Raw genomic sequence first — 57671 nt, forward strand, 5'->3', positions numbered from 1 at the left:
GGAAGGCACGGCCGGTTTATCCCCAGGGAGACGCGATACGCCTGATCGCTCACGCGATGCCGGCAAGCTCACGTCCTGACCGGACAGAGGGGAAGCGGTTTCCGAAGCCGGCTGGCCGGCTTTTTGTTCCGGCATGAGCCGGTTCAAGGCATGGATGGCCCGGTTGGCCCGTTCCCGAAACGTCGGATCGTTTTGGTAATTGCTCAGAAACAGCACATCCCGCATATCCTGGCTCATTTCCTTTAAGGCCGCTTTCCGGTGTTCGATCATCGGTTCCGCCTCGTGCCGTGGGAAAGGTCGTCCCGCCCAGTCCCAGGGGCCGGGCCGGCCGCGGTATTTGTTGTCCAGATGGGAATTGATCTGGCCGGAGGGCAGTTTGCTTAAAGGGTCGTCCCAGTGTTTGGTGAAGTCGGGAAGATCGGTTTCCGCCCTTTCCACTCTTTCCGCCCTTTCTTTTTTGGCCGGTTCGGCTTTTAACGGCCCGGTTTGGGGAAGGGGCGTTTCCGGTTCCATTGCCGGGGTCAGGCCGGTTGGAGCCGCGGTAAAGCCGGGAGCGTTACTGGCCGGTTTGTTCAGGGTTTGCTGTCTTTCCAGCGCTTTCCTTTGCCGCTCGAGTTCTCTTTGCTGTTTGTCTGCCCAGCCGTTTTGTTCGTCGGGGTTCTGGCTGCCGGAAAACCTCTCTCCTGCTGAACCGAAGTGGTTTTCAAAGTCGTTCATGGTTTTCTTCTCCAAAAAAAAAGCCCTCCGGCAACGCCGGAAGGCTTTGTTCAAATACGCGGGGCGCAAAGACCCCGCCACACTTGATTTATACCCGATAGATGATCTTCGGTCAGCTATGGCTGTCGGGATTTGGAAAACTTTCTGTCCGCTATGTCAGGGAACAGACCGGTTTCCGGACGTATCTGGAAAGCTTGCCGGAGAGCCCGGCAAAAAGGCAGAGCCCGGGAACAGGAGGAAAGATTGTGGAAGGGATATGTATGCTGAAAGAAGCGGGAGCGGTTTTGAAACGGCAGGCATCGCCGGACAGTGCGGTTTCCGGGAAGGTGACGCACCCGGTTTTTGCTGCCCGTCAAGGTTTTTCTTTCCCGGTATGCGAGGATGAATTCCTGAAAAAAGCTTCGTTTCTTGCAGGCTCTTCAGCCGTATCGGTCGGGGTATAATCTTTTTATCTGCCCGTTGCGTTCCCGTATCCGGAAAAGCGGGGAACGCGAGGGGGTTTGGCCTGTCCATAAGGCAGGTACAGGCGGCAAATGGCCGGGCGGCGTGTCCGGTTTGCCGGGTGCAAAGGAAAGGGAAGCATCATGATGCAGGAATATCAGGACAGTTCATACCTGTTCGCGGGCAATGCGCCTTATGTGGAAGAGCTTTACGAAGCCTATCTCGACAATCCCGCTTCCGTTCCGGAAAACTGGCGGGCCTATTTCAACTCGATGCAGAATGTCCCGGCTGTGGACGGCAGCAACCGTTCCGACGTGCGGCATGGCCCGGTCGTGGCGGCCTATGCCGAACGGGCGCGGCATTCGCCGTTCAGGATTCTCGTGCCGAAGGGCAATGCCGAACTGGAACGCAAGCGTATCGCGGCGCAGCAGATGACGGCGGCTTACCGCTTTCTGGGAACGTACTGGGCGAAACTCGATCCGCTGGAACGGCACGAACGGCCGCAGATTCCGGAGCTGGAACCGTCTTTCTACGGTTTCACCGATACGGATATGGATCTGGTTTTCAATATCAGCAATACCTATTTCGGCCGGGAAACGGCGACGCTGCGCGAACTGTTGCAATTGTTGCGGGAAACGTATTGCCGCTCGATCGGCGCGGAATTCATGTATATCACCGATCCGGCGCAGAAACGCTGGATTGAGGAGCGGCTGGAATCGATCCAGTCCAGGCCTGATTTTTCGCCGGAAAAGAAACGCCATATTCTGGAACGCGTCACATCAGCCGAGTGCATGGAACGGTATCTGCATACCCGATACGTCGGCCAGAAACGGTTTTCGCTGGAAGGGGGCGAGAGTTTTCTCGTTTCCTTAGATGAGGTGATCCAGCGGGCCGGGACGAAAGGCATACAGGAAATCGTGCTGGGCATGGCGCACCGCGGGCGGCTGAACGTGCTGGTCAACATCATGGGCAAGATGCCGTCCGATCTTTTCGCCGAGTTCGAGGGGGGCCTGCCGGAAAAGGAATTGCCTGCCGGGGACGTGAAATACCATCAGGGTTTCGTGCGCGACATTTCGACGCCGGGCGGCCCGGTTCATCTGTCCCTGGCGTTCAATCCCTCGCATCTGGAAATCGTCGATCCGGTTGTCGAGGGGTCGGCCAAGGCGCGCATGCTGCACCGGGGCGATCCGGACGGTTCGCAGGTCATGCCGGTGCTGGTGCATGGCGACGCGTCGTTTTCCGGGCAGGGGGTCGTGCAGGAAACGCTGAACATGGCGCAGACGCGCGGGTACAGCACAGGCGGCACGGTGCATATCGTACTGAACAACCAGATCGGTTTTACGACGTCAGACGTGCGCGACGCCCGCTCGTCGCTTTATTGCACCGATGTCGCGAAGATGATCGAGGCGCCGATTTTCCATGTCAATGGCGATGATCCGGAAGCGGTCGTGCTGGCGACGCAAATCGCGCTGGATTTCCGGATGGAATTCCGGAAAGATGTGGTGGTCGATATCGTCTGCTACCGCAAGCTCGGCCATAACGAACAGGATACCCCGGCAATGACGCAGCCGCTGATGTACAAGAGAATCGCGCTGCATCCGGGGGTGCGCAATCTGTATGTGGACAGGCTGGTCAATCAGGGCGTCATTACGCGGGCTGACGCCGATGCGCTGGTCGCCGGTTACCGGGCACGGATGGATGCCGGAGCGCCGATCGTGTCGCCGGTCATGACGAATGTGAAAAGCCTGTCGGCGCAGCAATGGCAGCCCATCCTGCAACAGCAGGGCGGCCCGGAAGAAGCGGTAACCGCGATGCCGGTGGAAGAGCTGAAACGCCTTGCCGAGCGGATTACGACGGTGCCGGAATGGCTGAGGCTGCATCCGCTGGTCGAACGCGTGATACGCGACCGGGCGGCGATGGGGCGCGGCGAGATGCCGGTGGACTGGGGCATGGCCGAACATCTGGCGTATGCCTCGCTGGTCGCGGCCGGTTTTTCGGTGCGGCTGGCCGGGGAGGATTCGGGCCGCGGCACGTTCGTGCACCGCCATGCCGAATTGCACGACCAGAACCGCGAAACCCGGAGCGCGGGGGTCTATGTGCCGCTCCGGCATGTCTCGAAAGATCAGGCCGCGTTCACGGTCATCAATTCGCCTTTGTCGGAAGAAGCCGCGCTCGCTTTCGAATACGGTTTCGCGACGTCCGCGCCCAATACGCTGACCTTGTGGGAAGCGCAGTTCGGCGATTTCGCCAACGGGGCGCAGGTCGTGATCGACCAGTTCATCAGTTCCGGCGAAGCCAAATGGGGCCGTGCCTGCGGTCTGGTCATGCTGCTGCCGCACGGGTTCGAAGGGCAGGGGCCGGAACATTCGTCAGCGCGGCTGGAGCGCTACCTGCATTTGTGTGCGGACAACAATATGGAAGTCGTCCAGCCGACGACGGCCGCGCAGATTTTCCATGTCTTGCGCCGCCAGATGCTCCGGATGCAGCGCAAACCCCTGATCGTCATGACGCCGAAGTCGCTCTTGCGCCACAAGGACGCCGCCTCGCCGCTGGAAGAACTGGCCAATGGCGCTTTCCGGCCGGTACTGGGCGAAACCGATACGGCTGTCCGGGCGCAAGACGTGAAACGGGTGCTGCTCTGTACCGGCCGGGTCTATTACGATCTGGCGCACCGGCGGACCGAGCTCGGAAGGCGCGATGTGGCGATTGTCCGGCTGGAAGAAATGTATCCGTTCCCGCACGACGAGTTGTCGGATGAACTGAAAAAATACCCGAATCTGGAAGACGTGATGTGGGTGCAGGACGAACCGGAAAATCAGGGCGGCTGGCTGCAATTGCTGCGGCCGATTTTCGATTGCATGCGGGTTGGACAGAAACTGGCGTATTCATCCCGGCCTGCGTCCTCCTCGCCGGCTGTCGGCTATTTCCAGAAGCATCTGGCGCAGCAAAAGGAACTGGTCAACGCCGCTTTCGGCCCCATGCCGGATATGGCGATCGTCCGTCGGGAAAAAGAATAGAAGAATGAACGAAAGCATGAAAGCGGGTCGTTTTTTACAGTGACTCCGGATTTTTTAAGTGGAGAAATTATGGCGGTTCTTGAAGTGAAGGTTCCCCAGTTATCGGAATCGGTAACGGAAGCCACGCTCTTGCAGTGGCACAAAAAGGCAGGCGAGAAAGTCGCGCTGGATGAGAATCTGGTCGATATCGAAACGGACAAGGTGGTGCTGGAATTGCCGTCGCCCGCAGCGGGCGTTCTGGCGTCCATTGTGAAAAAGGACGGCGATATCGTCGTGGCGGGCGAAGTGATCGCCACCATCGACACGGCAGGCGCGGCTGAAACCGGGAAAGAAGCGGCGGCCACCGCGGCTCCGGCAAAAACGGCGCCGGCCGCCGTCTCCGGACCGGTCGGGCTGCGCGAAGCGGAAACCGCCGCGTCCACCGGGTTCGACAGCGAGCGTGACATGCCCGATCCGGCCGATTATCCGTCGGGCATCGTCATGCCGGCTGCGGCCCGGATGATCGCCGAACTGGGCATGGATGAAACCGAAGTTGTCGGCACCGGCAAGGATGGCCGCGTGACCAAGCAGGATGTGGAACGCGCCTGGGCAGCGAAGGGCACCGATTTTGCCGAGGACGAGAAAGCGATTGAGGCGGCGACGCGCCGTCCGGCCCGGCCTTCCGGTACGCCTTCCGTCCCGTCGGGTTCGACCGGACAGGAAACGGTTTACGGCGCGACGAACCGCACGGAAAACCGGGTGCCGATGAGCCGCCTGCGCGCACGGGTCGCCGAACGGCTGATCCAGTCGCAGCAATCGACGGCATCGTTGACGACGTTTAACGAAGTGAACATGCAGCCGGTACTGGACTTGCGCCGGAAATTCGGCGAACTGTTCGAGAAAGAACACGGTGTGCGGCTCGGCCTCATGTCCTTTTTCGTCAAGGCGGCGATCGCGGCCTTGAAACGTTTTCCGATTGTCAACGCCTCGATCGACGGTAACGATATCGTCTATCACGGGTATTACGATATCGGGATTGCCATCAGTTCGCCGCGCGGTCTGGTCGTGCCGATCATGCGTGACGCCGACCTGATGACGATTGCCGAAATCGAAAAGAAAATCAATGAGTTGTCGATCAAGGCGAAGGAAGGCCAGTTGACGCTGGAAGACCTGACCGGCGGCACCTTCTCGATTTCCAACGGCGGCATTTTCGGGTCGATGCTCTCGACCCCGATCATCAATCCGCCGCAATCCGCGATTTTGGGCATCCACGCGACGAAAGAGCGGCCGGTCGTGGAAGACGGGCAGATCGTCATTCGCCCGATGAATTATCTGGCGCTCTCCTACGACCATCGCCTGATCGACGGGCGGGAAGCGGTGCTGGCTTTGAGAACGATGAAAGAGACGCTGGAAGACCCGGCCCGCCTGTTGCTGGATCTGTAGGCCCTGTCTGAAGTAGCGCGAAAGGAGGGAACATGAGTGTGGATTTCGACGTCGCCGTGATCGGGGGCGGCCCGGGCGGCTATATCGCCGCGATACGCGCCGCGCAGCTCGGCATGAAAACGGTCTGTATCGACGACTGGAAGACGGACGGCAAACCCGCGCCGGGGGGGACGTGCACGAATGTAGGGTGCATCCCGTCCAAGGCGCTTCTGGAAGCGTCTTCGCATTACGAACTGGCGAAAGAGGGGTTTGCCCATTTCGGGGTCGGGATAAAGGGCGTGGAACTCGATGTTTCCCGCATGCAGGCGCGGCGCGCCTCCGTCGTGCGCCAGAACAATGACGGCATCGCTTTTTTGTTCAGAAAGAACAAGATCACGTTTTTCAACGGCACCGGCTCGTTTGCAGGCTGCCGGGATGGGGAATACCGGATCGACGTGACCGGCGATGAGCCGCGCCAGTTCACCTGCACGCATGTTATCGTCGCGACCGGCTCCAAACCGCGCGCCTGGCCCGGTGTGCCCTTCGACGAAAAGCGGGTGCTTTCCAATACGGGGGTGCTGGCGATGGAAGCGGTTCCGGAAAGTCTGGCGATTATCGGCGCGGGTGTGGTCGGGTTGGAGATGGGCTCTGTCTGGCGGCGGCTTGGCGCAGCCGTCACGCTTTTCGAGGCGCAGCCGGCGCTTCTGGCCGGCGCCGACCGGCAAATCGCGATGGAAGCGCAGAAACAGCTGACGCGGCAGGGGCTGACGATTTATACCGGCGCGACAGTGCGGAAAGTGGAACCCGTTGATGGCGGAGTCGCCATCGAATACGACGATGCGCAGGGACAGGTGGCGAAAGCGGTGTTCGACAAGCTGCTGGTTTCCATCGGCCGGGTGCCCTATACGCAGGGGCTGGGCGCGGAAAACGTCGGGCTGAAGCGGGACGAACGCGGTTTTGTGGCAGTGGACGGGCAGTGCCGGACAAACCTGAAAAACGTCTGGGCCATCGGCGACGTGGTGCGCGGGCCGATGCTGGCGCACAAGGCGGAAGAAGAGGGGGTGGCGGTGGCCGAGCGCATTGCCGGAAAATACGGCCATGTCGATTACCGGGCCATTCCCTGGGTCGTTTATACGCATCCGGAAATCGCCTGGGTCGGCAGGACGGAAGAAGAACTGGCCGAAGCGGGTGTGATCTTCCGGGTCGGGACGTTCCCGTTCATGGCGAACGGCCGGGCGCGCACGATGGGCACGACCGAAGGCTTCGTGAAAATACTGGCCGATGCGAAAACCGATGAAGTGCTGGGCGTGCACATGATCGGGCCGATGGTATCCGAACTGATTGCTGAAGCCGTCATGGCGATGACGTTTAAGGCGACGTCCGAAGATATCGCCCGCATCTGCCATGCCCATCCGACCTTGTCCGAAGCGGTGAGAGAAGCGGCGCTGGCGGTGGATGGCCGGGCGCTGAACATGTAGTCCTGTCCGGGCTGAAGGCAAAAAAGGCGGAAGAAGCCGCCTTTTTTGCCGAAAAAAGCGAAACGATGGGCCGGGGAAAAGAAAAAGAACACATGACCCCCCGCTTGTTCCTGGCCTTTTTGACGGGTATCGGGAGCGTTTCCTGTCTCTTTTCCGTTTTGGATACGCAGCGGATTGCCTGTGGCGCGAACGGTTTGTCCGGCTGGGGGCAAGCGGCGGCGACGCTTGTCCTGGCCGGTCTTGCGGCCGGATCTTCAGGAAGAAAGTCCGGGTTTCAAGCGGCCTTCAAAAGAGCGCGGTTTCCGGCAAGTCCGGTTTCAGGGAAACGCCTGTCTTGGCGGTAAAAGAGGAGAGGAAAACGGCCGGGAACGTTTCTTTTCCGGACGGCAGTGTTTCTGCTCCTTCCCCCTTTTCCTCCGGAAGCGTGTTTTGCTTTCTCCCGGTTCGCTTGCCGCCTCCGGCAATAAAACAGGACATAAAAATTTCCGGCATTCCCGCAGTGAAAGCGGGGCTTCGTGGTGTGTGGCATTCATGAAGCCTGGCATGGTTGAAGGGGGCGTTGATCTTTTTATGCCTGTCTTTATCCTGAAAACCGGCTTTTTGTGAAAGACGTTTAAGGGGCGGTTTTTTCCCGGTCACGCAACGCCCGAATCGTCTGAAAGCCCTGTGCGCGTTTTTTGAAAGGACAGGGCGGAACCGGGTTTCCCTGCCTTTTGCAGGGAAACCGTTTGCGGGGTTTTCAGACATTTTGTTCATTCTTTTTTCCGTAACGCTTTCGTCAGTCCTGTCTTTCACGATTCCTTTGGCAGGCGAAAAACGGGAATGCCGTGTTGCCAGTCCCTTTTGCCGGTTCACGGCCCACTCCCTGTTTGCGCTTGCTGCGCGCATGGCGTGAAAGGCGCCTGTTCCGGCAGACGGGTCTGGCGGCCTGATCCGGCTTCCTGTTGCCTTGCACCGTGCGGCCGGGGTTTTTCCGCTGCCGTACCGGTTGACGCCTGTTTTTACCGGTTTGCAGGGAGCGGTGTTTCCGGCCGTCTGTGGCGCCTGATCCGCTTTTTTATTGCTTAAGTCCGGTCAAGGGAAGGTTTTTACAGGCGTTTCCAGCCCCGGTTCCGGTTTCCTGCGTTGTCCGATCCGCCCAATCCGAAGGGAGAACGCCAGGCGTCACGATAAAAAGGGGCAGGCAGCGGACAGGGCGTTTTTTTCGTCATTTTATTTCCAGTATTGAAATATTGCATGACAGTAGGGAAACCGGCTTCAATGGCTAGCCGTTAACGGATTGTCAATAATGTTAGACAGCCGGAAAATTTTTTCAAGTTACTGATAATAAAAAACAATTTCAGTTTTTCCTGCGCTGTTTCCCCGATGCGGAAAAATCCGTCATTTACAAATAAGCGGTGCCTTATTACTATCTCCGCCTGCGGCGACAGGAGTCAGGCAGGACCGGAAACGGTTTTATTCAGGCATTTGTTTAGGGGGCATCCTTTAATGGCTATCAGGGGATGTTTTTTTGGCAACAACTATTTTGAAATGAAAACGATGACAACGGTCGCGGAAATTTCACGCTTTCAGGATAGCCGTGCGCGCCGTTTCTCGTCTTGTGAAAGGATTCATGATGGGTATGTTAATCGCGCCGGTTTCCAACCGCACCGCTTTTTTCCATCCGCTTTTGAGCGGGTTTCTGTTTTCTTCCGAGTTCAGTCCGACGACCATACGGACTTACCGCACGGCGCTTGCCTCGTTTTTCGACTGGATGGCCCTTTGCGGTACCGACTTTCCCGCAAGGGAACATATCGTATCCTGGAAGGAATATCTCAAACAGACACGTTCTTTGGCGACGGCCCAGACTTACCTGGCGGCCGTGCGCCTGTTTTTCAAATGGACGGGACGATACGGGAAATATCCCGATATCGCCTCTTCCGTCAAGGGCGTCAAGGTCGGGCGTTCGCCCAAGCGGGATTTTCTGGCGCCTCATCAGGTGCTTTCCGTCCTGGATGAGACGAAAAGCGGAAACAGCCATTTGCGCGATTATTCGATGATCCTGCTGATGGTCACCTGCGGCCTGAGAGTGTCCGAGGTCGCGCAGGCCAATGTCGAGGATCTGAATCATGTTGGCGGCGAACCGGTGTTGTACATTCACGGAAAAGGCCGGGACGGAAAAACGGATTTCGTCAATGTTCCCAAAAAGGTGGCTTCCGCGATTCGGCGTTATCTGTTGTCGCGAGGGTCTCCGGCAGGGCCGTCGCCCCTGTTTGCGTCGGTGAGCCGGAACAATGGCGGGGGACGCATGACCTCGCACAGCGTCAGCCGGATCGTCAAGACAATGCTGAAATCCGCCGGGTTCGACAGCCGCAGACTGACCGCGCATTCGCTCCGCCATACGGCGGTGACCGTATCGCTGCAAGCGGGGGCGACCCTTCAGCAGGTGCAGCAGTTCGCGCGGCACAGCCTGATTATGACGACGCAGATTTATGCCCATAATCTCGAACAGTGCCGCAATCCCTGTTCTTCAAAGATTGCCCGCCTTCTCACGCGGGCCGGCAATTCAAAACGGAAAGACCGTGATGTGCCGGAAAAGGGTTCCCCTGAAACCGGTACGCCGGATTAGCGGGCATGGCCGGTTTGCCGGAAAAGCTGGCGGGATGGTTCCGGAACGGGACCGGGTGACGGGGATGTTGCCGGCCGCCAGCACCGCCCGCCGGAACTGGCCAGCCGGCCCGGGCGTTTTCTCCTGTCCGGCGCGAACCGGTGACCCTGCAACCGCCAGCGGGAAACGGTTTTTTCCTGAAAGCGTCATGTCGTTCTTTCCCGGGACACGATACGGCCTTTTGTACGGGAACCGGCCGGTTTGGAAAACATACCGGCCGGCGCGTTCAGAAGGCGTATCCGATCTCGCCCCAGACGACACTATCATGTGTATCCTGGCCGAAGTTGCCGTTATATTTGACGGCCATCGTCATATTCCCTTGCTGAAACTGCAAACCGGCTTCTACCGTGCCTACCGTTTTATCGTCAGCCACATAACTGCCGTAACGGTTCCCGACAAAGCGCATGCCGCCGTCGATTTCCCCGTCTGTCAGCGTCTGCCGGACACCCAGCGCCACCGTGGGTTTCACGGACGTCAATGGCCCCCCGAACGTCCCCGTCCATCTGAGCGTTGCCGTGGCGAAAACGGCCTGATACGAATCGGAATCGACATGCACATCCATATAGCGGTTGCCCGCGGCGGACCAGTTCGCGTCCATCGACGGGTTTTTCATATACAGATACGCCAGCCCGATTTCCGGTGTGATCGTATGGGCCTCATTTACCTTGACGTCATACCCGCCCGTGACATTGGCGAAGAACGCATATTCCGTGCGCTTGTCGGAAGCGGTATCGTCCATCATGCTGAAGTCGTAGTCGCTTCGCGAGACCATGCCGGTCAGCTGTCCGCGCAAAAAGGCGGCAGGCGACACGTTGACGCTGCCGTGCAGGCCAAGGAGCCAGGACGTCGAATCGGAAGAAACACCCGATTCGTGAGCGTTCATGTCGGTGGTTTCGATGCCCGCGTGAAAGCCGGCCAGCCCGTTTTGTCCGATCCGCCGGGTCGCGCCGAGAATCAGGCCGACGGAATCGGACGAGGAGGGCGCGTTGCCGGATGCGCCGGCGTTTAGGGAATAGGATTGCCCGAAGGCGCTCCATTCGGATGAGGACGAGGCGTACAGGCCGGTCAGGGCGGCCGCAATCGTCCGGTTCGACAGCCAGAAGCGGTTTTGCGCGTTGCGCACGGCAGCGACGCTGGCTTGCTGGCCGTAGGAGCGGACAGCGTCCACTCTCATCCGGTATTTTAGGGTGTCGGGCGTATTGCCGGACGACTGGACGGAGAGCATCGGCATGACCGATGAAACGGAAGCAATGGAACCGTTTATCGTCCCGCCACGGGATGTGTCGGCCATGTCGGCGAAACGGTAGGTCTTGCCCGTGATTCCGTCAGCCGGCGCCCGGAGGATCAGGCGGGCCCGGTCGAAAGTGAGGGTGGCATTGTTTTCGACCCGGAAAACCCCGTTTTTGCCGGCTTCGGTCGCCCATGCCGTCACGGTTGCGCTGGCGGCGTCCGACGGGGTTTTGCCGCCGACGTACAGTTCGGCGCCGCTTTTGGAAGCGATGAAGCCGGTGCTGGAAACAGCCGTGCCCCGCCCGGCCAGATAAATGCCGTGCGCCTGCTCGCCGGAAGTGAGGATGGAACCGGTGTTGACGACAGTGGCGTTGTCGCCCTCGATGGTGATGCCGGATGCGTAGTTGGTGTATCCGTTAATGGGATTTGTCGCCACGATGCCGCCTGACGTCTCGATAAGGCCGCCATTGACGACGGATGAACCCGTTTTGCCGGTCATGCCCGATGCCCCGTCGCCTGCGGTGCGGATGATGCCGGTATTGGCCAGTCGGGTTCCGTTTTCGCCCAGCATGCCGACACTGCGTTCCCCGGACGTTTCGACGGTTCCGTTATTGGCCAGTGTGGAGCCGGTGTTGCCGAACAGGCCGAAAATACTGGCGCCGCCTGTCCTGACGACGCCGTCGTTGACGAGTGTGGCGTTTTCGCCGCCCATCATGCCGTCGGCGAAAATGTAGGCGCCGCCGTTTTGTGCCAGAGCGCCTTCCACCGTGATCACGCCGGTGGCGGCGTTATAAAGCGTCGATTCCCTGCCGGCCGCCATGCCCGATGCGCTCTCGCCTGTCGTGTGCAGGACGCCGGTATTGGTCAGGCGCGCGTTGTCGCCGCCCTGCATGGCCGTTGCCGTATTGGTCCTGCCGTCGAACGGGTCGGCAAGAACATAACTTCCGCCGGTTTCAACCGTTCCCGTGTTGACCAGTACGGCGTGATCCTTGCCGCGCATGCCGTAGCTGCCGTCGCCGGAGGTCGTGACCTTGCCGTGGTTGGCAATCGTGACGCCGTTTTCTCCCATCAGGCCGTTGGCGTTCTTTCCGCTTGTCGAAACGCGGGCGTTTTGCGAATTGACGATCAGCGATCCTTCCATCGCATAGACGGCATAGGCGCTGTCGCCTGACGTGGTTACGGCGCCGTTGTTGACGAGCCGGGAACCGGCGCCGGCCAGCATGCCGTCCGAGAAATGCGCGTCGGCCAGACTGGAGCCGGTATAGGTGCCGGTGGTTGAGAGGATACCGTTGTTGACCACGGTCGATCCGCTGCCTGTCTGGATGGCGTTGCTCCCGTTGCCCGCGGTCGTGACCTTGCCGTGGTTGGTGACGGTGGCGTTGCCGCCGGTCTGGATAGCGTCGCGGTTTTCACCGGAGAGGGTTAGGGAACCGGTTTCGCTTATTGTGACCGTTTCACCGTCCCCGGCAATGACGGGAGTCGAAACCGGGGTATTAACAAGGACGCCGGCTGCCGGGGCGGCGGCCGGCAATGCGCCGAAAAGGCAGGCCAGTACAGCGGACAGGACACTCGCTTTCCGACCGGGCGGGAAGAAACGGTCTGAAACGGTGCAAGGAGTTTGAATGGACATGGCGATTTCCGGTGAAAGGTCAACAGGGCTTATTATCGCCGGAAGAAACTGGCTAAAAGGCAATCGGGCGCATTTTCTCCGGAAAGTGTTGTTTAAAGACAAACGGGAAAACCGTATTGCCGGGAACGGGAACGGCACAAACCGGTTTGGAGAGACAGGGAACAAAATCCGCGGACCGGTTTTTGCCGGGCCAAACAGGGTTTTCCGGTATTTTTCGCGGGTCGGCAAGATAGCCCGCCTGTCACAGAGGCGCCAGGTTTTGATGGTAAAATGCCCTGTCGGACACTTCTGCGTTCCGATTTGTTTTCTTGTATGTTCAGGAGTGCGATTTGAAACCGTCAGATATCCCTTGCGGACGGCAAAAACAGAAAGAAGCGGCGCCCTCTTCGGGAGGCGGGAAAGCGGTTTTGACGCTTGTCGCGGCAGCGATCCTGTTTTTTTCTTTTACGGGTGCGGCGCCCTTGCAGGCGGCCGGTATTTCCGGAGACAGCCTGTTGCCGAAAGAAAAACCCGGGCCGGAGGTGACGGCGGTTCTGGAACACTATCCGGCCGGTTCCATTGATTCGGTGGCCAGGGCGGATATCGTTCTGGAAGTGATCGAAATCGAGAAAGCCAATATAAGTGCCCGTCTTTACAATGAAAAGCTGCTTTGCAACGAGAAGTTCCTCGTTTACCGGTGTTATGACGAAGCGGAGGAAAGAAAGCGCATCGATCTGGCGGCCCTAAAGCCGCTTGAGACAGAAGCCAAACGGTTCAAACGCAGCGAGGCTGTCCGGCAGCGCGATCTGGCGCTGGACAGGCGCCGGGCCGAAGAGGAAGCCGAAGCGCCGCAGCGGGCTGAAAATGTGAGAATGCGTGAAGAACGGGAGAAACGGGTTCAGGAAAGGGAAGCGAAGCGCGAGGCGGCCGCGCAAGGCAGAACGTCCACGCCGGGAGAAAGCCATTCGGGCAATCTGATGACGCCGGCCGAGAAAGCGGAAAACGTCCGCGAATATCAGGCCAAACAGGAAGAAATGACAAGGCGTCAGGAAAGAGTGAAACGCAAGAAGGCGGAAACGCAGCGCAAGCGCGAGCAGCGGGCCGCCGACGAGGCAGCCGGCAGGAAACCGGACGGGCCGATCTGAACGGGCTGGCGGACGTGGTGAGAAAGGGGCGGAAATGTCGCCCCTTTTTTGCCGGCGAATTCCCGGAAAAGCCGGTTCCTTATCGGTGGTTTTTGTACAGAGACTGCCGGTAAACCGTTTTTCCCGGCGTTGCCGGAATCTGGCGCTTTTTACCCTGTCCGGATTGAGAGGGCGTGCTGGCAGACGATGGCGCGCCTTTTACCCTCGTCCGGGAACCGGATGAGGGCTTTTTTACGGACTTGCTTCCGGATGCGTTCGTGCAACTGGCAAATGGATTGCGTTTCCGCGTGTTTCATCGTTCCCGGTTCCGGGACGGAGTGTCTCCGAGCCGTTCCAGCATGCGGTTTGGCGGAGGCGGATCGGCGGCGGCATCGGTGACGAAGTCGATCAGGGCGGGCCCCGGATAATCGAAAGCGCGGGCGATGGCGCCGCGGATATCTTCCGCTTTTTCGACCCGTTCACCGAAGAGACCCATCGCGCGGGCGACGGCTCCGAAGTCGGGATTTTTCACGCCCGTTCCCCAGGGGTCGTAACCGGCGTCGCGCATTTCGCGGTGTACCATGGCGCGTGAGGAATTGTTGAAGACCATGAGTTTGACGGGCAATTCCAGTTCGACCGCAGTCAGCAATTCTCCCATCAGCATGGCAAGGCCGCCGTCGCCGCAGAAAGCGATGACTTGCCGGTCCGGCGCGGCCAGCGATGCGCCGATGGCTTGCGGAAGGGCGTTTGCCATCGAGGCATGGCTGTAGGAAGCGAGCATGCGCTGATCCCGTTCCATTTGCACATAACGGGCCGCCCAGATCACACACATGCCGGTATCGACGGTGAAAATGGCGTTCTTTTCAGCCATCTGGCCGATCATGAAGGCCACCAGTTCGGGCGGGAGCGGCCCATTGTCGCGTTTTTCATAAAGCGGGGCGTTTTGCAGGCGGAGCATATCGGCATGGATGGCGAGCATGGCGTCTAAAAAGGCGGAATCCGTTTTGTGTTTGACAAGCGGTGTCAGGGCTTGCAGGGTGATGCCGATATCGCCCGTCAAGGCCATGTCCACCCGGGCGCGGCGGCCGAGATGGGCCGGATTGGCGTCGATCTGCACGATTTTCGTGTTTTCCGGAAAGAACTGATGAAAAGTGAAATCGGTGCCCAGCATCAAAAGCAGATCGCATTCGGCCAGCGCCCGTGTCGCCGCGCCCCAGCCTAAAAGACCGATCATGCCGATGCCGTGCGGATTGTCGGCTTCAAGAATGTCCTTGCCGCGATAGGCGTAGGCGATGGGAGCGTGCAGTTTTTTGGAGAGGATCAGCACGTGTTCGCGGGCGTCCCGGCATCCTGCGCCGCCGTAGATGACGATTTTTTTCGAGCGGTCGATCAGATCGGCCAGGGCATTCAGATCGTCCGGGGCGGGCAGGGTCAGCGGGCGGGCGGTGGCCACTGGATGGGGCAGCATGGGGGAAACGATGCGTTCCTGTCCGACGTCGCCGGGCAGGACGACCATGCCGACGCCGCGCTCCAGAATCGCGGCCTGCATCGCCAGTTCCGCCAGACGGGGCATTTGCCGGGCAGTGGTGGCAACCCCGAGATATTTCGTACAGTCGGCGAAAATCCAGTCCGGCCGCGTGTCCTGAAAGTAGCGGCTGCCGATCTCGGCCAGCGGAATATGGGTGGCGACAGCGAAAACGGAGGCGCTGTTGCGGTCGCAGTCGTAAAGGCCGTTGAGCAGATGCAGCGATCCGGGGCCCGAAGAACCGAACACGGCGGCGACGCCGCCGGTGATGTTCGACTCGGCTCCGGCGGCAAAAGCGCCCGCTTCCTCGTTTCGGACATCAATGAACCGGATGGCCCCGTTACTGCGGTGCACGGCATCGACAAGCGGGTTGGCGGAATCGCCGACGATGCCGTATATCCGTTTCACGCCAGCTTCGATCATCAGCGACACAAGGTTTTCTGCAACGGTCTGGGGCATGATATCTCCTGTAAAAGTGGACGCCGGCGAATGGGTGAAGGAGGCCGTCTCTTTCATTTCCGCAAGAGCGCCTGTCCGTTTCCGGCGGATAAACCGACCGTAACACGTCCGGGAAGGATGGATTTTGAGAAGGATAAAAAGAGAAAGCCATCCTTCCGGCAAGGAAAAAGAATGCACTGGCAGCCGGTTTCCCTGACGTGTCCGGTTTTTGGGGCCAGTCGTGAAAACCGGCGCCATCACTGACCGACGATTGAAAACAGGATAAACCCGTGACAGAGGGCGCTCTGCCCTTTTTTCATGTCGGGCCCCGGGGGCTCCCACTTCCCGGAAACGGCCCGGAAAGCGCACTGTACTGGCTGACGCCATCAGCCGAAGGGCAACGATCTGGCGAAGCGCGAGCGTTCCGCTACCCGTCCGGAGGCCGCTTTTGGCGGTACGGGGCGGACGGGAATGCCGCTGTCCGCGATTTTTCCTGTTCCGTTGGGCTGGCATCGGAAAAGGAAGCCGGCGGACAGCGCGAGAGCGGGAAAAGACATTCAGTCGGGCGGGGCCATCGCCGCCGCTGTTTTTCCGGTCGGAAAGTGCCCGGGACGGCTGGCCGGAAAGACTGCCGGCCAGTTGACGGGGGACGTGGATGGCCGGGCCGTTTGGGCCGGATCGGAGAAACGGGCAGTACCGGACGCGTGCCGCGGTTCAGTTCTCCGGAATGGTTTTCCCGCTTGCCGCTTCCGGCGTTCCGGCCGGGCGGGTTTCAGGCGCTTGCCCTTTTTTCCCGTGTTCGGGTTGCGCGTCTTGCGTCTTTTTCTCTCCCTGCTGTTCCTCCTCTCCCCATTGTCCGCCGATGGCGGCGATCAGGGCGACGCTGGAAGCGAACTGGCGTTTCCGGATATCCCAGAGGGTGTTTTCGGCGGCGATGCGGCTGGTCTGGGCGACAAGCAGTTCAAGGTAGCCGACGATACCGGCGCGGTACTGGTTCAAGGTGATGGTTTCGGAGCGTCGGGCGGCGGCAACAGCCGCCGATTGCAGGGCCGATTCGTCGTCCAGCATGGCCTGGGCGGCGAGATTGTCCTCGACTTCCTGAAACGCGGTCAGCACTTGCTGGCGGTAGGCGGCGACGGTTTCGTCATAGACGGCGATGGCTTCGTCGGTCTGCGCGCGGCGCAATCCGGCGTCGAAGACCGACAGGGCAATCGCCGGGCCGATCGACCAGATGCGGTTCGGGACGGTGAAAAGGTCGCCGAAGGACGGGCCGCTCCAGCCGCCGGTCGCAGACAGGGTAAGGGACGGGAAGAAGGCCGATTGGGCGACGCCGATCAGGGCATTGGCTTCAGCCACCCGGCGTTCGGCGGCCGCGATATCGGGCCGGCGCTGGAGCAGGGTGGAGGGGATGCCGGCCGGGATGTGCGGCAGGTAGGGGTCTTCAGTCGCGTCGGAAAGCGTCAGGGCGGCGGGCGCTTCGCCGATGGAAACGGCGATCGCGTGTTCCAGCCGGACGCGCGCCAGTTTCGCGTCGAGGGTGGCGGCCTGCGCGATTTTGAGCTGGCTTTCGGCCTGCGCGACGCTGGCGTCCGAAACGAGGCCGGCGTTGTACTGGTTTTGCGTCAGTTTCAGCGATTCGGCAAGCAGTTTTTCGCTTTCTTCCAGCCGGGCGATTTGCCGGTCGGTGACGATCAGTTCCAGATAGGCGGTGGCTAGTTGCGCCTGCTGGGAGAGCCGGATGGCGTCCAGTTGCGCTATGCTGGCCGCCGCGCCGGCTTCACCGGCTTCGACGTTGCGGCGGATGCCGCCCCAGAGATCGACTTCCCAGCTCAAGGTGCCGATGGCCTGGTTCCGGGTCGAGAGGGCGGACGAGTTGCTCGACAGGGCACCGCGTGTGCGGCCGGCGTCGAGCGTGAGGCTGGGAAAGAGCGCGGATTCGGCCTGTCTCAACAGGGCCTGTGCCTGCCGGTATTGCGCCTCGGCCTGCGCGATGGTGAGGTTTTGCCGGTTCAGCCGTTCCATCAGCCGGTCGAGTTCCGCGTCGTGAAAGACGCGCCACCACTGGCCGCGCGGGTAGTCGTCGGCCGGTTTCGCCGTTTTCCAGAGGCTGTCTTCCTTGTAGGCGGCGGGCATGGCGGTGTCGGGCCGGACGTAATCCGGGCCGATAGCGCAACCGGCCAGAAGGGCGGTTCCGAAGGCGAGGGCGGCGGCAAGCCGGAGGGCGGAAAAAAGGGCGGACGGGGCGGCGGTTTCCGGCGCAGCGTGTAAAGCGGTCGCAGCCGGGGCGATGGCTGGCGCGGGAGCCGGGCCGGCAGTCAATGACGCAGCCGGGATGCCGCCGGGAGCCAGGGGGCGGGGCGGCGGGGTTTTTGGCCGGTCGTTATCGTGCGGGAAAGCGGTAGTCATGGGTTTTTCCTCATCGGTTCAGGCCGTTTCTTTCGCGGCGCGGGCGGCTTTTTTCGCGGCGGCGCGTTTTTGGAAACGGTCGAGATACAGGTAAACGACAGGGGTCGTGTAAAGGGTCAGGAGCTGGCTCAACATCAGGCCGCCGACGATGGAGATGCCGAGCGGAATGCGCATTTCGGCCCCGTCGCCGTGGCCCAGCGCCAGCGGCAGCGCGCCGAAAAGGGCGGCGGTCGTGGTCATCATGATCGGGCGGAAACGCAGGAGGCACGCCTGATAGATGGCGTTTTCAGGCGACAGGCCCTCTTCGCGTTCGGCGACCAGCGCAAAGTCGATCATCATGATCGCGTTCTTTTTCACGATGCCGATCAAAAGCAGCACGCCGATCAAGGCAATGACGGAGAATTCGCTGCCGGCGAGAATCAGCGCGAGCAGGGCCCCGACTCCGGCGGACGGCAGGGTGGAGAGGATGGTGACCGGATGAATGAAGCTTTCATAGAGCATGCCCAGCACGATATAGACGGCAACGAGCGCCAGCGCGATCAGCATCGGCTGGCTGGAGAGCGATTCCCGGAAGGTTTTGGCGGTGCCCTGAAAGCTGCCGACGATGGAAGAAGGCAGGCCAATGTCGGAGAGGGTCTGTTCGATGGCGACGGTCGCCTCGGACAGGGACTGGCCGGGCGGGAGGTTGAACGAGAGGGTCGAAGCGGCGAACTGGCCCTGATGGTTGACGGAAAGCGAGGTGTTGACGGGTTCCCAGCGGGCGATGGCCGACAGGGGCGTGGGGCCGGCTTTTGGCGTCTGGAGGTAGATGTGGTTTAAGGCTTCGGGGTTTTGCCAGTATTGCGGCGCGACTTCCATGACGACCTTGTACTGGTTCAGTTCGTTGTAGATGGTGGACACCTGCCGCTGGCCGAAGGCGTCGTAAAGGACGTCATCGACCTGTTTTTGCGTCAGGCCGAGCCGGGCCATCGCGTCGCGGTCGAAAGCCAGCAGGGTTTGCAGGCCTTTCAGTTCCTGATCGGTGTTCAAATCGGCCAGCATCGGCAGTTTCGAGAGGGCGTTAAAGGCTTTGGGCGTCCATTCGCGCAGTTCGTTCAGATCGTCGCCTTGCAGCGTGTACTGGTACTGGGCGTTGGCCGGGCGTCCGCCCATGCGGATATCCTGCACGGATTGCAAAAACAGGGTCGCGCCCGGTTCGGTAACGAGCCGCTTGCGCAGCCGGGCAATGACTTCGTCGGCGCTGGCGTCGCGTTCGGAAAGGGGTTTCAAGCTGATGAACATCCGGGCGGTGTTGCTCTGGCTGCTGCCGGTATAGGCCGAGACCTGATCGATGGCGGGGTCTTCACGGATTTTGTCGATGAAATGTTCCATTTTCCTTTGCATCGCCTGAAACGAGATGCTCTGGTCGGCGCGGATAACGCCGAACATCCGCCCGGTATCCTGTTGCGGGAAAAAGCCCTTGGGCACGACGATGTAGAGAAAGACATTGAAGGCAATCGTCGCCATCAGGATCAGGAGGGTGATGCGCCGGTGGTCGATGGCCCGTTTGAGCGTTCTCGCGTAGGCCAATTGCAGGCTGGCAAAGAGGTGTTCGCTGGCGTTGAAGAGGCGGTTGAAGCGGTTCGGGCGGCCGGGCCCCGGCGTTTTGTCGCGGCGTTTGAGCCAGAGCGCGCACAGCATCGGCGTGGTGGTCAGCGAGATGAAGAGCGAGACGAGGATGGTGACCGAGAGGGTGACGGCAAATTCGCGGAAAAGCCGCCCGATGATGCCGCCCATCAAAAGAATCGGGATGAAGACGGCGATTAGGGAGATGCTGATCGACAGGACGGTAAAGCCCACTTCGCGCGCGCCTTTCAAGGCCGCGTCAAACGGTTTCATGCCGCCCTCGATATGGCGCATGATGTTTTCCAGCACGACGATGGTGTCGTCCACGACGAAGCCGGTGGCAATCGTCAGGGCCATCAGGGAGAGGTTGTTCAGGGAAAACCCGGCCAGATACATGACGGTAAAGGTGCCGACGAGCGAGACGGGCACGGAAATGGCCGAGATGGCGGTGGCGCGGACATTCCGCAAAAAGAGGAAGACGACGAGAATGACCAGCCCGACGGAAATGAGCAGGGTGAATTCGACATCCGCCAGCGAACTGCGGATGGTCGGGGTGCGGTCCATGACGACGTTCAGGTCGATGGATTCGGGGATGGAAGCGGCCAGGGCGGGCATGAGTTCATAGACCCGTTCGACGGTTTCGATGATGTTCGCGCCCGGTTCGCGGAAAATGATCAGCATCACGCAGGGTTCGCCGTTTACCATGCCGATGTTGCGCACGTCCTGCACCGAGTCGGTCACGTCGGCGACATCGGCCAGCCGGAGGGTCGCGCCGCTGGCGTGGTGGACGATCAAAGGCAGGTAGTCTTTCGCGGTTTTCGCCTGATCGTTGGCTTCGATTTTCCACTGGCGGCTGTCGTTGCCGACGAAGCCCTTGGGCCGGTTGACGTTGGTGTCCGTAATGACGTTTCGGACCTGTTCCAGACTGATGCCGTAGCGGGAAAGCTGTTGCGGGTGCAGGTCGATACGCACGGCGGGTTGCGAGCCGCCCCCGACGAAAACGTCGCCGATGCCTTCGGTCTGCATGAGTTTTTGCGCGACGATGGTGTCTGCCGCGTCGTACATCTGGCCGCGCGTCAGCGAACCGGATGTCATGGATAAAATCATGATGGGGGCGTCGGCCGGGTTGATCTTGCGGTAGGTCGGGTTGGACGGCATGCCGGTCGGCAGGAGGGCGCGGGCGGCGTTGATCGCGGACTGGACATCGCGGGCCGCGCCGTCGATGTTTCTGGAAAGGTCGAACTGGAGCGTGATATCGGTCGTGCCGAGCGTGCTGGTCGAGGTGATTTCGGTAATGCCGGCAATCCGGCCGAGCGAGCGTTCCAGCGGGGTGGCGACGGTGGCGGCCATGGTTTCGGGACTCGCGCCCGGCAGTTTTGCCCGCACGCGGATGGTCGGGAAATCGACTTGCGGCAGCGGGGAAACAGGCAGAAAGTTGAACGCGACGATGCCGGCCAGCAGGATGGCGACCGTGACCAGTACGGTGGCGACGGGCCGGCGGATGAAGAGTTCGGAAAAGGTCACCGGCGTCTCTCCTCAGACCCGGTTCGAGCCGTCGATGGCGTGGGACGCCGTTTTTTCGACCCGTCTTGCCAGCCGGTCGAAATACAGGTAAATGACCGGCGTCGTAAAGAGCGTCAGCACCTGGCTGACCAGAAGGCCGCCGACCATGGTGATGCCGAGCGGATTGCGCAGTTCGGAGCCGATGCCGGTCGCCAGCATCAGGGGCAGCGCGCCCAGAAGCGCGGCCATCGTCGTCATCATGATGGGGCGGAAGCGCAAAAGGCAGGCTTCGTAAATCGCGTCGCGCGGGGACAGGCCCTCTTCGCGTTCGGCGACCAGCGCAAAATCAATCATCATGATGGCGTTCTTTTTCACGATGCCGATCAGAAGGATAATGCCGATGATCGCGATAACCGACAGATCGTTGCCGGTTATCATCAGGGCCAAAAGCGCGCCGATGCCGGCGGACGGCAGGGTGGACAGGATGGTGATCGGGTGGATGTAGCTTTCATAGAGGATGCCCAGCACGATGTACATGGTGACGATGGCGGCGACGATCAGCCACAGCGTCGAGGAGAGAGACGACTGGAAGGCCATCGCCGCACCCTGGAACTGCGTCTGGATGCTTTGCGGCATTTGCAGGGCTTCTTCCGCTTCCAGAATGGCCGAGACGGCTCCCGAAAGCGAGGAACCGGGCGTCAGGTTGAACGAGACGGTGGCAGTCGGGAACTGGCCCAGGCGGTTGATGACGAGGGTGGAGGGCCGCTGTTCGATGGTGGCGACCGCGTCCAGCGGCACGAGCGCGCCGGACGCGGTCGCCACATAAATGCCCTTGATCGAAAGCGGGGTTTGCCGTTCGTGTTCCTGCACCTCGAGGACGACGCGGTACTGGTTGGTCTGGGTGTAGATGGTCGAGATCAGGCGCTGGCCGAAGGCGTTATAGAGGGCGTTGTCGATGTCGGCGGTGGTCACGCCGAGGCGCGAGGCGGTGTCGCGGTCGATGGCAAGGTAAGCCATCAGGCCGTTTTCCTGAAGGTCGGACGCCACATCCGCCAGTTCCGGGAGCGCTTTCAGGCGTTCGACGAGTTTCGGCGTCCATTCGGACAGGGCTTTCTGGCTCATGGCTTGCAGGGTGAACTGGTATTGCATCCGGCTGGCGCGGCTGTCGATGCTGATGTCTTGCACGGGTTGCAGGTAAAGCGCCATGCCCGCGATGCCGGAGGCGGCTTCGGAAAGCCGGTTCATGACGGTATGGATATCGTCGCGTTCGCTCTTGGGCTTCAAATTGATCAGGAGCCGGCCATTGTTGGGCGCGGCGTTGTTGCCGTCCACGCCGATGAACGAGGAGAGGCTGGCGACGGCCGGGTCGTTGAGCAGTTTTCCGATCAGTTTTTCCTGCTGGTCTCCCATCGCGGCAAAGGAGATGGATTCCGACGCTTCCGAAATACCCTGTATGACGCCGGTATCCTGTACCGGGAAAAAGCCTTTGGGGATGACAAGGTATAAAAGCGCGGTCAGGACGACGGTGCCGACGGCGACCGAAAGCGTCAGTTTCTGGTGGTCGAGCACCCGGTTCAGGCAGTGGCCGTATTTTTCGATCACGCGGTCGAAGAAGCGGCCGCTGGCGTGATAAAACCGGCCCTGTTTTTCTTCGGGGATGTGTTTTAAAAGCCGGGCGGAGATCATCGGCGTCAGGGTCAGCGAAATGACGGCCGAGATCAGGATGGAAACGGAGAGCGTGACGGCGAATTCCCGGAAAAGCCGGCCGATCACGTCGCCCATGAAAAGGAGCGGGATCAGGACGGCGATCAGCGAAACGGTCAGCGAAATGATCGTGAAGCCGATCTGTTTCGAGCCTTTCAAGGCGGCTTCCATCGGCTTGTCGCCCGCTTCGATATAGCGGGCGATGTTTTCGAGCATGACAATGGCGTCGTCCACGACGAAACCGGTGGCGATCGTCAGGGCCATCAGGGTCAGGTTATTGATCGAAAAGCCGGCCAGATACATGACGCCGAAGGTGCCGACAAGCGAGAGGGGGACGGCGACCGCCGGGATGAGGGTGGCGGTCAGGTTGCGCAGGAAAAGGAAGACGACGAGGACGACTAAGGCAATGGCCATGACGAGTTCGTGTTCCACGTCGGAAACCGAGGCGCGAATCGTCGTTGTCCGGTCGGAGAGGATGTCCACATCGACGGCGGCAGGCAGGCTGTTCTGCAATGGCGGCAGCAATTCCTTGATGCGGTCGGCGACCGCAATCACATTGGCGCCCGGCTGGCGCTGGACGGTCAGGATAACGGCCGGTTTGTCGCCGGCCCATGCGGAAAGCCGGGCGTTTTCCGCGCCGTCGATAACATGGGCGATGTCTTTTAACCTGACGGGTGAGCCGTCCCTGTAGGCGATGATGATGTTTTCGAACTCGGCGGCGGATTTCAGCTGGTCGTTGCCGTCGATGGTCGAGGCCTGAAGCGGGCCGTCGAAGCTGCCTTTGGCCTGATTGACGTTGGCCGCGGCCACCGCGGTGCGGACGTTTTCGAGCGTCAGGCCACGGGCGGCAAGGGCTTTTGAATGGGCCTGGATGCGGACGGCGGGGCGCTGGCCGCCGCTGATGGAAACCAGCCCGACGCCGGGCACTTGCGAGAGTTTCTGGGCGATGCGGGTGTCGGCCAGGTCTTCCAGTTTGGTGATGGTCAGGGTCGGCGACGTGACGGCAATCGTCAGAATCGGCGTGTCGGCCGGATTGACCTTGTTATAGACCGGCGGGTTGGGCAGGTCGGGGGGCAGGAGGTTGTTGGCGGCGTTGATGGCGGCCTGCACTTCCTGTTCGGCCACGTCCAGCGTCAGCGACAGGGTGAATTGCAGGGTGACGACGGACACGCCTTCGGAGCTGGCGGAAGCCATCTGTTCCAGCCCTGGCATCTGGCCGAACTGGCGTTCCAGCGGCGCGGTGATGGTCGAGGCGACGACTTCGGGACTCGCGCCCGGATAATAGGTGACGACCTGAATCGTCGGGTAATCGACTTCGGGCAGGGCGGAGACCGGCAACAGTTTCCAGGCCACCAGCCCGGACAACAGGATCGCCACCATGAAGAGGATGGTGGCAACAGGGCGGAGGATGAACGGGCGGGAGGGGTTCATGCCGGTTTGCGCCTAGGGTTGGGGTGACCGGGCTGTGTTGCCGGAGGGAATTCCGGCCGGGGCGGCAGTTTCCGCTTTTTCATCGCCTGCCGGTTTTCCGGGGATGGCAGCTTGTGTCGGCCGGGTCGTCCGGACGTTTTCCGGCAGCCGGGCGGCTTGCGTTCCGGCTGGTTCGGGCGCTGGCGTTTCGCCGGTTTCGGCCCCGGTGTTTTGGAGTGGTTTCGGGTTTGGTGCGGGGGTGGATTCCGAAGAGGCGGATTCAGGTGAAGCGGCCTGCGGGGCAGTGCCAGTGTCGCCGCTTGCGGCGGCACGGCGATCGACGATGCGGATTTTCGAGCCGTCCCGGAGCTTGTCCACGCCGTCGATCACGACGATCTGGCCGGGTTCCAGCCCGTCCTCGATGATGGTGTTGTCACCGGAAGTCGCGCCGGTTTTGACCCTGACGAGGCTGACGGTATTGTTGTCATTGACGCGATAGACGGTATGGCCGAGTTTGCCGAGCTGGATGGCCACAGTCGGCACGAGGATGGCGTTCTCTTGCGAGCCGAGGTGCAGGTGGACGTTGACGAACTGGTTGGGAAAGAGTTCGCCGCGGGTGTTGGCGAATTTCGCCTTGATGCCGATGGTGCCGGTATCGGTGTTCAGCCGGTTGTCCAGCGCCAGAAGCGTGCCTTCGGCGATTTGGCGGCGGTTTTCGCGGTCCCAGGCGGAAACGGCCAGTTTCCGGTTGGCGGCATACGCCTGCAATACCTGTCCCAGATCGACTTCAGGGATGGAAAAGACGACGTTGATCGGCTGTTCCTGTGTGATGGTCACGATGCCGCCGGTATCGCTGGCCTGGACAATGTTGCCCAGATCGACCTGCCGCAGGCCGGCACGTCCGGAAATCGGGGCGGTAATGCGGCTGTAGGTGAGCTGGAGGCGGGCATTGTCCACCGCGCCCTGATCGAGTTTCACGGCGCCTTCGTACTGCTTGACCAGCGCTTCCTGCGTATCGACCTGCTGCTTCGCGATGGAATTCTGTTCCAGCAGTTGCCGGTAGCGTTTCAGGTCGAGCCGGGCGTTTTCGAGAAGCGCCTTGTCGCGCATGAGTTGCCCTTCTGCCTGCATCAGGGCGGCTTTGAAGGGCCGGGCGTCGAGTTCGGCGAGCAGCTGGCCTTCTTTGACAAGCTGCCCTTCGGTGAAGTGCAGTTTCATCAGCTGGCCGTCCACCCGGCTGCGGACGGTGGCGGTGTACGTTGAATTGACGGTGCCCAGCGCGTCGATACGGAGCGGGGCGTCTTCCTGCCTGACGGGGGCGACGCCGACGGCCACCGTCATGCCCCGCGGGGCGACGGCCCGGTTTTTGGCGACCATCCAGTACAGGCTCCAGATCAGAAGGACAAGAATCAGGACGGCTGAGGCGATCACGAGGGGGCGGCGGAGTCTGGCGTTCTTTGGCATGTAGGCACTGGAGTGGTCTGATGGTGAAAGAGAAAATCCGGGTCGGGAAAAAACGGCATGGTTCGCAGACACAGCCTGAAAGCCGCTCGATCCGGCGGCGTGCCGTTTTGCAGCCCAAAAGAATGCGTCAGGGCAAACCGGTTCCCATACATTGTAATTCTATCCCTTTCCGCCAAACAATACCGATCCGGAGGCTGTTACAAGGCGTTACAAATTAGGGCACTGACGGCATGTTTCTGTTGAAAAAAGCCGACATCGGCAAGCGGGAAAGACAGGGTTGCAGAAAGAAGCGGGCATGACCGGACCGGCTACCGGACGAGTTGGCCTGAACGGTCAAAAAACGGGACCGTTTCAAACAGATAAAGTGTTTGCTTGCGGCAAAAAGGAGGGATTAAGGGGAAATGTTGTGTGAAAAAAACAGGGACGGCCTTCCATGAAGCCTCCGCAAATAAACATTAACGGATTCGTCCACAAGGGCCAAACACTTTAAAAGACAGCGTCAAGCTTATCAAATTTCGGGGAAAACCGGAAAAGGAAATGGTGCTTTTCCGGTTTTTAAAAAAGCGGCAAGGAAAAGGAAAAAATCAGAAACACCATGAAAATCAAGAGTTTGAACATGAAAAATGTCCGTTAATGTTTATTAACGGACACTGGAAGACAGAACGGATCGGAAGCGGGTTCCGGCGGTTGTCAGGGAGCGTCTTCCGGGAACGATTTGTTTAACCTTGAGGAAACCCCTGCCATGTATATTGTTACTTCCCCGAAAAAAAAGAAAGAGTCAGTCGGCAAATTCTGCCTGACGGCGATCGCCGCTGCCGTTCTGGTCACGGTTTGCCCGGCTCATGCCGGGATCACAGATGTGTCCGAGCTCCAGTCGGACAAGCTGGTTGATGGTTACGTATCCAGTGACGACATCAATGTCTCGGACAAGAATCACTATTTGCACGGCATTATCGCTGCGCAACCGGGAGCCACTGTCACGCTGGACGGAAAGCATATTTCGTCTTCAATGGCGCTGGACAAGGATTTCGGAAATGACTATACCCTTTCCGGCGTGACGGCTGCCGGTTTCCTGAGTGAACAGGACGCCAGCCAGGAAGGCGCCACGTTGAACCTGGGGGGAAGCGATACGGAATCGATCCGGATTGCCTCGTCGGCGAAAGGAATGGGCAAAACGACCGGACTGGGAGCGATAGGGATATGGGCATATAACCAGCACAAAAATACCGGGAAGGGCGGCCAGCTGATCGTGACCGCCAAAAATCTCGAAGTGAACGTCCATTCCGAAAGTGGCGACGCTTACGGTATCTATGCGCAGAATTCCTCGACGCAGGCCACAAAGGACAAGGCGACGCTCATTGTCAACGCCGACAATACGCGAATCAATGTGACGTCCGGCATCAAGGGCAACGCAGCGGGTATTGTCGCCATGTCGGAAGGCATCGTCAAAGTCAACGGCCATCTGGAAGTCAATGCCGACAAGGCTGTCGTGGCGCGCGGGAATGCCGTCGTCAGAATCAATGAATCCGGTGACAGGATCGTCAAACTGAACGGCGATATCGACTTCAACTATGATAACAAAACGTCGGGAACGGGCGTCGATGCCGATGTGCTGGTCAATCTGAGCGGAGCGGATTCATACTGGAACGGCAATACGGCGGTTTCTTACGGTACCGGGAAACCGGCTGACGATCAGAAACTGAACGCGAGCGGCCTGAAACTGGGGCTTTCCAGCGGCGCGCAGTGGAATCCGACAGTCATTGCGGAAAAGCAGGGAGCAACGGAAGGGGTCGCCCCTGTTGCGATCAACGAACTGGCCCTGAACAACGGCGTCATCAATCTCAACCACGGGAATGCGCAGACTGTCAGCGTCAAAACCCTGAAAGGAACAGGCGGCACAGTCAACATCAAAACGACAACCGCGGACGGCAAGAATTTCGATGCGGGGTCGCTTGAAGTAGGGCAGGTTGAAGCCAATAACGGCACACCCGGCCTTGCCGTCAACTTCACCGGCATCACGGCTGACGATGTGGTCGATATGACGAACCTGAAAGACAAGGTGACGGTTGCCGACAAAAGCAATGGCGGCATTAGCCAGACGCAAACCGTAGCCGAAGGCGTCGTCAAGGGAACGCTGATCCAGAACGTCGATGAAAACGGCAACGTCACTGCCGTGACAGAACAGCGGAATACCGGGACCGAGGCGCTGAAACAGATCGGAGCGATGAATTTCCTGACTTTCCGCGCCCAGATGAACGATGTTTCAAAACGTATGGGCGATTTGCGCACGATGCCGCAGGCGTCCGGCATATGGGCACGGGCCATCGCCGGCCAGAGCGAATACAAGAGCATCCACAACACTTACCAGACCCTTCAGGTCGGTGCGGATCGGCGTATCGGCGATTTCTATATCGGCGGTACTGTCAACTACACTGACGGGGACGGCAAGCTGAACAATGGCTCTACCGACGACAAGAACTACAGCTTCGGCCTTTACGGCGGCTGGCTGGGTGAAGACGGCCAGTTCGTCGATGTCATTGTCAAGCGGCACAAACTGGAAACCGATTTCGATATCGGCTATCTGGGCGGCGTAACCGGTTCGGGCAGCATGGACACCTGGGGGACTTCGGCTTCCGTCGAATACGGATGGCGTTTCGGTCTTGGCCCAACAGGATATTACGTCGAACCGCAGGCAGAACTGATGATCGGTCATTTGAACAGTGTGAGCTACACCAACCGGACCAGTCTGGGCGACGTGCGGGTCAAACAGGACGGCATCAAGACGACAGTGGGACGGCTGGGGCTGGCAGGCGGCTGGGTTTCCCCCGACAAGACCGGCAGTCTGTACGTCAAGGCCAGCGTCTTGCATGACTGGGAAGGCGACGCGAAAACCAGCACGAGCAAGGACGGCATAATCCGGAGCGAAACCGAAGAAATGGGAGGGACCTGGGGAGAATTCGCGCTGGGCGGCACCTGGAATATCAACAAGAACCTTGCGGCGTATGGGGAAGTGGAAACGACAGCCGGCAACCCGGTCAGAACCACCTATCAGGTCAGCGGAGGCATCCGTTACAGCTTCTAGAAACCACCGGTAAAGGAACGGCCGGGCAAGCCGCGTGCCCTTCCTTTTTCCCTCTTTTTATCCCGCTTGAAGCTTGTGCCTGGAGCGGGATTTTCTTTTTGGCGGATGCTGCAGGGGATGGGAAATAGCCCGAAAGCCGGTCAATCCGGAGACAGGCCGTTTTTCTTCCAAAAAGCGTGCCGGGCAACCCGGTTTCCCGGCATTTGAATTTTTTTTCCGTCAAACCATGCTGTTACCGGGGCTTTACGGGGTGTTGCAAGGCCGGGTGTTCAGACGGTGTTTCTGTGGGGGAAAAAATACACGGTATATCAGCGAAGAGGCCGATGAAGAAGCCGTTGCGGAAATTTTTGTACGGGTCAATTCAGGAGGGAAGAGCCTGAATGAGAATGATTTTATCTTGACACTGATTTCCATTCATGATGAAACGGAAAGGCGCCGTATCGAGCGTTTTTGTTACGAAGCGACCATACCTGTTTCAGGCGGTACCTCCTACAATCTGTTGTTCAACCCGAAACCTTCCCATATTATTCGCGCCGTCATGGCCTACGGGTTCAAACGCGCCCGGCTCCGGTACGCCTACATGCTTTTGCGCGGCAGGGATATGAAAACGGAGACCTACAGTGCCGGATTGCGTGACAAAATGTTCGCGCGCCTGAAAAATCGTCTGGACGACGTGCCTGACCTGAATAACTGGCACGAATTCATTCACTGTGTCATGAGTGCCGGGTATTTTTCGCGTTCACTGATTGCTTCTGAAAATGCGCTGGTTTATACGTATGTGATGTATTTGATCGGTAAATATGATTTCGGCATTGACGCAGCGGCTTTGAGGAAGCTGGTTTGACAATGGTTTTATATGGTTTCGGTGACCGCTTATTACAGTACTTCCGCCGAAACGACAGTTCAGGCCGATCTGAATGTAATTGAAGAGCTGGAAAATGCGGAGGATTTTTTCCATTTCATTGACGGTAAAATAAATGCCGTTTTCACGAATGATTATTTTGAAATAGGCTTGCCTGACGAGCTGAACAGTTCAGCCGCTATCAGTCCGGCATGGTATGGGTACTGCGCGTCACAAAACGTTCTGGATTCTTCAGTGCTGTTTTCGTTCGTTCCAATCAGGAATTTGTTTGCGCCGGGCGCGTCCGGGACGAAAACCGCCATAGAAAAACATCATTTGTTTCCAAAAGCATGGCTTTCCCGAAAAGGGATTTCGAAAGATCGCGACAGAAACCAGATTGCGAATTTTGCCTATATCGAGTGGAAAGACAATCTTGGCATTTCCGATGAAGAGCCTGCCAGGTACTGGGAGAGGCTGTCCGGACATTTCAGCAACGCGGATATGAGGAAAATGATGGCGGACAACGCGTTGCCCGACAACGGGTTTCACATGGATTATTTCGCGTTTCTGGCTGAACGGCGAAAACGGATGGCCCGGATTATCCGGAGGGGATACGAGAGGCTGAAACAGGGGGAGGTCGTTTGAAAAACCCCGCCTGAGTGCGCTTGCCGGCAGGTGAGGTTTTTCAGGTGAGGATAAAAGACTTACGTCATTGGCTGGCCCATCAGATCGTTCAAGGCTTCGCTCATCGACGGATGGGTGAAAATGAAGTCGCGAAGGAAGGTGCCGGGCTGGCCGGTTTTCATGGCTATCGCGATCAGATTGATGACTTCACTGGAATCGGCGCAAAAGAGCGTCGCGCCCAGTATTTTTCCGGTTTGTTTGTCGATGACCGCTTTCAAAAGGCCGTCGGTCTGTTCGAGGGTATGGGCGCGGGGGACGGAGGCGGCCGGGAGCCTGACGACGCCGATATCCATGCCGCTGGCGCGCGCTTCATCCTCGCCGATCCCGATCCGGGAAAGCGGCGGATCAATGAAGACGGCATAGGCGAACGGGTCGCGGTCGGCGGTGTTTCTCGCGTGATGGCCGAAAAGGTCGTCACGGATGATGCGGTAATCGTCCAGTGAGATATAGGTGAATTGCGGGCCGCCCTTGACGTCGCCCATGGCCCAGACGTGCGGGTTGGAGGTTTTCAGGCGGGAATCGACGACAACAGCGCCCCGGGCATCGGTTTCGATGCCGGCGGCCGCCAGATTCAGCGAGCCGGTTTCCGGACGACGGCCGGTTGCGAGCAGGACGGCGTCGGCTTCGATTTCGTAGCTGTAGCCGCCTTCGGTATCGTGGCAGGAGAGCTTTACGCCATCGGTCATATCCCGGATGGATTCGGTGCGGGCGTTCATGCGGAATTCAATCCCTTTTTTTTCCATCACGGCCTTGACTGCCGCGGCGATGTCGCGGTCTTCTTTCGGGATGAAATCGGAATGCTTGTCCAGTACTGTGACGTCGGAGCCGAAGGAAGCGTACATGAAGGCGAATTCCAGCCCGATGTAGCCGCCGCCGATGATCGCGAGCCGCTGCGGCAGTTTTTCCAGCTGCATGATGGTCGTGCTGGTATAGACGCGCTGGCTGTCTCTTACCCCTTCAATGGCCGGGATGATCGAACGGGCGCCGGTATTGATGAAAATATGGTCCGAGCCCAGTTCGAGCGTGTCGCCGTCCGCCAGCGCGACCGATACGGTGTTGTGCGAGATGAAGCGGCCTTCGCCATGATAAACGCGAATGTTCGGGTTGTCCGCCAGATTGTGATAGTTCCTGTCGCGCAGCATGGCAGTCAGCGCGTTTTTCTTTTCGATGGCTTCGGTGTAGTGCCGTTTTTCGGCCGTCTTGTCGCCCCGGGTCAGGCAGCCTGTTTCATTGGCCTGATGGATCAGGGTTTTGGTCGGAATGCAGCCGATGTTGATACAGGTGCCGCCGTACATTTTGTCGTTTCGTTCGATCATGGCGACGTTCCAGCCGCGTCCCGCCAGATCGGCCGCCAGTGTTTTGCCGCCTTTTCCGAATCCGATAATGATGGCATCGACTTTTTCCATGATGTTTTCCTTTTGGTTGGGTGAAATCCCGCTCTGAACCGTTTTGGACAGGTTTTTCCCGGATCCGCCCTGTGCCGGTCATGCAGGCGGAATGGCAGCATGACATGTTTTTCAGGAAACCGTTTTTATCCAGATCATGAAAGAGTTTAACGCAGTGTTGTGTTTCCTGCAGGGAATGTTGAGGCGTCGGGCTGTGTGAGAGGTTCCCGCGCCGCTGGAAAAAGAGCGCAGGGAATGGCGGAAACCGGAAAAAACGGGAAGCGGCAGGAAAAAGGAGCGTGCCCTACCCGTTTCCGGAAGCATCCGCCCATTGTAGCGGAAAAAGCAAAAGGCCAGCGCAAACCGGACAGGGAGGGAAAGCGTTGAAAGCCCTGTCCCGGGCTGTTTTCCGGATACAGGGCAGGGGCTTTTTCATTTCCGGTGTTCAAGTTCCGAGGGATCGGGCGCGATCGGCAGGTCTTCCTTGTCGAAAGCGTACACGTCCTGAACGGGCGGGTTGACGGACAGGTCGTAGTAATCGAGTTTTTCCGCCACGAAGCGCAGGTAGGCCAGTTCCTTGTAATGGGTATAAAGGCGTTGCAGGAGCTGGCTGTTTTGGTAAATCTCGCGGCAGGTTTCGTCGGGGACGTCGAAATGGACTTTTCCGGCAACGCGTACTGACACGTCGCCTTCCCAGGCCAGCGCTTCGGCACGGTCGTTGTCTTGCAACTGGGCATAGGTTTCCGAAAGCGGGGAAACGGCGAAATACAGGGTATGCCCTTCGGTTTTCATCAATTGCAGGACGCGGACTTTCGGGTGGTGTTCCCTGTCGCAGGTGGCAAACGCCATGTCTTCATGGCCTTCAAGGAAATGAAACGCTTTTTTCATGAGGGTGCCTTTCAGTAGCCGATAGTAAAACGTTCCTTGTGATGGACAGGCGCGTCGGTTTCATCCAGAAGCGCCGACGCGTAATCTTCCAGTGAAATCGTGCTTTGCCCGTTCGGATCGACGATCAGGTCGTCTTTGCCGAGCCGGTAGGTATTGGTGCGGCCTGCCGGGATGAAACTGGCGGCCGGCGAAAACCAGACCCAGTCGATATCGTGTTCATGACACAAGACGTCGAGATAGAACGCGCCCAGCATGCGCAAGGCCGAATCGTCGCCGATCAGGCCGGTATCCATGAGCCGGACGCCGGGTTCGACGAAAAGGGTGGCCGGTTCGCCGACAAAGAGAAGACGGGGAACCCGCGCTTCCTTCACGCCTTCCAGAATGAAGGGATACCGTTCCAGTACCGATTCAAAGAGATCGGGCTGTTCCCAGACCGGGTTGTGCGACACGATGACCGCGTCGGCGTTCTGGCTCAGTCCGGCGATTTTGTCCACAGAATAGACGTCGGTTTGGACGATGTCCAGATTCGGGTTTTCAAGCGGGATACGGTCGGGAAACGGATCGACGGCAGTCACGTGATGATTGCGCGACAGCGCCTCAGCCACGACCTGCCGGCCGATCGTTCCGCCTCCGCCGAAAACGACGAGATGCATGTTGGGTCTAGAAAGTCGCATGCTTTAATGTCCTTAAGGTGGATTCAGTACTTGGAGGGGAAAAAGGGGAAAGGGTTCCGGGGGCGGCGGGCGGGGTTGAGCAAACCCGGTACGGGAAAAAGCGCCTGTCGGGGTGGTGGCAAGGAAGACGGGAAATAACAAGGTTTGTCTTTGGGAGAAGCAAGGTTTCCTGAAAAAGCCTGTTTTTGATTTTTTGAGCGGTTTTTCCGGGTTGCCGGAACGCAGGGGGCGCAAGGCCCGATTTCATGAAGCGGGGAACAAGCTGTTCTTTTTTTGCTTTTCCAGAGGGAACGCCAGTTCCGGCGAATCGCTGTCCGGAAAGTTTTTCGCCTTCCGATAGGCCGTCCCGATTTTTGGGAGCGCCTGCCTTGATGAAAATGGCGCGAAAAATGGAATCGGAAGAGGCCATTTTGGCGACAGAAAACAGAAGTACGCGCAACTTCGCCAGAATGCGGAAAAATGGTTTATCCCCGCAGCACCGGATAACAGCGCACCATGAATCCCAGCCGGTCGATGATGCAGCGGGCTTTCCTTGTCGTGACAAGCGTATCGGGGCGGCGGGCCAGATAGCCTTCGCCGACGGTGTGGGTAAAGGAGAGGGTGAGGCGGTAAACGCCGAGCCGGGCATGTTTTTGCCGCGCGAAACGGGCAGCGGCCATTTCGCGGATGGCGTCGGTATCGGTGTTTTTGTTCCAGCGGGCAGCATCGCGGGGGAGGCCGGGGACGCCGTCGGGCGTCGTTCCGGTTTCCGCCCAGTGTCGCAGGCGCTCGAGCGGTTGGGTGGCGGCGTGTCTTTCCAGGTCACCTGGCAGGATCAGGCCTTTTCTTTCGGGCCAGTCGGGAAATGGCCCGTTTTCGTCCGCTTCGGAAACAAGGTCGGAATAGAGGGTGTTGGCAAAGGCCTGACGGCGGTTTTCACGGTAGCGGGCAAGCTCGATGGTGGCCGGGGGCGGCGAACCGGACAGGGTTTCGCGGACGATGCCGAAAAAGAGGCGGGCGGACGGGACGGCAAGGGGGATGCCGTAGGAGGGCAGGATCCAGTCCGTTTTTCCGGAGCCGCTTGCCAGATAATAGTCCAGCGTGTTCATGATTTTTTCGCGGGACGAGGGCATGAAGCGGGCCCAGACAGGCCGTATCCAGCTATCGGCCAGTTCGCGGATGGCGTTTGGGTCGGAAAAGTCCCGGTTCAGGAATGTTTCGGTTTCCGTGTCGGACAGGGCGGCGAGTTCGCCCAGCAGATCGCCCATGAATTCCCAGTGGACGTCGGAGACGCCCGGTTTGGGCCGGGGCGGCGGAAAATCCAGCCATTCGACCAGTTTTTGAAAGCCTTTTTTCAGGGTGCCGAACATGGTTTGGAAGGGAAAAGTCGCCGGGCGAAAGCGGCAGCCTGGAACGCGTGCCGCTTGCGGCGTCCGGCGGCCAGCCCGCCGGACGCCGTATGCCGTCCGCAGCTGCCTTGCCTATTTCAGGATAGGATAGTTGGTGAGCAGGTTGCCGAGCCGGTCGAAGAGGAAACGGGCCCGTCTCGTTTTGACCGGTTTGGTGGTGCCCTTGAAAAAGCCGATGCCGATGTCTTTTTCAAAGGTGAGGGTCAGGCGATCGACATACAGGCCGTTTTCCTGCAATTCCCCGAACTGGTTGAGCGCCCTCTGGTTGGCCCGGTTCATGTCGTAATAGTCGAGCCATTTGGCGGCGTCCGACATGAGTCCCTTGATGTTGTTCGGCCGGATCCCGGTTGTCGCCCATAATTTCATTTCGTCGAGCGTTCTTTCCGGGGAGTACCATTCCAAAAGATCGGTTCTGACGGTGCCGATCCGTTCCGGGCTGGCATAGTAAGAGGTGTCAGACCAGTCGGGGCGTTCGGCCGTCTTGTACAGGGAATTGATGAATTCCGGGCTGGTGTCTTCCTCGTAGTCGTCCGGATTGATGGGATCGGGAAAGTTCGAAAGGAAAAATTCCTGCCAGATGACGGTGTAGAACTGTTTGGCGGAGGCGATGGGAATGGGAATCTGGAAGGCGTTGACGATGCTGTCGAGCTCTTTTTCGGGCTGGTGAAGGTACCATGCCAGCGTGTCCCGGATGCGCAGTTTGCTTTCTTCGGTGAAAAGGTAAAAGTCCGGCATGATCCAGGGTTGCAGGAAATAGCGCAGGGCGACCGTTTCGGTAAAATCCCGCTGGGCGAATTCAATGATTTCCTCGTCGGTGGGAAGGATGAGTTCGCCTAAAATGTCGCCCATGAAGCCCCAGTAGTATCTTTTTTTCCTTTCTTTTCCCCAAAGGTGTTCGCGATAGGTTTTGAAAAAATCCCCAAGCGTCATTTTTCCCATGATGAACCGTCCTGTCGTGTGAAGATGAATGTCATTGTAATGATTTTAAGTGTAATGCCGTTTGACGATAACCGGATGGGGTTGCCGCCCCGGCTTGAATTCGATGGAGCCCGGAAGAATGCAGCTGGCAACCGGGCAGACGTTCAGGCAGAGGTGGCAGCCGACGCACTGTTCGTTGATGGACGGCGTGCGGGTGTAGTCGTCCCAGTCGATAGCCTGATGGCCGCCGTCGAAGCAGGACACGTAACAGCGGCCGCAGCCGATGCACCGGCTGGCGTCGATTTCGGGAATGATCCGGAAGTCGCGGTCGATGTCGTCGGCGGGAACGATATTGGGCAGCGCCTTTCCGACGAGGCCGGAAAGCCGCTCTATGCCGTTTTCATCCATAAAGTGCGAAAGGCCGCTGGCCAGGTCTTCCACGATGCGGTAGCCGTATTCCATGACGGCACTCGTGACCTGGACGGTTGAGGAACCCACGAGCAGGAATTCAAGCGCGTCTTTCCAGGTGACGATGCCGCCGATGCCGGAAACGGGGATATGCCGCAGTTCGGGATGCTGTTTCATCTGGGCGATGAAACGCAGGGCAATGGGTTTGATGGCAGGCCCGGAATAGCCGGATATCGACGATTTGCCGTTGACAACCGGCATGGGACTCAGGCATTCGGTATCGATGCGGGTGATCGCCTTGATGGTGTTGATGGCGGCGATGCCTTTCGCGCCGGCGTTGACGGCGGCGATCGCCGGGAGTTCCATGTGGCCGATGTTGGGCGTCATTTTCGCCAGAACCGGGAGGTGCGTGGCCCGGCAGACGGCTTCGGTGTAGCGGGCGACGAGTTCGGGGCTCTGGCCGACGTCGGAACCCATCGCGGAGGACGTCATTTGCGGGCAGGAGAAATTGCATTCGATGATGTCCGCGCCGGTGTCGGTGACTTTTTGCGCCAGGGTTCGCCATTCGTCGTCGTCGCTGCCCATGATGGACGCGATCATGACCTTGTCGGGAAACTCGCGTTTCAGGCGGCGCATGTTTTCCAGATTGACGTCGAGCGGCTTGTCCGAAATCATTTCCATGTTTTTAAAGCCGGTCCAGGGGCCGCCGGGCTGGCCTGTGATGTCGAAGCGGGGCGAACATTCATCCGGCAGGAAAATGCCGGCGGTTTTATAGACGACGCCGCCCCAGCCGGTCTCGAAGGCTTTGGCGACCATGACGTAATCACTGGAAACGGGGGAAGAGGACAGGAAAAACGGGTTTTCGCAACGAATGCCCAGAAAGTCGATGGAAAGGTCTTTTTTCAAGGCCATGGCGTGTCTCCGGAAAAGGTGGTCTTCAGGGTAGGGACTGGCATGCCGTTCACCCGGAAATCGTGTCGAGGATGGCTTGCGCCGTTCTTTTGCCGGAAGCGATGGCGGCAACGACTGTGCTTCCGCCGTTGACGCGGTCGCCTCCCGCAAACAGGCGCGGATGGTCGGGCAGGGCGGCGATTGTGTCGTCCTGTTCCTGTCCGACGGCCAGGATGATCTTGTCGGCGGCCAGCGTCATGGAGGAGACGCCGTCCGCGCCGGTAAAGGCGATGTGCGTCACCTTGCCGTTTTCGCCGCGGATTTCCTGCGGAAAGAACTCGGTGATGACGGGAACGCCCATGTTGACGGCCAAAAGGGTTTCGGCGATGTTGGCGGAGGCGAAGGCGATCGGCCGGCAGAAGACAAGCTTGACATGGGAAGCGAGCAGCGAGACGGCTGTGGTCGCGCAGTCCATGGCGACGTCGCCGTCGCCGATGATGACGAGGCGGTTTCCCTGTTCGGACGGTTTTTCCGTGCGGGCCGTTTTCAGCCAGTCGAGTGCGTGAAAAACGCCGTCCAGTTCCTTGCCGGGAAGGTCGAGCGTTTTGGGTTTCCAAAGGCCCGTGCCGACAAAAACGGCGTCGTATTGCGCGAGCAGATTACTGATGTCGTCTGCGGAAAGGGCAATGTCGCAGACGAATTCAATGCCGAGTTCCTCAATGCGGGACAGGTCGAAATCGACGATTTCCTGCGGGAGCCTGAACGGCGGGATGGCTAGCGAAAGCATGCCGCCGGGTTTGTCCGTTTTCTCGAAAACCGTGACCCGACAGCCTTCCTGCGCCAGTCTGGCGGCGCAGGAAAGGGAGGCCGGACCGGCGCCGATGCAGGCGATGCGTTTGCCGTTGGGCGTGCCCGGTTTCAGGAAGTGCAGGTTGTGCCGCCGTTCCTCATCGGTGATGAAGCGCTGGAGTCTGGCGATTTCGACCGGCCTGTCCAGCCGGGAACGCAGGCACGCGCCCTCGCACAGTTCATTGGCCGGGCAGATACGAGAGCAGCTTGCGCCAAACGGGTTGTTTTCCCGGATGGTTTCGGCGGCTCCCCGGATATTGTCAAAACGCAGCGAACGGATGAAGCGGGCGGGATCGGTGCCTGCCGGACAGGCGTTGCTGCAGGGCGCGTCGTGGCAGAGCAGGCAGCGCGATGCCTCGGCCATGGCGCTGCGGGCGTCGAATCCCTTTTCCAGTTCCCTGTTTTCCATTACGCGAACGATGCGGCTCATAAAATCTCCCTGTGTCCGGCCTGTTTTCCGGTGGCAATACCGTCAGTATAAGGGAAAGTGCCGGGTTCGTGAGAAGACGCTTTTCGTCAGCGTGCGAAAAGGGCGTTAAGGATGTTTTCCGGGAAGCGTCGTTTTCCGTGCCGGTACGCGAGAGCGGGACAATCGCCGCGCGGATGGGGAAAAGGCAGGGACGGCTCCCAAAGACCGTTTTGCCGGAAAAATGGAGGCGCGGCAACTCGCCAGCGGGAAAAACACAGACAACAGGAAACGCCGGAAAGCGGAGACGGCCTTATATCAATTTCTTGGCCGCCACACTGGTTGAACCGGATGAAGTATGGTGGCATTGGGAGAAGGACCGGAGCAAGGATGGCGACTGGCGCTTGCGCAGACCTTATCTCCGTGCATTCGAGATAGAGGGCAAAAATGAATACGCTGTTTCGGTTTTTGAATGGGGAAAATCAGGATGGTCAGGCGCAACAGCGTTTATGGCAGAACCTGAAAAATTGGAAAAACGTTTGAAATATTTTAACAACCAGCGAATCGGACGGTTGTTGTACCGAAAATAAAAAAACGGGAGCATTTGCCGATCCCGTTTCTAGCAGTTGGAAGCCCGGATGCCAGACAAATTGACAGGCAACTTCAACTGCCATGAAGTCAGTATATGCAAATCATCATTGACATTCAGGCCGGGGATTCCAATCGCACCCTGTCGCTGATCCGGCAGATCGTCGATGAACCGCAACCGATTCGGGAAAGCATCGGGGAAACCGTGCTGAACCGGAACAGGGGCAGGCGTCGCCAACAGGCCGATCCGGAAGATACCCTGGCATCCGTTGTCGGCCCTGGCGCTGGCAGGCAACAAGGGCAACAGGATACGCGATGAACATGGCGATATGCCGGATAACCTGCATCCTGCGGTGAATGGCAATGTGCTTGCCCTTGCTTTCGGAAACGAAAAGGCAAAGTGGCCTCAAGGGAACCGCGCCTTATCCCATCAGACCGGAAAAAGGCAGGGCGCTGAAATTGGCAGGCCTGTACCGGATGAAAGTCAGCCATCCCGGATGGCCTGCCAGACCGTTGCTTGGGTTCCCGATGATGAGGCCGATGCGATCCGGCATCCGGGACAGGATCGCATCGGGTACCTGCTTGAAGGGGAAATAAAAAGGCTTGGTGAATCGTTTGAAGGGTATTTTCCGGCGATTGGATAAGGGATTTTTTCCCGGTTCAAAGCGGGATTTCCCGTCTTTTTCCCGCGGTTTTTTCCCGGATTTTCACCCGGACTGTCCGGCTCAACATGTTTTGCCAAACCCGTCAGACCGGGTATGCAGGCGGGTTTCAGGCCTTTTTGACCTTTTTTGTTCATCCTGTTTCCAACACCTCCTGCTTGTCGGGATGCCGCGATTGCCGTTTTACGGAACCGGGCGGGGCGCCAGACGATCCGCAGGAAACAGCGTATCGCCTGTTTGGGCAAGCCAGGGAAAAAGGGCGCTTTCAGGGAAGGCGACAGGCCGGTGAAAAAGCGCGTGTCCGAACGCTTTTGCCGGGAACCGGTCGATCCGGTTCCCGGGGGTGGGAAGCCTGTGCCGGGAGTCAGCTGCTTTTTTGGCGAAAATCGTCGGCATTGATGCCGAAACGCTTGAGGCGTGCGAGCAGGGTTGTCCGTTTCAGTCCCAGTCTTGCGGCGGCTCCCGTTTTGCCGCCGATTTGGCCTCCGGTTTCGCGCAGGGCGTTGACAAGCGTGTCTTTGTCCGTTTCGGGGATGGCGGGAACCGGAACAACCGGCTGGCTGGAGGCGTGAACCGTCAGCGGGCTGTTCTGTGTGGTGTAACTCAACAGCGATTCGGGCGACAGGTTCAATACGCCGCCCTGGCTCGTTAAAATGACGGCCCGTTCCATGACGTTTTCCAGTTCGCGGATGTTGCCCGGCCAGGGCAGCCGGGTCATCAGGGCGAGTGTTTCGGATGGAATGCCGGTGATATGCCGGTTCATTTCCCGGGCATACTTGCGAATGAAGAATCTGGCCAGCGACGGTATGTCTTCGGCCCGTTCGCGCAGGGGCGGGACGGTGATGGGAAAAACGTTCAGCCGGTAAAACAGGTCGCTCCGGAAGGTCTTGTCCTCGATTTTCGCCACAAGGTCGCAGTTGGTGGCGGCGATGCAGCGGACATCGACAGAAATGGTGTGGGGGCTGCCCAGACGCCTGATCTGGTGTTCCTGCAAAACGCTTAACAGTTTCGGCTGCAAATCGAGCGGCATGTCGCCGATTTCGTCCAGAAACAGGGTGCTTTTGTCCGCCTGCTCGAAATGCCCGATCCGTTTGTTTAAGGCGCCGGTGAAAGCGCCTTTTTCATGGCCGAACAGTTCGGATTCCATCAGTTCGGAAGGGATGGCGGTACAATTCATTTTGACCATGTCGCGCGCTTTCCGGTCGGAAAGATTGTGAATGGTTTGTGCGATCAGCCCTTTTCCCGTTCCGGTCTCGCCCTGGAGCAGGACGGTGGCGTTACTGGAGGCCACGATTTCGATCTGCTGCAAAATGGACTGGATGGCGACACTGTGACCGATGAGATGGTGAGGCGGGGGAGTCTCTTCGATATTGTCCCCTGTGATGGGGCTTTCATTGGGTGAGACGGATGCCGGAGCGGTCTTTTTCCTGTGCGAAAGCATGACGTCGAGCGCAACGGCAAGCCGGGCGCTGATCCGGTTTAAAAGCGCCATCGTTTCCGGCGTGAAATGACAGGGCTTGAAGCTGCCGACTCCCAGGGTTCCCAGCAGGTTTCCGGCCGATACCAGCGGCAGATAGAGCAAAACCTGCAGTCCGTCACCGGCAAGCCTGGCGACATACGGATATTTTGCGGCATTACTGAGAATGGCGTTCCGGTTGAAGAGGATTTTTTCCTGTTTGCGCAAGGCGGCGCCCAACAGGGTAGCGTGCAGGGGTTTGCTGAAGGAATTGTACAGGCGGCGTTTGCCCTGTTCGAACCGGATCGCCTGCACGTTCAGCCTGAAAGAGGCCGGTTCGTATGTCTCAAGGCTGATATAGTCCAGACCGAAAAATTCATGAAGATAATCGGCGGTTTTTTCCGCCAGACACGGGATATCGGTGGCCGCGATGACAGCGTCTGTCAAATCGACCAGAAAATGAAAAAAATCATGGTCGTGACCGTCTTCAACACTGTAGAGACCGTCACGATTGCAATGGATTGCAGTCATGTTTTTGAAAGATTCCTAATATTGCCGGGGATTTTTTGGGAACGTTTTATGCCAAAACGAACCTCATGTCCAAAACCTCAGACTATGCGCGTGAAGGGAAGCCTTCCGGACCTTCACGAAAATATGTTTTCGATTCCATAAGATGGATTTTATCATATGAATTGGAATTCTCGTGAGGGGAAGTGTAAAGAGCAAGGCGTGTCGGGGGAAGGGGCCGTTCATAAAAAAACGGCAACATAAAAATGTTGCCGTTTTTACCAGTTTCACCGGATCAGGGGGGAGAACCGTTACCGGTTCTCCCGGGAAACCACAGAAATTCGCTCAGCTTACGCTTTGCCTGCAGCAGCGGCTGCTTCCTGTGCTTCGATTTCCTTGTTGTTGTTTTCGATGAAACGTCTGCGCCACGGTTTCAGAACGAACATGGCCAGGCAGGAGCAGGTAGCTGCAACGCATGCCGACAGGATGAAGGTACGGTTCCAGTTACCGCCTTTGGACAGACCAGCTGCCAGCGGAACGATAAGGGAAGACGTTCCTTTTGCCGTGTACAGCGTACCCGCGTTACCCGCTGCGTTCGCACTGCCGAACGTGTCGGCGCACATGGACGGGAACAGCGAGAAGATTTCACCCCAGCAGGCAAACGTCATGCCGGCGAAGAACATGAAGCCCAGTGGAGTGCGACCCCAGAACACCAGACCCAGCAGGGCGGCAGCTTCACCCATGAACACCACGAACATCAGGTTTTCACGGCCGAAACGGTCGGACAGATAACCCATGATAGGACGGGATGCGCCGTTACAGATGTTGTCGATGGACATGGCCATGGTCAACAGCGGCAGGGTAACGCCCAGGCAGGTCACCGGAATCTTGTCAAGACCGTAGTCGCGGGAGACAGGACCGAAAGAAGCCGTTGCCATGATACCGCCGGAAGCAACGCCAACGAAGCAGATGTAGATGAGCCAGAAAACCGGTTCTCTGACGATCTGGGTCGGGGTATAGTTTTTCTTGGAAGAAATAACACGAGGAACAGCTTTCGTTCCCGGCGGCAGTTTGGCGCGCGGCATGAAGAGAGCGCAAGCGGTGATGATAACGCCCTGAACGATACCGAAGACGAAGAACGCCTGTTCATAGCCGGAACTGTTGATCATGCTGGCAACCGGGATAACGGTGATAGCGGCGCCGCCACCGAAACCGGCAGCTGTCGCACCGGCGGCCAGACCGCGTTTGTCCGGGAACCATTTCAGCGAGTTACCGGAACAGGTACCGTAAACGGCACCGGCGCCAGCCCCTGTCAGAATCTGTGCGAAATACAGCATACCCAGGCTGGAGGCATAGGAACACAGAATCCAGCCGATCGTAACCAGAATAGCGCCGAAAATAATGACCGGACGTGGACCGAATTTGTCAACACCCCATCCTTCGAGTGGCACCAGCCATGTTTCGAAGAACAGGAAGATGGTGAACGACAGCTGAATTGCTGTACGAGCCCAGTGGTATTTGTCTTCAATCGGAGCAACGAACAGCGTCCAGCCATACTGGCAGTTCGCGACCGTCGCCATACAGCAAATACCCAAGGCAAGCTGCACCCACCGATTAGGGTACTTTTCTTGTGTAGCCATAGATCTACTCTCCTAAATCTAACTTCCAAAAAAGGAAAAACTTTCTGATGACACGTTTTCCATTGCAAAATGAAAAATATGTCGAACAGTACCGCTCTTTGCAAAAAACAAAGATCGGAAAGCTACTCTGCATTTTTTGTGCCAGATCAAGCGGGAGCCATGTTTTTTTGTCGTGCATCAGGAAAAGATTCCAAATTGGCATGGAATATGCATTAAAAAGGCTCGGACTGAGATATCAGATCTATTCTCTTTTTTACAGGAAGACTCTCTGCCTGAGAGTCTTCCTTTTTTTTGTCTTTCTCATGCCCGTTTTGCCGGGGCTTCTCTTTTTCGGCCGGTTTTCCTTTTTAAAAACAGGCGCTTGGAATGTTGAATGAGTCTGTTCTCCCGATTGTCTCTTCTGGCGGGAAAAAGAGCGCAAGCGGGAGCGGGCCGGATGGGGCCAACGATTTTTGCCGGGGAAAAAAGGCGCCGGGGTTTCGCGGGCGATTTCGTCACAGCTGAAAAAAGAAATGCCATGAAATGGTATTGACGCGCTTTAAGGCGTCAATAATCCGCCACTAAAGTGTCAATGACACGTCATTGACACTTTAGTGGCCTGTTTTGACAGAATGGCTGACCCCTTTCGGGCGGGAAAAAGGCGAAAAGAATGCCGGGATGGAAAAAAGGTTTCCCGGCAGGGAAACGAAGGCGACGGACAACTGGCCAGATAAGGGAGCCGAAAGGAAAAAGGACGGTGTTGCGGTCTTTTTTTCTGTTGGGCCAATTCGCCTGTTTTTCAGAAGCGGCGGGTTGTGCCGATCTGGATGCCGGTCATGGCAGGGGTATAACCGGCGGCTTCGGGATCGGCCAGTTCCGCCCTGTGGTTCAGGTAATGCCGGATACCTGTTTATGGCCGAAACCGGTATGGGCGATAGGGGCGTAAAGCGATGCGCGTTTCGGGAGGTCGTACCGGTAGTCCCGCGCGTATTGGCCGGCTTGTTGCCTTTGCCTTCCGTTTCGGCTTTGCCGCGGTTGTGTAAAGCTCTGGTGGTGTGCGCGCATGTCCTGTTCTTCCTTCATCGTTTTGCCGGTGTTTTTTCATGAAACAGCGGCTGTTTCGGCCGGTTTGCTAAGCGCGCAAAATGGCGGGCAAAGGCAGGAAAAAACCTTCGCAGCCGCATGGCAGACCGTTTTCCCGGATTTTGCGGGCTTTTCTGCCGGGACGGGAAAAGGCCTGGCGCTTTCCGGGGACGTTCCGTTCACGTGACGCGGAAATCGCTGCGGGAAAAGCGCGTTTGCCCGGGAAGCCGGCAGTACAGGCATGAAACCGTTATGAGACAGGCCGGAAGGCGGCAGGGCGGCCGGGAAAGAACCGGGGCGAGCCTGCTCATCAATCCGTCCGGAACTTGAAAAGGGCGGATGGAAAGGGAAAAACGGCAGAGGAAGTCCGTGCCGCTTTTTTCCGGAAACGGCCGTTGCACGGGGAAACGCCCGCAGGCAGAAAGCGTTTTTGCCTGCGGGCAGGGCCAACCGGAACAAGGCTTTCATGAAGCCGGTTCGGGACGGGGCCGTTTGCCTGACGGAAGCCGGCGCCCGCCCGCCGAACGCGGACAGGGCAAGAAGGTAAACCCTTCCGGTCTGTGCGGTACAGCCGTCCCCGGGGAGTTTGACGCGGTATTTTCCGGCTTTTTCCGGGCGGGCGGTCAGGCCCGCGCCGTTTTGGGCTGCATGCCGCAGGCGAGGACGGCTTCCGCATTCCGCGATTTAAGCGTGCTGTTCAGGCGCGTTTGCCGGAAGGCGTCGGCGCTGCCTGACGACGACAGGCAAGCCGGGCGCGGCCTCCATGATGGCGTCACGGATTTTCAGGCTTTCCCTGTTCCCGGCAAAAAACGGGCAATGCCCGGTGAGGGATCGACGATGTGCTGAACGAAAATGACGGGAACGGCTTTTTCCCGGACGAGCCGGATGGCGGAAACGCGGTTTTGCCGGGGTTCCTCGCCTTCCAGAGAAGCCGTTTTTCGCCGGGAAAATGATCGTTTTGCGCGTCCATGACGATCGGCGCTTTTTTCGGCGGGTTTATGGCGTTTGTGCTTTCTTTTTACTGAATGCCGGTCACCTGAAAGCCGGCGTCGGTAACGGCAGCGGTCAGGGCCTCGCCCGAGACGCCGGAACCGGCTTCGACGGTGGCGGTTTTGCCGGCCAGATCGACGGTGACCCCGGTAACGCCGGGAACGGCTTTCAGCGCTTTTTCGACCGAGGCGGAGCAGTGGCCGCAATTCATGCCCTGAATCTGGAGAATTTTTTTCATGACGGGTTTCCTTTCAATGGTGTGGGTGAAAAGGGTGCGGATGACAGGTTCCGGTATGGCGGCCGGCCGGCGGGATGGGCCGGTTTCCGGCCCATCCGGCAAGACGATGCGTTCGGGCCGGAAAAACCGCAGGCGAAGGGCGTTCAGCACCACGGATACGGAGCTGAAACTCATGGCCGCAGCCGCGATCATCGGGTTCAGGATCAGGCCGTTCATGCTGTAGAGGACGCCCGCGGCCACGGGAATGCCGACAATATTGTAGATAAAGGCCCAGAAAAGGTTCTGGCGGATGGTTCGCATGACAGCCTTGCTGAGCCGGATGGCGGTGACGACGTCCAGCAGGTCGTTTTTCATCAGAACGACGTCGGCCGATTCGATGGCGATGTCGGTTCCCGCGCCGATGGCGATGCCGACGTCGGCCCGGGCCAGCGCCGGAGCGTCGTTGATGCCGTCGCCGACCATGGCGACTTGGCGGCCTTTTTCTTCAAGCGAGCGGATTTCCTTTTCCTTGTCCTGCGGCAGGACTTCGGCGAGCGCGCGGCGGATGCCGGTAGCGCGCTGGACGGCGGCGGCCGTTTGGGCGTTGTCGCCGGTCAGCATGATGACGTCAAGGCCCATCGCTTCCAGTTCGCCGACGGCGGCCCGGCTTGTGGGCTTGACGGTGTCGGCAACGGCGATCATGCCGAGCAGGGCTGTATCGCGGATAAAGTACAGGACGGTTTTCCCGTCAGCGGCGAGCGAGGCGGCCAGGCTTTCCCATTCGGGGCCGGTGGCGATGCCGGACGCGTCAATCAGACGCCGGTTTCCGGCATGGCAGGGGTGGCCGTCGATTTTTCCACTGATGCCCTGTCCGGGCGTCTGGGTGAAGCCGGTGACCTTCAAAAGCGGTATCCGGCGTCGTGCCGCTTCGTCGACAATGGCGTTGCCCAGCGGGTGTTCGGACAGTTTTTCAAGCGACGCGGCTACGGTCAAAAGCGTCGTGTCGTCTGTATCGTCCGCGACAAGGATGTCGGTGACGACCGGTTTGCCTTCCGTGACGGTGCCGGTCTTGTCGAGGACGACGGTATCGACGGCCTGCGCGTTTTCGATGGCTTCGGCGGATTTGAAAAGGATGCCGTTGACCGCTCCGCGTCCCGTTCCGACCATGATGGCGGTCGGCGTGGCCAGTCCCAGCGCGCAGGGGCAGGAAATGACCAGTACGGAAATGCCGATGGAAAGGGCGAATTCGGCGCCGTATCCCAGAAAGAGCCAGACGAGGGTGGCGGCAACGGCGATGACGATGACGGCCGGCACGAATATTCCGCTGATTCTGTCGGCCAGCCGGGCGATCGGGGCTTTCGAGGAAGTCGCTTCATCGACCAGTTTCACGATTTGCGCGAGGGTGGTGTCGTCGCCGACCCGGGTGGCGCGCATCAGGAAATGGCCGGAGCGGTTGATCGTCGCGCCGGATACCGTGTCGCCGGCCTGTTTTTCGGCCGGCACGGATTCGCCGGTCAGCGCCGATTCGTCAAGCCATCCGCTTCCTTCGGTGATGACGCCATCGACGGGCACGGCTTCGCCTGCCTTCACGACCAGTATGTCGCCTGTTTGCACGTCTTCTGCGGGAATGCGCTGTTCGACGCCGTCTTTTAGGCGCGTCGCGGTTTTGGGGGCCAGTTCCATCAGGCGGGAAATGGCGTCAGACGTTTTGCCTTTGGCGCGGGCCTCGAAGAAACGGCCCAGTGTGATCAGGGTCAGGATGGTGGCGGCGGACTCGAAATACAGGTTCATGGCAAAGTCATGCGCGGTTGCCATATCCCCGTGACCGAGCGCGAAACCGATTTTGTAAATGGCATAAATGCCGGACACGACAGCGGCTCCCGACCCGATGGCGATCAGCGAATCCATGTTCGGCGCGCCGGAAAAGAGCGTTTTGAAACCGGTGCGGAAATAGGAGAAGTTGACGAAGCCGACGGGAATCGTCAGCAGAAACTGCGTGAAGGCGAAAGCGAGGGCGTTTTCCGTACCGAGGAACATGCCGGGCAAAGGCAAGCCGGCCATATGGCCCATGCTGAGGTAAAAAAGCGGAATCGTGAAAAGAATCGAGACGGCAAGACGACGGGCGACGTCCTTTTTTTCGGCTTCGGCCGTGCCGGTTGCTCCGCTTCCGCTGGCCGGAGCCGTTTTGTTGCCCTTGCGCGGGATGGCGCCGTATCCCGCTTTTTCAACGGCGGCGATAATGGCCTTTTCATCCGTTTTTTCCGGGTCGAAAGAAACGCTCAGGCTGTTTTTCAGCAGGTTCACGCTGACTTCACTCACGCCGTCGAGTGCCGTCACGGCCTTGTCCACCCGGCTGGAGCAGGCCGAGCAGGTCATGCCGGTGATGTCGAAGCGTTCTTTTTCCATGGCCTGTCTCTTTTTTGCGGCGTTTGTCAGGGGCAGAGGCTGAATCTTTTCTTACCGCTCATTGTATCTGAAGATATTTTTTTCGCAAGAACGGACTTTTTTGGTATATAGTATCCAAAAAGATACTGTCATTTTTCATCCCGCATTCTTTTCAGCGTTTATCATGAATCAGGCAAACGGAAACGATTCCTGCGCTTCGCGCGCGGAAACCCATTGTCCCGTGGAAGCGGCCATCGGTCTTGTCGGCGGCAAATACAAGTCGCTGATTCTCTGGAAACTGGCCGGCGGCACGCTTCGATTTTCGCAGCTTAAAAAGGAAGTGCCTTGCGCCACGCCAAAGATGCTCACCCGGCAACTGAGAGAACTGGAAGCGGACGGGTTGATCCGTCGCCAGGTTTTTCCTGTGGTTCCGCCGCGGGTGGAATATTCGCTGACGGATTTCGGCAAGAGTATTCGCCCGGTGCTGGAAGCCCTGTACGAGTGGGGAAACCTGTATCTGAACAGGCAGGGGCTGGAAGCGAATTGCGCCATGGTTGTGTCGCGGAAAAAGAATTCCGGTTCCCGGCAGGAGTGAACCTGGCGGCAGGGGATCGTTCCGGCGCTGTTTGCAGGAGAGGCCATCCGGTCAACCCGGAAGCGGAGCCGGGTGCCGTGCCGGCAGGACAGGGAAAACAGGGCATGAAATCACGGCAACCGGGCCGGGCGGCAAACCGGGCTTTTGCGTCCGGCAGGCGTCCGGAGAAAAGCGAAAGCGGCACGGAAGGGACAGCAAGGCAGGCGAAACCGTTTTTTCAGGCGGTTTGCCCGACAGGGAAGGCGGATCCCGTTTGTCCTTTTTGGCTTTCAGGGCAGGGCGGAAACGATTTTTGAACGTTTCCTGCCGACAGCCGTCTATAATGGCACCAAACCATTCAAGCCTTTAAAAACCATGAAGTTCATTATTCCCTATCTTCACAAGCTGCAATTCCGGTGGGTCGTTGTAATCAACGGCCTGCTGTTGCTGGTGGCGCAGCTTTACCAGTTTTATCTGCAAAAGCAGCCGGCCGATGAACGGATCGTCATGATGATCCGCATTCTCCAGTCCAACAATTTTTCCATGTTCTGGTACCTGATCGCCGGCATCGGCTTTTACCTGTACTACCGCTACAAGGAAAAACAGGCGGGCTATACCGGACAGTATCTGGGGAATTTCTGGATACCGCTGTCGGTCTGGGTGCTGGGCATGGTCATTACGACCGCGATGACGATCAAATCGCTGGCCGTATGGTTTTGAATGCGTGTGTTCGTTCCGTTCTTCCGGAAAAAGCGTCGTTATGGGATTGCGTTTTCGGGGGAAGGGCGTAAAGCAGGTGCTTTAAGAGGCCATGCCGCTCCGGGTGTTTAAATTGCAAGACGAGCTGAAAGCGGAGGACCGTTTTTTCGGATTGACGTTCCGGATAAAAAGAATACGTCCGCCTGTTCACGGGTTATGTCGGACCGAAAACAGAACGGATCTTTCTTTTTCACAGAAAAAGTCTTAAGAATCTGTTTGCGTGCTGATCGGGGATGGTTTCCGTTATTGACCGTCATCTGAAAAGAATGGCGTGCTTTGGCGGAAGCCTGTTTGACGCCGGTTCCCTTTTCAAGTGAAGCCAGACGCATAGTGTGCGCCCGGATTTCCCGGAGCGGCGGCTTTTTCATGCTACATACGGGTCTCTTTCATGTCCGGTCTGTCCCGAAACTGGCACACCATTCCCGGTACGCCTTGCCCCATGCCGTCTTCCTGCGCGGCCGCTTTTTCCGCCTTTTTCCGCCCGGTACCTGGCTTTTTCCGTGTCTTGCGGCACGCGTCCCTGTCCCGCGTAATAAAAGAAAGCCATCATGCCGTGCGCTTTGCGATTACCCGGTTCTGCTGCCTGCCGGCTCCACTTTGCCGCCTGGAAAAAATCCTGCCGGGCTGCCTGCATGCCGGCCATGAATGTCGCCAACGTGAGCCTGTCCTGATCGTTCATGTTGAGTTTATCGGCAACATCAGCCGCTTTTTTCCTCCCATTTGAAGGCTTCCTCGTGGTCTTCCTTTAATTCCTTTTCCATGACATAACAAGCTGCCGTTTTCAGACAAGCCTTGCGGTATTCGCCTTCAGCCGCTTTCAGAAAGTATTTGCAGGGTTTTTCGCAGTTTTTTTTTGAGGGATTTTTTTCAATTGCTTTAACCGAGATAACAGAAAGCGGCCGCATTGCGGAAATCGGCCGCTTGCTGAAATATAGGCAATGCTTTTTCATATTCTCCCTTTCGATAATATTCGACGCTTTTTTTCACTGACAATCTCTTTTTCTTTTTCACAGGCTATTAAAGAAAAAAGGAAACTTGTTATCAGTAAGAAGAATATTTTTTGAGCATTTCGGATTAAGTGAATATGCCATACTGAACATTCTGGCATCCGGTTCAAGGAGCATAGTTATTTCGCTGTGGGTATTGATTCCTGACAAAATCCCTACCGGAATCAATAAATATGTGGAGGATTTTATCCTGAGCTTCTTTGGTAACTGCCCCTTCCTCTCCCGTTCTCACCATCCCCGCCACCCTCGAAGCAACATAAGCCCGCAAGGCCCCGGCCAGGGCACTCCTTTTCGCCTGCTTTTCTCCTAACGTATGCCCGATGATGAACCGGGCCTGATGGTCGGGGATGCCTTGCCTTCTCAGCTCCCGGTACACCCGGTTTTGTCCAATTTCATCCTGCGGCTTGTCCATCCATTCGACCACCGTCCTGTCGTACCCGCTGCTGTAGTCGCTGACGGCGCTGATCGCCATGCTGACGGCGGTGGCGTTTTCCAGCCCGGCCTGACGGGTCAGGTAAAGCGTTACCAACGTAGTAGCCAGGTCTTCCATGGCGGTTCCCGCCACCTTGACGGGAAGATAGCCGGGATTGGTGACGCCGGCGTTTTTGTAGGCCTCGCTTCTCGCCGCTGTTTCAGTCCGCTTCGGTCAATAAAAAACCCGTCTGAACAATCAGACGGGTTTTAAACGGATTGGAAATGAAAATTATGGATTGTTTTCCAGCTTATGTTTCCTTTCAAAGTCAGACAATGCCTTGATCGGGTAATCTTTTCCGCTTTTTGCAGCCAGCCGGTAGTAGTGGTGGGCTTTGGTTAAATCTTTTTTGACGCCAGTTCCATTCTCGTAAATCCTTCCCAACTGGTACTGCGCTACTTCGTTGTTTTTCATGGCAGATTTTTCGTACCACGAGATGGCTTCTTTCATATCCGGATTGTCGCGGTATTGGTAGAGCATTCCCAAAGCAAATTCGCCCATCATATCACCCTGTGAAGCCGCTTTTTCGGCCCAGTATTTGGCTTTCTCCTTGTTGGCCAGGACGCCTTGACCTGAGTAATAAAAGAACGCCATCATGCCTTGTGCTGGAGCATAGTCTTTTTCTGCTGCTTGATGAAGCCACTTCGCCGCTTCGGAAAAATCCTGCAAAGTGCCTTTTCCACTAGCATACAAATTTCCCATTATTATAGCCAATGCCAGTCTGTCTTTATCGTCCATTTGGATTTCATCAACCACACCAGCGGCCTTCTTTCCCCATTTGAATGCACTACTGAAATCCTGTTTGAATTCTTTCCCGGCAAAAAAGCATTCAGCCACTTTCAGGTAGGCTTTTTTATAGTTTCCCTCAGCGGCTTTCAGAAAATGCTCGCACGATTTTTCCTCACTCTTCGCTGTGTCGTTCCCTTCTCTTTTCATCAAACCGAGATAATAGAAAGCGGCTGCATTTCCTGAATCAGCCGCTTGTCCCAATAAAGGAAGCGCTTTTTCATATTCTCCTTTTTGGTAATATTCCACGCCTTCTTTTTCGCTGATTATCCCGTTTGTCTTTTCTTTTTCACAAGCGGCTAAAGCGTAAACAAGGCTGGCTATTATCAGTAAGGAGAATAATTTTTTCAGCATCTTTTTAACCAATATAAAGTTTAAGTTTAATATTTTATTTCTTATCTGATGCTTTGTTCGTGATGAAGTGGGTACCTTTATCCATTCCAAAGTCCAGACTCGTGTCCTGCCAAAACTTCAACATTCCGCCCTCTTCCCCGGTTCGTGTCATCTTACCCAAAAACGAAGCCGCATAAGCCCTTAACGCACCTGCCAGTGCACAAATTTGCGCCTGTTTCTCCCCCAGCGTATGCCCGATGATGAACCGGGCACGGGTGTCTGTTATGCCTTGTCTTCTCAGCTCCCGGTAAACCCGGTTCTGTTCAATTTCATTCTGCGGCTTGTCCATCCATTCGGCTACCGTCTTGTCGTAGCCGCTACTGTAGTCGCTGATGGCACCCATCGCCATGCTGACAGCGGTGGCGCTTTCCGGTCCCGCCTGACTGGTAATGTAGAGGGCGCCTAGGGTGGTGACCAGATCTTCCATGAGGGTGCCCGCCACCTTGACGGGAAGATAGCCGGGATTTTTTTCAAGGTTTGCATTTTTGTATACTTCGCTTCTCGCCGCTTTTTCGCCTTGTTTCTTTTCGTAGAGATAGCGCCTGTAAGGGTAGTAAAGGTAAGCGACGGGGTCGTCATGATAGGCAATCCGGCTCTCGGGATCGGTGTAACGGTGTGTTTTCAGCCAATAGGAGAGCGACTCTTTGGTGAGCTGGTCAAAAGTCAGGGCTTTGCTGCCCGCATCGTATCCACCCGCGATCAAGGAATGGGACAGATCGGTGATGCCTGTGCCATAGCCGCTTCCGGCCAGCCGGTTGAGGTATCTTGCCTCGTCGTCATGGGTGGCTGTGTCGCTCTTTCGTTTGGCATTCATATAGGTTCCCCATGCGCTTTGGGTGCTTTCGCCTTCGGCCGGCATGCCGTAGGCAAAGCGGGTTTCCCTTTCCTGTCCCGAAAGCATCGCTCCCGCCTGTCGCCCGGTGGCTTCCATGGCCGCTCTGAACCGGGCCGCTTGCCTTGGGATATCCGGAGACAGGGTAAAGCCTTCATTACCCAGACTGTGCTGAAGGCGGGCGGTTTCCTGCCGGGTGCGTTCCTGCTGTCCGGGCGAATCGGGAGAGACGAGGCCGGGATGGATTTCAGCGGGCAAATGAAAGCCTTCATTGCCGGCAGCCGGGGCATAATCGGGTGTGTCGCCTTGAGACCGGAGGCGGGAGGAAGTGCCTGTTGTGGTATCGCTTCCGTACCGGATGGCGTCGGTATGGCGGGGATCGGTAGTCGGGAAAGTGTCGGAACCGGCAGAAGCCGGTTTGAAAGCCGTGTTATTCCTCCCGAAAGAAGACCCCTTGCGTTGGGGAGAGAAGGTTTCGGTTCCCCTTATGGCAGAGGACGTCGCGCTGTTTGAAACAGGAGGCGTGGTTTTATCGGAAAAAGCAGTATTGTCAATCACGGGAGACAGACCGGGGGAAGCCTGCCGGGTCAGCTCACGCGAGAGGTTTTGATTCACCGTGTCGGAAGAGCCGGAGGCGGCCCGATACGAGGCAAGCGTCGGGCTGGAAGGGGAAGGACGGTTCAGAAAGCGCTGGAAGCCGTGATAGAGCCTGAGCGCATCTGGCGAGAGCGACCGTTTCGGCGGAGGCAAGTCGCTTCCTCCCAGTGTCTGGCCAAAGGGGTTTTGGCTGCTTCCCATGTTCCGGTTGTCTTCTTTTTCCATTGTGTTTTCCTTTCTGCGGCAGTCCGTTTTTAGCAGAGAAAAGGGCTGCCAGTGTCAATCCGCAAATGGCTATATTATAAACCATTTATGGTTTATAATCGGGTGCAAAGCGATACGATGTCAGGAAAGGGGCTAAAGAGGCTGACCGGTTTTTCCGGCAGGTGAAACGGTTTTCCCCGGCAGGACGGTTTCGGCACGTTTTCCTCAATAGGGTAAAATGACACCTGTTTCTCCCGATGGCCGTTTGGGTGCCTAAACGGGCGTGTTCGGGCAAGGGTTTTCTGCGCAGGCTGGCGTCTTGCCGGGCGGTTTTTGCGCCGCAGTTTGTTTTTCCGGAGTGTTTCTTGGATTCCGAGTCTTCTTCACAGCTTGTTTATTCGGATGACCTCAAGGCGTATGAGGAGGATCTGGCACGCCTGATGGGGCCGGACGGCCCGTTTTCGGAAGTGGTGGAAGGGTATAACGGGCGGCCGATGCAGCTGGAGATGGCGCAGGCGATCGCCCGGACGATTGTCAATTGCGAAACCTTTGTGGCGGAGGCGGGAACCGGAACGGGCAAGACCTTCGCCTATCTGGTGCCGGCGCTGATGTGGGGCGGCAAGGTCATTATTTCGACGGGAACGCGCAATCTTCAGGATCAGCTTTTTTTCCGGGATATTCCGACGGTCAGGAAGGCGCTGGTGTCGCCGGTGACGGTCGCACTCCTGAAGGGACGGGCCAATTACGTCTGCCCTCTCCATCTGGCGCGAACGGCGGAATACGGGCGGATGGAAACGAAAGCGGATACCTATTATCTGCGCGAGATCGTGAAGTTCGCGAAAAGAACCGATACGGGCGACAAGTCCGATTTGCCGACGGTGCCGGAGACGGCGTCGATCTGGAATCAGGTGACGTCCACGAAAGAGAATTGTCCCGGAACGGAATGCCCGCATTATCAGGACTGTTTCGTGATGAAGGCGCGGAAAGCGGCGCAGCAGGCCGATGTCGTGGTCGTCAATCACCATCTGTTTTTTGCCGATGTCGTGCTGAAGGATACCGGAGTGGCCGAGCTGTTGCCGACGGCCAATACGGTGATTTTCGACGAGGCGCATCAGTTGCCGGATACGGCGACGATGTTTTTCGGCCAGTTCGTCGCCACAGGGCAGATGCACGAATTGTGCCGCGATGTGCAGGTCGAAGGCCTGGCGCAAGCCCGCGACGGGGCCGACTGGGTCGGACTGGTGGGCCGACTGGACAAGGCGACGAAGGATTTGCGCCTGACGCTGCCGGAAGGCATGAACCGGATGGCCGTGCATCAGATCGCAAAACACGACGCCTTCATGGCGGCGCTTGAAACGTTTTTGGCGGCGCTGGACGGGCTGGGTGAGGCGTTATCGGCGCAGGCCGAGCGTTCGGAAGTGCTGGAAGTCTGCCGGGCGCGGGCGGCCGAAGCCGGCGCGTTCGTGCGGAAATGGCTGGCGCTGGCGAAGGGAGAAGAAAAGACCGAGGATGTGCTCTGGGTGGAAACGTTCGGCCTGTCGCTGCAACTGCATCTGACGCCGCTGTCGGTCGCGGACGTGTTCAACAAACAGCGCGAAGGCACGCCACGGGCCTGGATTTTCACCTCGGCCACCCTTGCCATCAGGCAGGATTTCCACTATTTCGCTTCCCGGATGGGCTTGCTGGAAGCCGAGTCGAAGACCTGGCCCAGTCCCTTCAATTATGGCGAAAACGCCATGCTTTACGTTCCGGACAAAATGCCCATGCCGCAGTCCCCTTATTATTCGGATGCGGTGGTGGAAGCGGCCTTGCCGCTGATCGAGGCTTCCGGAGGGGGCGCGTTCATTTTATGCACCACGCTCCGGGCGGTAGGTCAGATTTCGGCCCGCTTGCGGGAGATTTTCAAGGAAAAGGAATGGCCGTTTCCGCTGTTTGTGCAGGGGGAATCGGGCAAGACCGATTTGCTGGAGCGTTTCCGGAAATCGGGCAATGGCGTGCTGGTCGGTAGCCAGAGTTTCTGGGAAGGGGTCGATGTGCGCGGGAAAGCGCTGTCGCTGGTCATTGTGGACAAGCTGCCGTTCGCGCCGCCGGACGACCCGGTGCTGGCCGCCCGTATCCGGGCGCTGGAAAAGGAAGGCGGCAACGGGTTCATGGATTTCCAGTTGCCCGAAGCGATCATGAGCTTAAAGCAAGGGGCAGGGCGGCTGATTCGCGACGAACGCGACCGGGGCGTTCTGATGATTTGCGATACGCGGCTGATTTCCAGGGCCTATGGCCGGCGCATCTGGCAGAGCCTGCCGCCGTTTTCCCGCACGCGGGACGAGGCGGCAGCCTGCGCGTTTTTGCGCGATGACGGCAGTGAAAAGGCGGCCTGAACGGGTCTGGCCGGTCAGGCGGCGCGGACGGGACGTTTTTTGCCGAACCGCTTGCGGATGACGGGGATCAGGGCGGTGACGGCGGCTTGCGCGCCCCAAAAGACGGCCATGCGTAACGGCCCGGAAGTGATTTTCCCGAAGCGCCAGATGCCTTTTGCCAGCAGGGTGGCGGCCAGTACGGCGAGTTTCTTTTCCATGATGCGGTTTTCCGGAGGGTGGAGAAAAACCGATTTTAGGGAAAAATTTTCCTCCGCGCCAATGAGCCCGCTTGTCCCGGTTCAGACCGTTTTGCCGGACCTGGCCTGACGGGTCTTGCAAAGAAAACGCAGCCAGAACATCGCGCCTGCGCTGGTCAGTCCCAGCGGGAAAGCCATCCAGATGCCGGTCAGGCCGTAATCCATCACGAAGCCGAAAACATAGCTGGCGGAAAGCGAAATGACGAAATAGGCGAGGAAGGAAAACAGCATCATGATTTTCACGTCCATGATGCCGCGCAGGGCATTGGCGAAAGCGATTTGCAAACTGTCGCCGAACTGGTAAATCATCATGATCGGAAAGAGGGAAGCGAGTGCGCCCAGAACGGCGGTATTGCCGGTAAACCAGTTGCCGATGGCGAAGCGGAACTGCCAGAAGAGCGTCGTGGAGGCTATCGCCATCATCATGATGAGATAAAAGCCGGAAAAGGCGGCCCGGCGCACGTCGGCCGGCCTTTCCTGCCCCCGGAAATAGCTGACGCGGACGGCGGTGGCGGCGCCCATGCCGTAGTACATCATGAAAAAGAGGGTGCTGACGGTCAGCATGACCTGATGGGCGGCCAGCGCAATGGTGCCGAGCCAGCCGACCATGATGGTGGTCAGCGAGAAGGAGGCGGTTTCCATGCCCATTTGCAGGGCCAGCGGCCAGCCCAGTGCGTTGAGTTTCCGGAAATCGGCGCGGTTCAAGGCTGCGCGGATAAATCCGTTTTTGTAATCCCGGTAGCGGGGCAGGCAGAAAAAGATCGCGACAAAGACGCCCAGCATGACGATACGCGAAAAAAGCGTGGATAGTCCCGCCCCGACGAGGCCCAGTTCGGGAAAACCGGCCACACCGTAGATCAGGACGTAATTGCCGATAATGTTCAGCAGGTTGCCGGACAGCAGAATCCACATGGACGTGCGCGTGTCCATGATGCCGTCGGCAAACTGCCTGAAGGCGTTGAAAAGCAGGATGAAGACAAGCGACGCCAGCAGGACAAGGTAATAGGGTTCGATCAGCGGGATCAGTTCGGCCGGCTGGTCGAGCCTGTCGATGTTGAAAAACAGGACGGTCATGGCCAGCGTGAAAACGATGGCGACGGTGAAGTTGACGAAGAGGGCGTTTTTGAGTTTGCCGCCGATGCACGCTCTGTCGCCGGAGCCGAACAGTTCGCCGATAACGGGCGTCAGTCCGTAGGCAAAGCCGGTGCTGCCGATGATGACGAGGTTGAACAGGTTATTGACGAAGCTGGCCGCGCCCAGCGATTCGGTGCTGTAATGCCCGATCATGATCGTGTCCGCAAAACCGAGCACGATCATGCCGATCTGGCCGATAATGATCGGCACACCCAGCGCGATCAGTTTGCGGAAATGGTCGGCATACGAAGCGGGCAGGTTCATGGCGTCTCTTGCGCTGGCCGGGCGGACAAGGGGGCGTTTTCAGGCAGCGCCTGTCCCGGAAAAGCGGGCGTCTTAGGCGGGTTTGGCCGTTTGTTCAAAATGGCTGGCCGGCAAAGGGACGAAAATGCCTCTTGCCGGCGTTTTTCCGGAAAACGGGAAAACCGGTTTGCCAAAGCGGGAGCCAACGGTTTTATCCCCCTCATTCCCGGACGGTTTCGCCGCCTTCCAGAATCGGCAGCAGTTCGTCCAGTTTGCGGATTTCGTAATTGGCCGCAAGGGCAGGCTGGGCCGTTTTGCCGGCCGGATTGTACCAGCAGGTGTCGATGCCGGTGTTTTTGCCGCCCTGGATGTCGGAGGTCAGCGAGTCGCCGACGATCAAGGCCTTGTCCGGCGCAAAG

Annotated in this window: 43 protein-coding genes (1 of these 43 running past the window's edge); 16 read left to right on the plus strand and 27 right to left on the minus strand. The window is 58.2% G+C overall.

Annotated features, from left to right (window positions below; genetic code table 11):
* Positions 1–717 (minus strand): hypothetical protein (locus OFAG_RS14075; protein WP_020994914.1); only part of this gene is annotated, 717 nt, incomplete at its 3' end.
* A 245-nt stretch (positions 718–962) separates the two neighbouring features.
* Between OFAG_RS14075 and OFAG_RS13710 the strand changes: the two genes are divergently transcribed.
* The 4 genes from OFAG_RS13710 (at position 963) to lpdA (ending at position 7054) form a co-directional block, all read left to right on the plus strand.
* Complete coding sequence (locus tag OFAG_RS13710; protein WP_147617698.1) at positions 963–1160, plus strand: hypothetical protein; 198 nt, start codon at positions 963–965, stop codon at positions 1158–1160.
* A gap of 141 nt (positions 1161–1301) precedes the next feature.
* The gene (locus tag OFAG_RS05625) at positions 1302–4175 is read left to right on the plus strand and encodes a 2-oxoglutarate dehydrogenase E1 component (RefSeq protein WP_005877376.1); all 2874 of its coding nucleotides are present in this window, start codon (positions 1302–1304) and stop codon (positions 4173–4175) included.
* A gap of 69 nt (positions 4176–4244) precedes the next feature.
* The gene (gene odhB / locus OFAG_RS05630) at positions 4245–5597 is read left to right on the plus strand and encodes a 2-oxoglutarate dehydrogenase complex dihydrolipoyllysine-residue succinyltransferase (RefSeq protein ID WP_005877375.1); all 1353 of its coding nucleotides are present in this window, start codon (positions 4245–4247) and stop codon (positions 5595–5597) included.
* A 32-nt stretch (positions 5598–5629) separates the two neighbouring features.
* Complete coding sequence (gene lpdA, locus OFAG_RS05635; RefSeq protein ID WP_005877374.1) at positions 5630–7054, plus strand: dihydrolipoyl dehydrogenase; 1425 nt, start codon at positions 5630–5632, stop codon at positions 7052–7054.
* Between the two features lie 285 nt (positions 7055–7339).
* Here lpdA and OFAG_RS05645 read toward each other — a convergent pair whose 3' ends face one another.
* Positions 7340–7942 (minus strand): hypothetical protein, encoded by a 603-nt coding sequence (locus OFAG_RS05645; protein ID WP_005877372.1) that lies wholly within the window; start codon positions 7940–7942, stop codon positions 7340–7342.
* A gap of 724 nt (positions 7943–8666) precedes the next feature.
* Here OFAG_RS05645 and OFAG_RS13300 point away from each other — a divergent pair.
* Positions 8667–9662: a tyrosine-type recombinase/integrase gene (locus OFAG_RS13300; RefSeq protein WP_081695684.1), complete on the plus strand. Its 996-nt coding sequence runs from the start codon at positions 8667–8669 to the stop codon at positions 9660–9662.
* Between the two features lie 265 nt (positions 9663–9927).
* Here OFAG_RS13300 and OFAG_RS05655 read toward each other — a convergent pair whose 3' ends face one another.
* Complete coding sequence (locus OFAG_RS05655) at positions 9928–12561, minus strand: autotransporter family protein (RefSeq protein WP_005877369.1); 2634 nt, start codon at positions 12559–12561, stop codon at positions 9928–9930.
* Positions 12562–12890: 329 nt separating this feature from the next.
* Here OFAG_RS05655 and OFAG_RS05660 point away from each other — a divergent pair, with 329 nt between their 5' ends.
* Positions 12891–13685 (plus strand): hypothetical protein, encoded by a 795-nt coding sequence (locus OFAG_RS05660; protein ID WP_020994919.1) that lies wholly within the window; start codon positions 12891–12893, stop codon positions 13683–13685.
* Between the two features lie 149 nt (positions 13686–13834).
* On the opposite strand, the gene OFAG_RS13715 is transcribed toward OFAG_RS05660, so the two are convergent.
* The 6 genes from OFAG_RS13715 to OFAG_RS05685 all read right to left on the minus strand — a co-directional run bounded on the left by OFAG_RS13715 (position 13835) and on the right by OFAG_RS05685 (position 25719).
* Positions 13835–13981: a hypothetical protein gene (locus OFAG_RS13715; RefSeq protein WP_020994920.1), complete on the minus strand. Its 147-nt coding sequence runs from the start codon at positions 13979–13981 to the stop codon at positions 13835–13837.
* Positions 13978–15648, minus strand: coding sequence for a thiamine pyrophosphate-dependent enzyme (locus OFAG_RS05665; protein ID WP_020994921.1), 1671 nt, complete (start codon positions 15646–15648; stop codon positions 13978–13980). The genes OFAG_RS13715 and OFAG_RS05665 overlap by 4 nt, the downstream gene beginning before the upstream one ends.
* A 693-nt stretch (positions 15649–16341) precedes the next feature.
* Positions 16342–18033 (minus strand): efflux transporter outer membrane subunit, encoded by a 1692-nt coding sequence (locus OFAG_RS05670; protein WP_005877364.1) that lies wholly within the window; start codon positions 18031–18033, stop codon positions 16342–16344.
* Positions 18034–18051: 18 nt separating this feature from the next.
* The gene (locus OFAG_RS05675; protein ID WP_005877362.1) at positions 18052–21162 is read right to left on the minus strand and encodes a multidrug efflux RND transporter permease subunit; all 3111 of its coding nucleotides are present in this window, start codon (positions 21160–21162) and stop codon (positions 18052–18054) included.
* 12 nt (positions 21163–21174) lie between these two features.
* Positions 21175–24276, minus strand: a complete 3102-nt coding sequence (locus tag OFAG_RS05680) for an MdtB/MuxB family multidrug efflux RND transporter permease subunit (RefSeq protein ID WP_005877360.1) — start codon at positions 24274–24276, stop codon at positions 21175–21177.
* A 12-nt stretch (positions 24277–24288) separates the two neighbouring features.
* Positions 24289–25719, minus strand: coding sequence for an MdtA/MuxA family multidrug efflux RND transporter periplasmic adaptor subunit (locus OFAG_RS05685; RefSeq protein WP_020994922.1), 1431 nt, complete (start codon positions 25717–25719; stop codon positions 24289–24291).
* 742 nt (positions 25720–26461) lie between these two features.
* Here OFAG_RS05685 and OFAG_RS13720 point away from each other — a divergent pair.
* The 3 genes from OFAG_RS13720 (at position 26462) to OFAG_RS12765 (ending at position 30287) form a co-directional block, all read left to right on the plus strand.
* Positions 26462–28801 (plus strand): autotransporter outer membrane beta-barrel domain-containing protein, encoded by a 2340-nt coding sequence (locus OFAG_RS13720; protein ID WP_005877357.1) that lies wholly within the window; start codon positions 26462–26464, stop codon positions 28799–28801.
* A 397-nt stretch (positions 28802–29198) separates the two neighbouring features.
* A complete protein-coding gene (locus OFAG_RS13725; protein WP_147617697.1) occupies positions 29199–29645 on the plus strand; it encodes a hypothetical protein in 447 nt (148 codons plus the stop codon).
* 12 nt (positions 29646–29657) lie between these two features.
* Entirely contained in the window at positions 29658–30287 is a 630-nt protein-coding gene (locus tag OFAG_RS12765) for a hypothetical protein (protein ID WP_051347000.1), read from the plus strand.
* Between the two features lie 59 nt (positions 30288–30346).
* On the opposite strand, the gene OFAG_RS05705 is transcribed toward OFAG_RS12765, so the two are convergent.
* The 7 genes from OFAG_RS05705 to OFAG_RS05745 all read right to left on the minus strand — a co-directional run bounded on the left by OFAG_RS05705 (position 30347) and on the right by OFAG_RS05745 (position 38157).
* A complete protein-coding gene (locus OFAG_RS05705; protein WP_005877353.1) occupies positions 30347–31732 on the minus strand; it encodes an FAD-dependent oxidoreductase in 1386 nt (461 codons plus the stop codon).
* Positions 31733–32143: 411 nt separating this feature from the next.
* Positions 32144–32599, minus strand: coding sequence for a pyridoxamine 5'-phosphate oxidase family protein (locus OFAG_RS05715; RefSeq protein ID WP_005877351.1), 456 nt, complete (start codon positions 32597–32599; stop codon positions 32144–32146).
* Positions 32600–32610: 11 nt separating this feature from the next.
* Entirely contained in the window at positions 32611–33273 is a 663-nt protein-coding gene (locus tag OFAG_RS05720) for an NAD(P)-dependent oxidoreductase (protein ID WP_020994923.1), read from the minus strand.
* Between the two features lie 464 nt (positions 33274–33737).
* A complete protein-coding gene (locus tag OFAG_RS05730) occupies positions 33738–34622 on the minus strand; it encodes a hypothetical protein (RefSeq protein ID WP_005877345.1) in 885 nt (294 codons plus the stop codon).
* 111 nt (positions 34623–34733) lie between these two features.
* Positions 34734–35600 (minus strand): hypothetical protein, encoded by an 867-nt coding sequence (locus tag OFAG_RS05735; protein ID WP_005877343.1) that lies wholly within the window; start codon positions 35598–35600, stop codon positions 34734–34736.
* 45 nt (positions 35601–35645) lie between these two features.
* Complete coding sequence (preA, locus tag OFAG_RS05740; protein WP_020994924.1) at positions 35646–36899, minus strand: NAD-dependent dihydropyrimidine dehydrogenase subunit PreA; 1254 nt, start codon at positions 36897–36899, stop codon at positions 35646–35648.
* 49 nt (positions 36900–36948) lie between these two features.
* Positions 36949–38157 carry an FAD-dependent oxidoreductase gene (locus OFAG_RS05745; protein WP_005877339.1) on the minus strand — a complete coding sequence of 403 codons (1209 nt, stop codon included), beginning with the start codon at positions 38155–38157 and terminating at the stop codon, positions 36949–36951.
* Positions 38158–38225: 68 nt separating this feature from the next.
* On the opposite strand from OFAG_RS05745, the gene OFAG_RS05750 reads away from it, so the two are divergent.
* The 3 genes from OFAG_RS05750 to OFAG_RS05760 all read left to right on the plus strand — a co-directional run bounded on the left by OFAG_RS05750 (position 38226) and on the right by OFAG_RS05760 (position 39365).
* On the plus strand, positions 38226–38723 hold the full coding sequence (locus OFAG_RS05750) for a PBECR2 nuclease fold domain-containing protein (RefSeq protein WP_147617695.1): 498 nt from the start codon (positions 38226–38228) through the stop codon (positions 38721–38723).
* 95 nt (positions 38724–38818) lie between these two features.
* On the plus strand, positions 38819–39040 hold the full coding sequence (locus tag OFAG_RS05755; protein ID WP_005877336.1) for a hypothetical protein: 222 nt from the start codon (positions 38819–38821) through the stop codon (positions 39038–39040).
* Positions 38991–39365, plus strand: a complete 375-nt coding sequence (locus OFAG_RS05760) for a hypothetical protein (protein WP_155979183.1) — start codon at positions 38991–38993, stop codon at positions 39363–39365. Before OFAG_RS05755 ends, OFAG_RS05760 begins: the two co-directional genes overlap by 50 nt.
* A gap of 382 nt (positions 39366–39747) precedes the next feature.
* On the opposite strand, the gene OFAG_RS05770 is transcribed toward OFAG_RS05760, so the two are convergent.
* Both OFAG_RS05770 and oxlT read right to left on the minus strand, forming a co-directional pair.
* Positions 39748–41370, minus strand: coding sequence for a sigma 54-interacting transcriptional regulator (locus tag OFAG_RS05770; protein WP_005877334.1), 1623 nt, complete (start codon positions 41368–41370; stop codon positions 39748–39750).
* A 326-nt stretch (positions 41371–41696) separates the two neighbouring features.
* Entirely contained in the window at positions 41697–42986 is a 1290-nt protein-coding gene (gene oxlT / locus OFAG_RS05775; protein WP_005877331.1) for an oxalate/formate MFS antiporter, read from the minus strand.
* A 373-nt stretch (positions 42987–43359) separates the two neighbouring features.
* Here oxlT and OFAG_RS13730 point away from each other — a divergent pair, with 373 nt between their 5' ends.
* Positions 43360–43518: a hypothetical protein gene (locus tag OFAG_RS13730; RefSeq protein ID WP_020994928.1), complete on the plus strand. Its 159-nt coding sequence runs from the start codon at positions 43360–43362 to the stop codon at positions 43516–43518.
* 335 nt (positions 43519–43853) lie between these two features.
* On the opposite strand, the gene OFAG_RS13735 is transcribed toward OFAG_RS13730, so the two are convergent.
* Both OFAG_RS13735 and OFAG_RS05795 read right to left on the minus strand, forming a co-directional pair.
* Positions 43854–44048: a hypothetical protein gene (locus OFAG_RS13735; protein WP_147617694.1), complete on the minus strand. Its 195-nt coding sequence runs from the start codon at positions 44046–44048 to the stop codon at positions 43854–43856.
* A 1018-nt stretch (positions 44049–45066) separates the two neighbouring features.
* A complete protein-coding gene (locus OFAG_RS05795) occupies positions 45067–47661 on the minus strand; it encodes a heavy metal translocating P-type ATPase (protein ID WP_005877327.1) in 2595 nt (864 codons plus the stop codon).
* A gap of 163 nt (positions 47662–47824) precedes the next feature.
* Here OFAG_RS05795 and OFAG_RS05800 point away from each other — a divergent pair, with 163 nt between their 5' ends.
* Both OFAG_RS05800 and OFAG_RS05810 read left to right on the plus strand, forming a co-directional pair.
* The gene (locus OFAG_RS05800; protein WP_005877325.1) at positions 47825–48235 is read left to right on the plus strand and encodes a winged helix-turn-helix transcriptional regulator; all 411 of its coding nucleotides are present in this window, start codon (positions 47825–47827) and stop codon (positions 48233–48235) included.
* A 354-nt stretch (positions 48236–48589) separates the two neighbouring features.
* Positions 48590–48934 carry a hypothetical protein gene (locus OFAG_RS05810; protein WP_040719703.1) on the plus strand — a complete coding sequence of 115 codons (345 nt, stop codon included), beginning with the start codon at positions 48590–48592 and terminating at the stop codon, positions 48932–48934.
* Positions 48935–49337: 403 nt separating this feature from the next.
* On the opposite strand, the gene OFAG_RS05820 is transcribed toward OFAG_RS05810, so the two are convergent.
* The 4 genes from OFAG_RS05820 to OFAG_RS14290 all read right to left on the minus strand — a co-directional run bounded on the left by OFAG_RS05820 (position 49338) and on the right by OFAG_RS14290 (position 53285).
* Positions 49338–49652, minus strand: a complete 315-nt coding sequence (locus tag OFAG_RS05820) for an SEL1-like repeat protein (protein ID WP_005877317.1) — start codon at positions 49650–49652, stop codon at positions 49338–49340.
* Positions 49653–50086: 434 nt separating this feature from the next.
* Positions 50087–50530 carry a hypothetical protein gene (locus OFAG_RS05830; RefSeq protein ID WP_020994931.1) on the minus strand — a complete coding sequence of 148 codons (444 nt, stop codon included), beginning with the start codon at positions 50528–50530 and terminating at the stop codon, positions 50087–50089.
* 153 nt (positions 50531–50683) lie between these two features.
* Complete coding sequence (locus OFAG_RS12770; protein ID WP_005877311.1) at positions 50684–51592, minus strand: tetratricopeptide repeat protein; 909 nt, start codon at positions 51590–51592, stop codon at positions 50684–50686.
* 34 nt (positions 51593–51626) lie between these two features.
* Positions 51627–53285 carry a hypothetical protein gene (locus OFAG_RS14290; protein WP_005877309.1) on the minus strand — a complete coding sequence of 553 codons (1659 nt, stop codon included), beginning with the start codon at positions 53283–53285 and terminating at the stop codon, positions 51627–51629.
* A gap of 344 nt (positions 53286–53629) precedes the next feature.
* On the opposite strand from OFAG_RS14290, the gene OFAG_RS05845 reads away from it, so the two are divergent.
* A complete protein-coding gene (locus OFAG_RS05845) occupies positions 53630–55639 on the plus strand; it encodes a DNA repair helicase YoaA (protein WP_005877307.1) in 2010 nt (669 codons plus the stop codon).
* 14 nt (positions 55640–55653) lie between these two features.
* Here the strand turns inward: OFAG_RS05845 and OFAG_RS05850 are convergent, their stop codons facing one another.
* The 3 genes from OFAG_RS05850 to OFAG_RS05865 all read right to left on the minus strand — a co-directional run.
* A complete protein-coding gene (locus OFAG_RS05850; protein WP_005877305.1) occupies positions 55654–55836 on the minus strand; it encodes a hypothetical protein in 183 nt (60 codons plus the stop codon).
* Positions 55837–55917: 81 nt separating this feature from the next.
* Positions 55918–57273, minus strand: a complete 1356-nt coding sequence (locus OFAG_RS05855; RefSeq protein ID WP_005877303.1) for an MATE family efflux transporter — start codon at positions 57271–57273, stop codon at positions 55918–55920.
* 199 nt (positions 57274–57472) lie between these two features.
* Positions 57473–57671: the 3' portion of a YjjG family noncanonical pyrimidine nucleotidase gene (locus tag OFAG_RS05865; protein ID WP_005877301.1), read on the minus strand. It continues 512 nt past the right edge of the window; the window shows 199 of its 711 coding nt (coding positions 513–711); its start codon lies off the right edge, out of view; it ends in the stop codon at positions 57473–57475.

The organism is Oxalobacter paraformigenes (assembly GCF_000158475.2).
Taxonomy (GTDB): Bacteria; Pseudomonadota; Gammaproteobacteria; order Burkholderiales; family Burkholderiaceae_D; genus Oxalobacter; species Oxalobacter paraformigenes.

Bases quoted from the DNA above. Each gene is read 5' to 3' on its own strand.
- OFAG_RS05855 (WP_005877303.1), bottom strand. From the start codon at position 57,273: ATGAACCTGCCCGCTTCGTATGCCGACCATTTCCGCAAACTGATCGCG.
- OFAG_RS05745 (WP_005877339.1), bottom strand. From the start codon at position 38,157: ATGAGCCGCATCGTTCGCGTAATGGAAAACAGGGAACTGGAAAAGGGA.
- OFAG_RS05655 (WP_005877369.1), bottom strand. From the start codon at position 12,561: ATGTCCATTCAAACTCCTTGCACCGTTTCAGACCGTTTCTTCCCGCCC.
- OFAG_RS05810 (WP_040719703.1), top strand. From the start codon at position 48,590: ATGAAGTTCATTATTCCCTATCTTCACAAGCTGCAATTCCGGTGGGTC.
- preA (WP_020994924.1), bottom strand. From the start codon at position 36,899: ATGGCCTTGAAAAAAGACCTTTCCATCGACTTTCTGGGCATTCGTTGC.
- OFAG_RS05670 (WP_005877364.1), bottom strand. From the start codon at position 18,033: ATGACTACCGCTTTCCCGCACGATAACGACCGGCCAAAAACCCCGCCG.
- OFAG_RS05680 (WP_005877360.1), bottom strand. From the start codon at position 24,276: ATGAACCCCTCCCGCCCGTTCATCCTCCGCCCTGTTGCCACCATCCTC.
- OFAG_RS12765 (WP_051347000.1), top strand. From the start codon at position 29,658: ATGGTTTCGGTGACCGCTTATTACAGTACTTCCGCCGAAACGACAGTT.
- OFAG_RS05800 (WP_005877325.1), top strand. From the start codon at position 47,825: ATGAATCAGGCAAACGGAAACGATTCCTGCGCTTCGCGCGCGGAAACC.
- OFAG_RS13730 (WP_020994928.1), top strand. From the start codon at position 43,360: ATGAGTCTGTTCTCCCGATTGTCTCTTCTGGCGGGAAAAAGAGCGCAA.
- OFAG_RS05665 (WP_020994921.1), bottom strand. From the start codon at position 15,648: ATGCCCCAGACCGTTGCAGAAAACCTTGTGTCGCTGATGATCGAAGCT.
- OFAG_RS05735 (WP_005877343.1), bottom strand. From the start codon at position 35,600: ATGGGAAAAATGACGCTTGGGGATTTTTTCAAAACCTATCGCGAACAC.
- OFAG_RS13720 (WP_005877357.1), top strand. From the start codon at position 26,462: ATGTATATTGTTACTTCCCCGAAAAAAAAGAAAGAGTCAGTCGGCAAA.
- odhB (WP_005877375.1), top strand. From the start codon at position 4,245: ATGGCGGTTCTTGAAGTGAAGGTTCCCCAGTTATCGGAATCGGTAACG.
- OFAG_RS05715 (WP_005877351.1), bottom strand. From the start codon at position 32,599: ATGAAAAAAGCGTTTCATTTCCTTGAAGGCCATGAAGACATGGCGTTT.
- OFAG_RS05625 (WP_005877376.1), top strand. From the start codon at position 1,302: ATGATGCAGGAATATCAGGACAGTTCATACCTGTTCGCGGGCAATGCG.
- OFAG_RS05705 (WP_005877353.1), bottom strand. From the start codon at position 31,732: ATGGAAAAAGTCGATGCCATCATTATCGGATTCGGAAAAGGCGGCAAA.
- OFAG_RS05645 (WP_005877372.1), bottom strand. From the start codon at position 7,942: ATGCGCGCAGCAAGCGCAAACAGGGAGTGGGCCGTGAACCGGCAAAAG.
- OFAG_RS05730 (WP_005877345.1), bottom strand. From the start codon at position 34,622: ATGTTCGGCACCCTGAAAAAAGGCTTTCAAAAACTGGTCGAATGGCTG.
- OFAG_RS05770 (WP_005877334.1), bottom strand. From the start codon at position 41,370: ATGACTGCAATCCATTGCAATCGTGACGGTCTCTACAGTGTTGAAGAC.
- OFAG_RS05850 (WP_005877305.1), bottom strand. From the start codon at position 55,836: ATGGAAAAGAAACTCGCCGTACTGGCCGCCACCCTGCTGGCAAAAGGC.
- OFAG_RS13735 (WP_147617694.1), bottom strand. From the start codon at position 44,048: ATGAAGGAAGAACAGGACATGCGCGCACACCACCAGAGCTTTACACAA.
- OFAG_RS13715 (WP_020994920.1), bottom strand. From the start codon at position 13,981: ATGAAACACGCGGAAACGCAATCCATTTGCCAGTTGCACGAACGCATC.
- OFAG_RS05830 (WP_020994931.1), bottom strand. From the start codon at position 50,530: ATGGAAGACCTGGCTACTACGTTGGTAACGCTTTACCTGACCCGTCAG.
- OFAG_RS13300 (WP_081695684.1), top strand. From the start codon at position 8,667: ATGATGGGTATGTTAATCGCGCCGGTTTCCAACCGCACCGCTTTTTTC.
- OFAG_RS05755 (WP_005877336.1), top strand. From the start codon at position 38,819: ATGCAAATCATCATTGACATTCAGGCCGGGGATTCCAATCGCACCCTG.
- OFAG_RS12770 (WP_005877311.1), bottom strand. From the start codon at position 51,592: ATGCTGAAAAAATTATTCTCCTTACTGATAATAGCCAGCCTTGTTTAC.
- OFAG_RS05685 (WP_020994922.1), bottom strand. From the start codon at position 25,719: ATGCCAAAGAACGCCAGACTCCGCCGCCCCCTCGTGATCGCCTCAGCC.
- OFAG_RS05820 (WP_005877317.1), bottom strand. From the start codon at position 49,652: ATGAACGATCAGGACAGGCTCACGTTGGCGACATTCATGGCCGGCATG.
- lpdA (WP_005877374.1), top strand. From the start codon at position 5,630: ATGAGTGTGGATTTCGACGTCGCCGTGATCGGGGGCGGCCCGGGCGGC.
- OFAG_RS05795 (WP_005877327.1), bottom strand. From the start codon at position 47,661: ATGGAAAAAGAACGCTTCGACATCACCGGCATGACCTGCTCGGCCTGC.
- OFAG_RS14290 (WP_005877309.1), bottom strand. From the start codon at position 53,285: ATGGAAAAAGAAGACAACCGGAACATGGGAAGCAGCCAAAACCCCTTT.
- OFAG_RS05720 (WP_020994923.1), bottom strand. From the start codon at position 33,273: ATGCGACTTTCTAGACCCAACATGCATCTCGTCGTTTTCGGCGGAGGC.
- oxlT (WP_005877331.1), bottom strand. From the start codon at position 42,986: ATGGCTACACAAGAAAAGTACCCTAATCGGTGGGTGCAGCTTGCCTTG.